This is a genomic window from Pseudomonas sp. NFACC46-3 (assembly GCF_900114515.1).
GTDB lineage: Bacteria > Pseudomonadota > Gammaproteobacteria > Pseudomonadales > Pseudomonadaceae > Aquipseudomonas > Aquipseudomonas fluorescens_Q.
Genome location: NZ_FOTH01000003.1, coordinates 234,775 through 282,191, shown reverse-complemented (window position 1 = coordinate 282,191; position 47,417 = coordinate 234,775). Strand labels below are relative to the sequence as shown.

The 47,417-nt window shown below is 60.7% G+C and carries 45 protein-coding genes and 1 tRNA gene (1 of these 46 running past the window's edge); 27 read left to right on the top strand and 19 right to left on the bottom strand.

The annotated features are described in order from the left end of the window. Positions 1-507: 507 nt before the first annotated feature. A complete protein-coding gene (locus BM300_RS06850; protein ID WP_072349345.1) occupies positions 508-963 on the bottom strand; it encodes a DUF721 domain-containing protein in 456 nt (151 codons plus the stop codon). A gap of 306 nt (positions 964-1,269) precedes the next feature. On the opposite strand from BM300_RS06850, the gene secA reads away from it, so the two are divergent. From secA to BM300_RS06830, 4 genes are all read left to right on the top strand, one after another. Beyond that, positions 1,270-4,005 (top strand): preprotein translocase subunit SecA, encoded by a 2,736-nt coding sequence (gene secA / locus BM300_RS06845; RefSeq protein WP_063324599.1) that lies wholly within the window; start codon positions 1,270-1,272, stop codon positions 4,003-4,005. A 123-nt stretch (positions 4,006-4,128) separates the two neighbouring features. Next, positions 4,129-5,346: a bifunctional glutamate N-acetyltransferase/amino-acid acetyltransferase ArgJ gene (gene argJ, locus BM300_RS06840; protein WP_057452545.1), complete on the top strand. Its 1,218-nt coding sequence runs from the start codon at positions 4,129-4,131 to the stop codon at positions 5,344-5,346. A gap of 89 nt (positions 5,347-5,435) precedes the next feature. Further along, positions 5,436-6,068 (top strand): glutathione S-transferase family protein, encoded by a 633-nt coding sequence (locus BM300_RS06835; RefSeq protein WP_092462388.1) that lies wholly within the window; start codon positions 5,436-5,438, stop codon positions 6,066-6,068. Continuing rightward, a complete protein-coding gene (locus tag BM300_RS06830; RefSeq protein ID WP_092462386.1) occupies positions 6,065-7,009 on the top strand; it encodes a Nudix family hydrolase in 945 nt (314 codons plus the stop codon). The genes BM300_RS06835 and BM300_RS06830 overlap by 4 nt, the downstream gene beginning before the upstream one ends. A gap of 147 nt (positions 7,010-7,156) precedes the next feature. Here the strand turns inward: BM300_RS06830 and BM300_RS06825 are convergent, their stop codons facing one another. From BM300_RS06825 to BM300_RS06815, 3 genes are read right to left on the bottom strand one after another with little or no spacing between them, the layout of a single operon-like run. After that, positions 7,157-7,738 carry a cob(I)yrinic acid a,c-diamide adenosyltransferase gene (locus BM300_RS06825; protein ID WP_063324603.1) on the bottom strand — a complete coding sequence of 194 codons (582 nt, stop codon included), beginning with the start codon at positions 7,736-7,738 and terminating at the stop codon, positions 7,157-7,159. Between the two features lie 2 nt (positions 7,739-7,740). After that, a complete protein-coding gene (locus tag BM300_RS06820; RefSeq protein WP_063324604.1) occupies positions 7,741-9,777 on the bottom strand; it encodes a sensor histidine kinase in 2,037 nt (678 codons plus the stop codon). Between the two features lie 46 nt (positions 9,778-9,823). Continuing rightward, positions 9,824-10,741: a putative 2-dehydropantoate 2-reductase gene (locus BM300_RS06815; RefSeq protein WP_092462384.1), complete on the bottom strand. Its 918-nt coding sequence runs from the start codon at positions 10,739-10,741 to the stop codon at positions 9,824-9,826. A gap of 142 nt (positions 10,742-10,883) precedes the next feature. Between BM300_RS06815 and BM300_RS06810 the strand changes: the two genes are divergently transcribed. After that, a complete protein-coding gene (locus tag BM300_RS06810; RefSeq protein WP_060740892.1) occupies positions 10,884-11,369 on the top strand; it encodes a YajQ family cyclic di-GMP-binding protein in 486 nt (161 codons plus the stop codon). 152 nt (positions 11,370-11,521) lie between these two features. Continuing rightward, positions 11,522-12,364 (top strand): mechanosensitive ion channel family protein, encoded by an 843-nt coding sequence (locus BM300_RS06805; RefSeq protein WP_063324606.1) that lies wholly within the window; start codon positions 11,522-11,524, stop codon positions 12,362-12,364. Positions 12,365-12,526: 162 nt separating this feature from the next. On the opposite strand, the gene BM300_RS06800 is transcribed toward BM300_RS06805, so the two are convergent. Beyond that, the gene (locus tag BM300_RS06800; RefSeq protein WP_092145109.1) at positions 12,527-13,783 is read right to left on the bottom strand and encodes an OprD family porin; all 1,257 of its coding nucleotides are present in this window, start codon (positions 13,781-13,783) and stop codon (positions 12,527-12,529) included. An 887-nt stretch (positions 13,784-14,670) separates the two neighbouring features. Here BM300_RS06800 and BM300_RS06795 point away from each other — a divergent pair. Beyond that, the gene (locus BM300_RS06795) at positions 14,671-15,096 is read left to right on the top strand and encodes an HIT family protein (RefSeq protein WP_092145111.1); all 426 of its coding nucleotides are present in this window, start codon (positions 14,671-14,673) and stop codon (positions 15,094-15,096) included. Positions 15,097-15,099: 3 nt separating this feature from the next. Further along, a complete protein-coding gene (locus BM300_RS06790; RefSeq protein WP_003205050.1) occupies positions 15,100-15,306 on the top strand; it encodes a SlyX family protein in 207 nt (68 codons plus the stop codon). Positions 15,307-15,385: 79 nt separating this feature from the next. On the opposite strand, the gene BM300_RS31525 is transcribed toward BM300_RS06790, so the two are convergent. Next, the gene (locus tag BM300_RS31525) at positions 15,386-15,991 is read right to left on the bottom strand and encodes a cold-shock protein (RefSeq protein WP_003205048.1); all 606 of its coding nucleotides are present in this window, start codon (positions 15,989-15,991) and stop codon (positions 15,386-15,388) included. Positions 15,992-16,385: 394 nt separating this feature from the next. Here BM300_RS31525 and BM300_RS06775 point away from each other — a divergent pair, with 394 nt between their 5' ends. The 18 genes from BM300_RS06775 (at position 16,386) to BM300_RS06690 (ending at position 30,254) form a co-directional block, all read left to right on the top strand. Beyond that, the gene (locus tag BM300_RS06775; RefSeq protein WP_092145112.1) at positions 16,386-16,856 is read left to right on the top strand and encodes a Dps family protein; all 471 of its coding nucleotides are present in this window, start codon (positions 16,386-16,388) and stop codon (positions 16,854-16,856) included. Positions 16,857-17,158: 302 nt separating this feature from the next. Continuing rightward, positions 17,159-17,503, top strand: a complete 345-nt coding sequence (locus BM300_RS06770; protein ID WP_063324611.1) for a ribbon-helix-helix domain-containing protein — start codon at positions 17,159-17,161, stop codon at positions 17,501-17,503. 148 nt (positions 17,504-17,651) lie between these two features. Then, positions 17,652-17,873 (top strand): FmdB family zinc ribbon protein, encoded by a 222-nt coding sequence (locus tag BM300_RS06765; RefSeq protein WP_003178589.1) that lies wholly within the window; start codon positions 17,652-17,654, stop codon positions 17,871-17,873. Between the two features lie 75 nt (positions 17,874-17,948). Then, positions 17,949-19,724: an aspartate--tRNA ligase gene (gene aspS / locus BM300_RS06760; RefSeq protein ID WP_058542615.1), complete on the top strand. Its 1,776-nt coding sequence runs from the start codon at positions 17,949-17,951 to the stop codon at positions 19,722-19,724. Positions 19,725-19,844: 120 nt separating this feature from the next. Then, positions 19,845-20,591, top strand: coding sequence for a YebC/PmpR family DNA-binding transcriptional regulator (locus tag BM300_RS06755; RefSeq protein ID WP_018614256.1), 747 nt, complete (start codon positions 19,845-19,847; stop codon positions 20,589-20,591). Positions 20,592-20,772: 181 nt separating this feature from the next. After that, positions 20,773-21,297, top strand: a complete 525-nt coding sequence (gene ruvC, locus BM300_RS06750; protein WP_092345659.1) for a crossover junction endodeoxyribonuclease RuvC — start codon at positions 20,773-20,775, stop codon at positions 21,295-21,297. Positions 21,298-21,410: 113 nt separating this feature from the next. After that, complete coding sequence (ruvA, locus tag BM300_RS06745; protein ID WP_058542614.1) at positions 21,411-22,019, top strand: Holliday junction branch migration protein RuvA; 609 nt, start codon at positions 21,411-21,413, stop codon at positions 22,017-22,019. Further along, on the top strand, positions 22,020-23,081 hold the full coding sequence (ruvB, locus tag BM300_RS06740) for a Holliday junction branch migration DNA helicase RuvB (protein WP_003178599.1): 1,062 nt from the start codon (positions 22,020-22,022) through the stop codon (positions 23,079-23,081). Between the two features lie 127 nt (positions 23,082-23,208). After that, the gene (gene ybgC, locus BM300_RS06735; protein ID WP_092462382.1) at positions 23,209-23,676 is read left to right on the top strand and encodes a tol-pal system-associated acyl-CoA thioesterase; all 468 of its coding nucleotides are present in this window, start codon (positions 23,209-23,211) and stop codon (positions 23,674-23,676) included. After that, positions 23,666-24,361, top strand: a complete 696-nt coding sequence (gene tolQ, locus BM300_RS06730) for a protein TolQ (RefSeq protein ID WP_014339916.1) — start codon at positions 23,666-23,668, stop codon at positions 24,359-24,361. Before ybgC ends, tolQ begins: the two co-directional genes overlap by 11 nt. A gap of 23 nt (positions 24,362-24,384) precedes the next feature. After that, positions 24,385-24,837: a protein TolR gene (tolR, locus tag BM300_RS06725; protein ID WP_161798348.1), complete on the top strand. Its 453-nt coding sequence runs from the start codon at positions 24,385-24,387 to the stop codon at positions 24,835-24,837. Further along, positions 24,837-25,913 carry a cell envelope integrity protein TolA gene (gene tolA, locus BM300_RS06720; protein ID WP_092145116.1) on the top strand — a complete coding sequence of 359 codons (1,077 nt, stop codon included), beginning with the start codon at positions 24,837-24,839 and terminating at the stop codon, positions 25,911-25,913. Before tolR ends, tolA begins: the two co-directional genes overlap by 1 nt. Further along, a complete protein-coding gene (gene tolB / locus BM300_RS06715; protein WP_063324614.1) occupies positions 25,910-27,211 on the top strand; it encodes a Tol-Pal system beta propeller repeat protein TolB in 1,302 nt (433 codons plus the stop codon). The genes tolA and tolB overlap by 4 nt, the downstream gene beginning before the upstream one ends. Before the next feature lie 52 nt (positions 27,212-27,263). Next, positions 27,264-27,761, top strand: coding sequence for a peptidoglycan-associated lipoprotein Pal (pal, locus tag BM300_RS06710; RefSeq protein ID WP_003178634.1), 498 nt, complete (start codon positions 27,264-27,266; stop codon positions 27,759-27,761). A 6-nt stretch (positions 27,762-27,767) separates the two neighbouring features. After that, positions 27,768-28,607, top strand: a complete 840-nt coding sequence (gene ybgF / locus BM300_RS06705; RefSeq protein ID WP_063324615.1) for a tol-pal system protein YbgF — start codon at positions 27,768-27,770, stop codon at positions 28,605-28,607. A gap of 166 nt (positions 28,608-28,773) precedes the next feature. After that, entirely contained in the window at positions 28,774-29,421 is a 648-nt protein-coding gene (gene queE, locus BM300_RS06700) for a 7-carboxy-7-deazaguanine synthase QueE (protein ID WP_072348921.1), read from the top strand. A gap of 19 nt (positions 29,422-29,440) precedes the next feature. Beyond that, positions 29,441-30,115 carry a 7-cyano-7-deazaguanine synthase QueC gene (queC, locus tag BM300_RS06695; protein ID WP_170862027.1) on the top strand — a complete coding sequence of 225 codons (675 nt, stop codon included), beginning with the start codon at positions 29,441-29,443 and terminating at the stop codon, positions 30,113-30,115. 63 nt (positions 30,116-30,178) lie between these two features. After that, positions 30,179-30,254: transfer RNA gene (locus BM300_RS06690), tRNA-Lys, on the top strand. A gap of 149 nt (positions 30,255-30,403) precedes the next feature. Here BM300_RS06690 and BM300_RS06685 read toward each other — a convergent pair. The 6 genes from BM300_RS06685 to BM300_RS06660 form a co-directional block, all read right to left on the bottom strand. After that, complete coding sequence (locus tag BM300_RS06685) at positions 30,404-31,834, bottom strand: hypothetical protein (protein WP_092145122.1); 1,431 nt, start codon at positions 31,832-31,834, stop codon at positions 30,404-30,406. Positions 31,835-31,931: 97 nt separating this feature from the next. Then, positions 31,932-33,119 carry a cyanate transporter gene (locus BM300_RS06680; protein WP_063324619.1) on the bottom strand — a complete coding sequence of 396 codons (1,188 nt, stop codon included), beginning with the start codon at positions 33,117-33,119 and terminating at the stop codon, positions 31,932-31,934. 256 nt (positions 33,120-33,375) lie between these two features. Beyond that, positions 33,376-34,287 (bottom strand): copper homeostasis membrane protein CopD, encoded by a 912-nt coding sequence (copD, locus tag BM300_RS06675; protein ID WP_092145126.1) that lies wholly within the window; start codon positions 34,285-34,287, stop codon positions 33,376-33,378. A 4-nt stretch (positions 34,288-34,291) separates the two neighbouring features. Then, positions 34,292-34,678 carry a copper homeostasis periplasmic binding protein CopC gene (gene copC / locus BM300_RS06670; RefSeq protein ID WP_092462380.1) on the bottom strand — a complete coding sequence of 129 codons (387 nt, stop codon included), beginning with the start codon at positions 34,676-34,678 and terminating at the stop codon, positions 34,292-34,294. Between the two features lie 53 nt (positions 34,679-34,731). Beyond that, entirely contained in the window at positions 34,732-35,652 is a 921-nt protein-coding gene (locus BM300_RS06665) for a copper resistance protein B (RefSeq protein WP_092462378.1), read from the bottom strand. A 10-nt stretch (positions 35,653-35,662) separates the two neighbouring features. Beyond that, positions 35,663-37,480 carry a copper resistance system multicopper oxidase gene (locus tag BM300_RS06660; RefSeq protein ID WP_092462376.1) on the bottom strand — a complete coding sequence of 606 codons (1,818 nt, stop codon included), beginning with the start codon at positions 37,478-37,480 and terminating at the stop codon, positions 35,663-35,665. A 475-nt stretch (positions 37,481-37,955) separates the two neighbouring features. On the opposite strand from BM300_RS06660, the gene nadA reads away from it, so the two are divergent. Continuing rightward, a complete protein-coding gene (gene nadA, locus BM300_RS06650) occupies positions 37,956-39,014 on the top strand; it encodes a quinolinate synthase NadA (protein ID WP_063324624.1) in 1,059 nt (352 codons plus the stop codon). A gap of 203 nt (positions 39,015-39,217) precedes the next feature. On the opposite strand, the gene BM300_RS06645 is transcribed toward nadA, so the two are convergent. From BM300_RS06645 to BM300_RS06615, 7 genes are all read right to left on the bottom strand, one after another. Then, a complete protein-coding gene (locus tag BM300_RS06645; protein WP_014339905.1) occupies positions 39,218-39,706 on the bottom strand; it encodes an RDD family protein in 489 nt (162 codons plus the stop codon). Between the two features lie 93 nt (positions 39,707-39,799). Further along, a complete protein-coding gene (locus BM300_RS06640) occupies positions 39,800-40,012 on the bottom strand; it encodes a cold-shock protein (RefSeq protein WP_003175786.1) in 213 nt (70 codons plus the stop codon). A 394-nt stretch (positions 40,013-40,406) separates the two neighbouring features. Further along, positions 40,407-41,531, bottom strand: coding sequence for a glycine cleavage system aminomethyltransferase GcvT (gene gcvT / locus BM300_RS06635; protein ID WP_092345651.1), 1,125 nt, complete (start codon positions 41,529-41,531; stop codon positions 40,407-40,409). Between the two features lie 39 nt (positions 41,532-41,570). After that, positions 41,571-42,947 carry an L-serine ammonia-lyase gene (locus BM300_RS06630; RefSeq protein ID WP_063324627.1) on the bottom strand — a complete coding sequence of 459 codons (1,377 nt, stop codon included), beginning with the start codon at positions 42,945-42,947 and terminating at the stop codon, positions 41,571-41,573. 176 nt (positions 42,948-43,123) lie between these two features. Next, entirely contained in the window at positions 43,124-45,985 is a 2,862-nt protein-coding gene (gene gcvP / locus BM300_RS06625; protein WP_092462374.1) for an aminomethyl-transferring glycine dehydrogenase, read from the bottom strand. A 10-nt stretch (positions 45,986-45,995) separates the two neighbouring features. Continuing rightward, positions 45,996-46,379, bottom strand: a complete 384-nt coding sequence (gene gcvH / locus BM300_RS06620; protein WP_003205000.1) for a glycine cleavage system protein GcvH — start codon at positions 46,377-46,379, stop codon at positions 45,996-45,998. Positions 46,380-46,800: 421 nt separating this feature from the next. Further along, positions 46,801-47,417 carry the final stretch of a sigma-54-dependent transcriptional regulator gene (locus tag BM300_RS06615; protein WP_063324630.1) on the bottom strand. Its footprint extends 892 nt past the window's final position, so 617 of the gene's 1,509 nt are visible here — the last part of the coding sequence; the start codon falls outside the window, past its right edge — the gene reads right to left on this strand; its stop codon occupies positions 46,801-46,803.

The window sequence follows — 47,417 nt, the reverse complement described above, 5'->3', positions numbered from 1 at the left end:
GCGGGTGTTCACAGCATCTGCATGCGACACAAAAACCTGTGGGAGCGAGCTTGCTCGCGATGAGGCCAGCCCATTCAACATCTTTCATCGACAGTGACACCGCCTTCGCGAGCAGGCTCGCTCCCACAGGAGGAACGCGTTCACTCCCAACCAGGTCGGCTCTCAGGCCGCCTCGCGGTGGACGTTGATCTCGGCGCCCCATTAACCACGATGGCCGAACGCAGGCATTGTGGAGTGGGCATCCCGGCATGGATGCCGGGATAGCTGCGCTGGGCCATGGATGGCCCTTCGCAGCGGGCCCACGGAGCAATGCCGGAGTGAGGGCACACCGAGCCTAGGCGAGGTGCCAAGTGGTGGGGCAGGAGCGCTTTGGTTACTTTCGCGCTTTTCGAAAGTGACCCGCCGTCAGGGCGGAACCCTAAGCAGCCGTTACCGCAGAAACGGATATACACACAAACTACAACCCCCCCGCCCATAGCGGTCCCACACCCAACCGAGACCGCCAGATCAATCCTTGGGCCGAGCATGCGCCGCCAACCGCTCCAACGCCGCCCGCAGATTGGGATCGCTAATGCCATCCGCCGTAGCCTGGATGGTCGCGGCCGCATCGGTAGACAGGTCCAGAGTGTGCCCCTTGACGCCCACCTGCACCGTAGGCGGCTGCACCTTGAACAAAATCCGCGTCAGACTGGCGAATTCTTCGAACACCTGCAATTGACGCAAAAGACGCTTTTGCTGATAGCGCAAACGCGTGGCCCAGTGGCCGTCGGTGACGATCAGCAGCAAGCTGCCTTCGCGCCAGGACGCCACGTGGCAATGCTCGCGCGCGGCAGGCTGCAACTGGCTGTCGAGCAGGCGCTGCAAGTGGCCCAGGCGTCTGGCGTGGCCGAAGATGGCTTTCAGCGGCTTGGCTTCGCGCAGCAGAACGGCGGGTGCCTTGGCTGGAAGAGGGCGGAAGGCCATGAATGAATACCGCAAGTGACAGAGGCGCCATGGTAGCAGAAAGCGCCGGGCACGCCTCGGCCTGATACCCAGCGGCTTTTACCCGCGCAACCAAAGCGTAACTTCTGCCTTTTGTGGGTTGAAGTTCGCGTAAAAGCCCTTATTTTATGCAGGCCCCGTCACAGCGCTGTGCCAGCATCGTGGAATAACGCCACTTTCCTCTCCATCGTTTCCGGGTAGAATGCTCGTTCGCATGCGGCCATGAGGGCTGCACGGGCGACTCACGGGGCCGCCCTCCATCCCTTTAGTGTGGAAGATCCTGCCGATATGTTTGCGCCTTTGTTAAAGAAACTTTTTGGAAGCAAGAACGAGCGTGAAGTCAAGCGCATGCTCAAGACGGTACAGACTGTCAATGCCTTCGAAGAGCAAATGGTGGCCCTTTCGGACGATCAGTTACGAGCCAAGACTGCCGAATTCAAGGACCGCATCGCCAAGGGGGAAACCCTTGACCAGCTCCTGCCTGAAGCCTTTGCGGTCGCCCGTGAAGCCGGCAAGCGGATCATGGGCATGCGCCACTTCGACGTTCAGTTGATCGGCGGCATGACCTTGCACGAAGGCAAGATCGCCGAAATGCGTACCGGTGAGGGCAAGACCCTCGTGGCGACCTTGGGCGTGTACCTCAACGCACTGTCCGGCAAGGGCGTGCACGTCGTGACGGTCAACGACTACCTGGCCCGCCGCGACGCCAACTGGATGCGCCCGCTCTATGAATTCCTCGGCCTGACTGTCGGTGTCGTCACGCCGTTCCAGCCGCCGGAAGAGAAGCGCGCCGCCTACGCCGCCGACATCACCTACGGCACCAACAACGAATTCGGGTTCGATTACCTGCGCGACAACATGGCGTTCAGCATGGAAGAAAAATTCCAGCGTGAACTCAACTTTGCCGTGATCGACGAAGTGGACTCCATCCTCATCGACGAAGCCCGTACCCCGCTGATCATTTCCGGTCAGGCCGAGGACAGCTCCAAGCTGTACATCGAGATCAACAAGCTGATCCCGCAGCTCAAGTTGCACGTCGAGGAAGTCGAAGGCGAAGTGACCCAACCCGGGCACTACACCGTTGACGAGAAGACCCGTCAGGTCGAGCTCAACGAAGCGGGTCACCAGTTCGTCGAGGAAATGCTCACCCGTATTGGTTTGCTGGCTGAAGGCGAGAGCCTGTACTCGGCCCACAACCTGGGCCTGCTGACCCACGTTTATGCTGGCCTGCGTGCGCACAAGCTGTTCCATCGCAACGTCGAATACATCGTGCAGGACGGCCAGGTCGTACTGGTGGACGAACACACCGGCCGTACCATGCCGGGTCGTCGCCTGTCCGAAGGCCTGCACCAGGCCATCGAAGCGAAGGAAGGCCTGAACATCCAGGCCGAGAGCCAGACCCTGGCCTCGACCACCTTCCAGAACTACTTCCGCCTGTACAACAAGCTGTCCGGCATGACCGGTACGGCCGACACCGAAGCGTTCGAATTCCACCAGATCTACGGCCTGCAAGTGGTGGTGATTCCGCCGAACAAGCCATTGGCCCGTAAAGACTACAACGACCTGGTGTTCCTGACCGCCGAAGAGAAGTACGCGGCGATCATCAACGACATCAAGGAAGGCATGGCCCAGGGCCGTCCGATCCTGGTGGGTACCGCCACCATCGAGACTTCCGAGCACATGTCCGCCCTGCTCAACAAGGAAGGCATCGAGCACAAGGTCCTCAATGCCAAGTTCCACGAGAAGGAAGCCGAGATCATCGCCCAGGCCGGTCGCCCGGGTGCGCTGACCATCGCCACCAACATGGCCGGCCGTGGTACCGACATCCTCTTGGGCGGCAACTGGGAAGTGGAAGTCGCCAGCCTGGAAAACCCGACCCCCGAGCAGATCGCGCAGATCAAGGCCGACTGGCAGAAACGTCACCAACAGGTGCTCGAATCCGGCGGTTTGCAGGTGATCGCTTCCGAGCGTCACGAGTCGCGTCGTATCGACAACCAGCTGCGTGGCCGTGCCGGTCGCCAGGGCGACGCCGGTTCCAGCCGTTTCTACCTGTCCCTGGAAGACAGCCTGATGCGCATCTTCGCCTCTGACCGGGTGAAGAACTTCATGAAGGCCTTGGGCATGCAGCCGGGCGAGGCGATCGAGCACCGCATGGTGACCAACGCCATCGAGAAGGCCCAGCGCAAGGTCGAAGGCCGCAACTTCGATATTCGTAAGCAACTGCTGGAGTTCGACGACGTCAACAACGAACAGCGTAAAGTGATCTATCACATGCGTAACAGTTTGTTGGCCGCCGACAACATTGGCGAAACCATCGCCGATTTCCGCCAGGACGTGCTCAACGCCACCGTCAGTGCCCACATTCCGCCGCAGTCGTTGCCGGAGCAGTGGGACGTCGCTGGCCTGGAAGCCGCCTTGCAGAGCGACTTCGGCGTGGCGTTGCCAATCCAGCAATGGCTCGACGAAGACGATCACCTGTACGAAGAAACCCTGCGCGAGAAGCTGCTGGCCGAACTGATCGCCGCGTACAACGAGAAAGAAGACCAGGCCGGCGCCGAAGCGCTGCGCTCCTTCGAGAAGCAAATCGTGCTGCGGGTGCTGGACGACCTGTGGAAAGACCACCTCTCGACCATGGACCACCTGCGTCACGGGATCCATTTGCGTGGTTACGCCCAGAAGAACCCGAAGCAGGAGTACAAGCGCGAGTCCTACACGCTGTTCTCCGAGTTGCTCGACTCGATCAAGCGCGACTCGATCCGTGTGCTGTCTCACGTTCAGGTTCGCCGCGAAGACCCGGCCGAGGAAGAAGCCCGCCTGCGCCAGGAAGCCGAAGCCCTGGCTGCGCGCATGCAATTCGAACACGCCGAAGCGCCGGGCCTGGAAGTGGTCGCCGAAGAGGGCGTCGATGTGGATGTCGCCTTGGCGACCGCACCGGTGCGCAACGAGCAGAAGCTGGGTCGTAACGAACTGTGCTATTGCGGTTCGGGCAAGAAATACAAGCATTGCCACGGGCAGATCCAATAAACCCGTTCCAACGCTGAACCACCCGCGCCGCGACCGGATTTTATCCGTCGCGGCGTTTTGCCATTTTGATTCGCCGTCCCAATGAGGATGGCATCGATATACATCTAATTTAGGAGCGCATTCATGGCTGTTGGTCTTGGTCCGTTGCCCACGTTGCACCCGGTTGCCGGTTTTGAACTCGGTATCGCTTCGGCGGGCATCAAGCGCCCCGGGCGCAAGGACGTCGTGGTCATGCGTTGCGCCGAAGGTTCGACGGTCGCTGGCGTGTTCACCCTCAACGCCTTTTGTGCCGCGCCGGTCATCCTGGCCAAGCAACGCGTGCAGGGACCGGTGCGTTACTTGCTGACCAACACCGGTAACGCCAACGCCGGTACCGGCGCGCCAGGCCTGGCCGCTGCCGAGCGCACCTGCGCCAAGCTGGCGGAACTGACCGGTGTCGACGCCAGCCAGGTGCTGCCGTATTCCACCGGCGTGATCGGCGAGCCGCTGCCGGTCGAGAAGATCGAAGGTGCGTTGCAAGCCGCTCTCGATGATCTGTCGGAAAACAACTGGGCCGCCGCCGCCACCGGCATCATGACCACCGACACCTTGCCCAAGGGCGCGAGCCGCCAGTTCGAGCACGATGGCGTGACCATCACTGTCACCGGTATCAGCAAAGGCGCAGGCATGATCCGCCCGAACATGGCGACCATGCTTGGCTACATCGCCACCGACGCCAAGGTCTCGCGCCAGGTGCTGCAAGACCTGATGCTTGACGGCGCCAACAAGTCGTTCAACCGCATCACCATCGACGGCGACACCTCCACCAACGACTGTTGCATGCTGATCGCCACCGGCAAGGCCAGCCTGCCGGAAATCACCGAAGCCAGCGGCCCGCTGTTCGCGGCGCTGAAGCAGGCGGTGTTTGAAGTGTGCATGGAAGTGGCCCAGGCCATCGTGCGTGACGGCGAAGGCGCGACCAAGTTCGTGACCGTGCAGGTGAACGGCGGTGGCAATCACCAGGAATGCCTGGATGTCGGCTACACCGTGGCGCACTCGCCGCTGATCAAGACCGCATTGTTCGCCTCCGACCCGAACTGGGGCCGCATTCTCGCCGCCGTTGGCCGGGCCGGCGTGCCTGAGTTGGACGTGAGCAAGATCGATGTGTTCCTCGGCGAAGTCTGCATCGCCAGCCAAGGCGCTCGCGCTGCGACCTACACCGAAGCCCAGGGCGCGGCGGTCATGCAACAGGAAGAAATCACCATCCGTATCGAGCTGGGACGGGGTGATTGCAGCGAAACCATCTGGACCACCGATCTGTCCCACGAGTACGTCAAGATCAACGCTGAGTACCGGACTTAACAGGCTCGGGACCGAGTTGCTGCCATCGCGAGCTTGCTCGCGATGGCGCCAGAACAGACACCCCAGAACCATAAGAAAGGAATCCAGGCATGAGCATGCACCTGATCATTGGCGACCAACGCATTTCTTCCTGGTCCCTGCGCGGCGCGTTGGCCCTGGCGCTGACCGGCGCGAAGTACACCGAAGAGCTGGTCAGGCTCGACCAGCCCGACACCCGCGAGAAGCTGCTCAAGTATTCGGCCACGGCCAAGGTCCCGCTGCTCAAGACCGAGTTCGGCGTGATCGCCGACTCCCTGGCGATTGCCGAATACCTGGCTGAACAGTTTCCCGAGGCCAATCTCTGGCCCAAGGACGTTGCCGCCCGGGCCCAGGCGCGCTCGGCTTGTGCACAAATGCACAGCGGCTTCTTCGCCATTCGCAACCACATGCCCATGGACCTGCTGCACGATGCACCGCTGTCACCCATGCCGGCTGACGTCCAGGTGGAAATCGAGCGGATGCTGGCGCTGTGGGCCGAATGCCGTGCCGCGGCGACCGAAACCGGTCCTTACCTGTTTGGCCGCGTGAGCCTGGTCGATGCGTTTTTTGCCCCTGTTGCCGTGCGCTTGCGCACTTATCAGGTGAAACTGTCGCAGGTCGATGAGGCCTACGTCGAAACCCTTTATCAATGGCCGGCGTTCAAGGCGTGGCAACACGCTGGCCTGGAGGACACTGCGCGGTGAAACGAGTCCATGTGGCGGCGGCGGTCATTCGCGACGCCGCCGGTAAAATCCTGATCGCCCGAAGGGCCGACACCCAGCACCAGGGGGGCCTGTGGGAGTTCCCCGGTGGCAAGGTCGAGGCCGATGAGTCCGTCGAAACCGCCCTGGCCCGTGAACTTCATGAAGAGCTGTGCATTGTCGTCGATGCCGCCCGACCGTTGATCAAGGTGCGCCACGATTACCCGGACAAACAGGTGTTGCTGGATGTCTGGGAAGTCTCGGCGTTCACCGGCCAGCCCCACGGCGCCGAAGGGCAGCCGTTGGCCTGGGTGACGGCCCGAGATCTGACGAACTATGAGTTTCCGGCGGCCAATCAGCCGATTGTCGCGGCGGCCCGTTTGCCGGGTGAATACCTGATCACGCCTGACGGCCTTGAAACACCGGCCTTGCTGCGCGGCATGCAGAAGGCGATTGCCGGTGGGATCAAGTTGGTCCAGCTACGTGCCCCCAACGGTTACGACCCGCAATACCGCGATCTGGCGGTGGACGCGGCGGGGCTGTGTGCCGGCAAGGCCCAGCTGATGCTCAAGGGCCCGTTCGAATGGCTGGGGGATTTTCCTTCCGCTGGCTGGCACATTACCGCCGCGCAACTGCGCAAGCATGCAGCGGCCGGTCGACCGTTTGGCAAGGACCGCTGGCTGGCGGCCTCCTGCCATAACGCCGAGGAACTGTCCCTGGCGCAGCAGATGGACGTGGACTTCGTGACACTCTCGCCGGTGCAACCGACCCAGACCCATCCCGATGCACAGCCGTTGGGGTGGGCAGAGGCGGCGCGGTTGATCGAGGGCTTCAACAGGCCGGTTTATCTGTTGGGCGGGGTCGGGCCTGGCGAGCGGCAAAAAGCCTGGGAGGCCGGGGCGCAGGGTGTGGCGGGGATTCGGGCGTTTTGGCCAGAGGCTTGAAGCTGCAGTGAACTGATTGTTACTGATCGTTCCCACGCTCTGCGTGGGAATGCCTCAACGGACGCTCCGCGTTCGGCTCTGGAGGGGGACGCGGAGCGTCCCGGGCTGCATTCCCACGCAGAGCGTGGGGAACGATCATGCAGGTGATCAGCCCTCAGGCTTGGCCGCCGCTTCCCAAAGCACCTCCGCCACCCCTTGCCGCCGGGCAATGACCCGCGCGGCCACGAACAGCAGATCCGACAACCGATTGATATAGGCCAGCCCCGGCCCGGCCAGCGGCTCCATGGCGTTCAATTGCTGGCAGCGCCGCTCGGCGCTACGGGCCAGGCTGCGGCAGACGTGGGCCTGGGCTACCAACGTCGAGCCTCCTGGCAGGATGAAGTTTTCCAGGGGGCCCAATTCCTCGTTCCACCCATCGATCGCCGCTTCCAGCCGCTCGATTTCCGCGACGTTCAAGGCCTGATAAGCCGGCATCGCCAGTTCCCCGCCGAGGTCGAACAGACGGTGCTGACAAGGGGCGAGCACGTCACTGACCTCCTTCAGCCCCGGATGCCGGGTCGTTTCAGTGGCGAGCCCGGCCAGCAATAAACCCAGCTGGCTATTCAGTGTATCCACTTCGCCGATGGCCTCGACCCGTGGGTGGTCCTTTGCCACGCGGCGACCATCGCCCAACCCGGTTTCACCTGTGTCGCCGGTGCGGGTGTAAATCTTCGACAGGCGAAAACCCATGCTCAGCGCTCCAGTTGTCTGTTTTCCTGCGGCACCATTGAAGTGCCGGCCAGGGGCAGGCGCAAGGTGAAGCAGGTGCCTTGGCCCGGCGCCGACTGCACTTCCATCTGGCCCTTGTGGTTGTTGGTGATGATGAAATACGAGACCGACAGCCCGAGGCCCGTGCCCTGGCCGATCTCCTTGGTGGTGAAGAAAGGTTCGAAGGTACGTTTGCGCACGTTCTCGCTCATGCCGATGCCATTGTCCTCGACCTGGATTTCCGCCCACGGCGGATTCAACCGCGTGCGCAGGATGATACGCCCCGGTTCGCTGTCGTCCTGGCGCTGATGGATCGCCTGGGCGGCGTTTTTCAGCAGGTTGAGCAGCACCTGTTCCAGCTCGTTGGCCGTGCCGGGCACCGGGCCCAGGTTCGGGTCGAACTGACGGGTGATCGCCTGGCCCTTGAAGTCGAAACCGATGGCCAGGTCGAAGTCGTTGCCAGCGATTTCCACTGCCTGGTCGATCAGCGCGGGCAGGTCGCAAGGCGCCATTTGCCGGGTACTGCGACGACTGAAACTGAGCATGTGGGTGACGATTTTTGCTGCCCGGGCGCCGGCTTGCTGGATACCGTCGAGCAACTGCGGGATCTCCCGACCCTGGAGGTAACGATTGACCTCCTCTAACTGGATACCCAGCAGCTCGGCCTGTTCGAGGTTCTTGGGCAGTTCCGGCGACAGGCGACGGCGGATGTTCTGCACGTTGTGCAGGATCGCGCCCAACGGGTTGTTGATTTCATGGGCCATGCCCGCTGCGAGGCCGCCGACCGAGAGCATTTTCTCCGATTGCACCATCATTTCTTCCAGCGACAGGCGCTGGGTGATGTCATCGATCCGGATGACCACGCCACGCCCGGCGCCGCCCATCAGCGGGTAGAAGGTGAGGGCGTAATGCCGGGCTTCGTCGTCCTTGGTCCAAGTGACGCGTTCGATCTTGGCCACCGTGTGCTGCTCGACGGTCTGCTTGAGCTGCGGCAGGTAGGGTTTGAGCGGTTCGAAGGCGAGGAAGATCGGCTGGTTCAGCGCCTCGTCCAGCCGTGTGCCGGAGAGGGCGCTGGCTTCCTGGTTCCATTGGGTGACGTAGAGCTGCTCGTCGAGGGCGATCAGCGCCGACGGCATGGAGTCGATAATGCTGTTGAGGTAATTCTGGAAACCGGTGAGCTTTTTCTCGATCTTGCTGCGCACCTGGACTTCCAGTTCCAGCTTGCGATTGGTGTGGCGGGTTTCTTCCGCCAGGCCCTGGGCCTGGTCGTAGGCGGCCTGGGAGTCGTCCCGCGCGCGCTTGAGTTGCTGCTCCCGGGCTTCGATGCGCGAGAGCATGGTGTTGAACGCCTCGGCCAGGCTGCCGATCTCATCGTGGTTGCCGCGTGCGGCACGCAGGGCATAGTTCTCTTCGCGGGTGACCTGGCGTGACAGTTCTTCGAGTTGATGGATTGGCTGGGTGATCAGGCGCTTGATCTGCTGGGCAATGATCAGCCACAGCAACACGCTGAAAATCAGGATGCCGAGGCTGGCAGTCAGGGTGCCGGTGTAGAACGCGGTCGGCAATTCGCTGCTGGCCACCAGTAACAGATGGCCGGGCACCGTGCCGGGGCGGGGCAGGGTGATGACCTGGTTGCTGCGAAATTCGCCCGCCTGCCAGGCTTGTATGTTGCGGTAATGGTCCGGCAGCTTGAGCTTTTCGCCCTGTTGCAGTTGTGCCAGGCGTTCGCCCTGGCCGTCGTACAGCGCCGCCGCCCGCAGCGGTGCGTAGCTGTTGAGCTCGTCGAGCAAGCGTTGGGCGCTTTGTGGCGATTGCAGGGCGTCGGAGATCAGGCTTGGATTGGCCACCAGCCGGCCAATGGTCTGCAGGGCCTGGGGTGCCATGCTTTCCTGGGAGATGTAGTAGGCGGCGCTGATAAAGGTCAGGTTGGCCACCAGCAGGACAGTGGTCAACAACACCAACAGGGCGGCCAGCAGTTTCTGGCCGACCGGGAGGTTTTCAAGGCGCTGGCGCAATGGCATCAGACTCGTCGCTAAAAAGGAATACGAGGGCCAGCGTAGCCGCTGCTCAGTCGCTGGGCAATCCGAGGTTGTGCAAGTGGACAATCAGTCGCTGTCGCAGTTGTTCCAGGTGCGGCACGCTCAGTTCATGGCGTTGAGCGACCTTGCAGGCATAACCGAGCAAGTAGCTGATTTCGGTGCGGCGCCGATTGGCGACATCCTGGTACATCGAGGAATAATTGGCGGCCGTGGCCTGGATCACCCGTTCGACTTCCGGCTGTAAATCTTCGGCCGCCGCGGGCTGGCCGCAGCGTTCGAGCAGGTCGGTGAGCTCCGCGCACAAGGTCGCCACTTCGCAGCGGTGTTCCTGCAAGCCGCCGTTCTTGCAGTGATGCAGCACGGTCAGCGGGTTGATTGCGCAATTGAGCGCCAGCTTGCGCCAGAGCCGGGTGAGGATGTCGGCGCTCCATTCGTGGGGAATGCCAGCGGCGGCCAGGTCGTCGAGCCAGAACGGCGCCACTGGGTGAGCAGGATCGCCCAGCCAGGTGTAGCCGTGGCCGGCGAATACCACGCGCCAGTCACCGTCGCGGAACGCGCCTTCGGTGCTGGAGGCGCTGATGCAACGGGCTTGGGGCACACGATTGGCCACCGCGTCCTGGCTGCCGAGGCCGTTCTGCAACAGGATAAGTTCCGATTCGGCGTCCAGGCGATGGGCCACCGAGGCCACGGCCGCTTCCGCGTCGTAGGCTTTGCAGGCCAACAGCAGGCGCCTGATCGGTTCTGGGTTGTCCGCCGTTTCGCCAGGTATCGGGTAGCTTTGCGCCTGGCCCTGTTCCTCCAGCGTCAGGCCGCCGGCGCTTCGGTAGGCTTGCAGGCGGGCTTCGTTGCGCAGCACCAGCCGAACCGGCAACCCGGCCCGGGCCAGGCGCGTGGCCCACAACGTGCCGAGACTGCCGGCCCCCAGGACATGCCAGGTGGTCGACATCAGTTTTTTACTCGGATTGGCGCAGGCATCTGAGGGCTCGCAGTGTCGGCAGGAAAAGAGCCGTTATAATGAGCCCGATTTTAACCACAAGCCAAGCGCGCGCCGTTGATACTGGCGCGCCTTTTTATTTGGAGAACACTACATGCCGTCATTCGACGTGGTATCCGAACTGGACAAGCACGAAGTCACCAACGCGGTTGAAAACGCCGTCAAGGAACTCGACCGTCGTTATGACCTCAAGGGCAAGGGCAGTTTCGAGTTCAAGGAAAAAGACCTGACCGTGAACCTGACCGCCGAGGCCGAGTTCCAGCTCGAGGCGATGATCGAGATCCTCAAGCTGGCGCTGGTCAAGCGCAAGATCGACGTGCAGTGCCTTGAGGTCAAGGACGCCTATGCCTCGGGCAAGCTGATGAAGCAGGAAGCCGTGCTCAAGGAAGGCATCGACAAGGAATTGGCAAAGAAGATCGTCGCTCATATCAAGGACGCCAAGCTCAAGGTGCAAGCCGCCATCCAGGGCGAGCAGGTGCGAGTCACCGGCAAAAAGCGTGACGACTTGCAGGAAGCCATTGCGGCACTGCGCGGCAAGGAATTCGGTATGCCACTGCAATTCAATAATTTCCGCGACTGATACTTCAGTGACCCTGTGGCGAGGGAGCTTGCTCCCGCTTGGGTGCGGAGCGCCCACCTATAAGGGGCTGCTACGCAGCCAGCGGGAGCAAGCTCCCTCGCCACAATGTGCTTCTGCAGGTCTTTTAGTGGCAACAGGAATAGGAGAGAGAGATGGACTTGAATGCTGAAGTGGATAACCTGGTCAAGGCTTCCCAGACCTGGATCCCCATGATCATGGAATACGGCAGCCGCGTGCTGCTGGCGGTCATCACCCTGGCCATCGGCTGGTGGTTGATCAACAAAGTCACGCAGAAACTGGGTGCGCTGCTGGCCCTGCGTAACGCTGACCTGGCGCTGCAAGGGTTCATCAGTACCCTGGCCAACATCATTCTGAAGATATTGTTGATCGTCAGCGTCGCTTCGATGATCGGTGTGGAAACCACTTCGTTCGTTGCCGCCATTGGTGCCGCCGGCCTGGCGATTGGCCTGGCCCTGCAAGGCAGCTTGGCGAACTTCGCGGGTGGCGTGCTGATCCTGCTGTTCCGTCCGTTCCGCATCGGTGACTGGATCGAAGCCCAAGGTGTGGCCGGTACGGTCGACAGCATCCAGATCTTCCACACCGTGTTGCGCACCGGTGACAACAAGACTGTCATTGTGCCCAACGGCAATCTCTCGAACGGCATCATTACCAACACCAACCGCCAGCCGACCCGCAAGGTGGTGTTCGATGTCGGCGTGGATTACCAGGCCGACCTGCAAAAAGCCCGGGAAGTGCTGCTGGACCTGGCCAAGGATGAGCGTGTGCTGGCGGATCCGGCGCCTGAAGCGGTGATTTCCACCTTGGGCGACAGTTCCATCACGGTGTCGCTGCGTATCTGGGTGAAGACTGCGGATTATTGGAGTGTGATGTTCATGCTCAATGAACAAGCGCGGGATCGCTTGAAGGACGCGGGTATTGATATTCCGTTTCCACAGCGAGTGATTCGGGTGGTTCAGGAAGGAGCAGCGCAATAATGATTCGCTATAACTTGGCCTGGGGTCAGGTTATGTTTAGTTAGCTTGCTATTTAACAAGCTGTGTTAAAGCTGACATGCGGTGGATATAAAAAAACCGCTCACCTGGATCAGGTGAGCGGTTTTTGTTTGTTGCGGGTGCAGCTATCGAATTAGCACTGAATTACAAGATGCTCAGTGGGTATTCGATGATCAGACGGGTGTCATTGTTGTCAGTGACTTGGCCGGCTTCGTTATAAGCGGTGTTTGCACGGTAGAACGCAGTACGCAGGCGGAAAGACAGGTCTTTGGCTGGACCGCTTTGCAGAACGTACTTGGTTTCGAAGTCCAGTTCGTGCTCTTTACCTTCTTCACCGCCAGTGGAGATGTTGTCACCTTTGACGTAACGAGTCATGAAGCTCAGGCCAGGAACGCCGTAGGTCTTCATGTTCAGGTCGTAGCGAGCCTGCCAGGAGCGCTCGTCCTGACCGTTGAAGTCGGAGTACTGGATGGAGTTGGCGAGGAAAATGGTACCGCCGCCGTCAACGCCATACACATAGCCGCTGTCACCGGAGGAGCGCTGGTGAGCCAGGGTGAACTTGTGGGCACCGATGGCATAGGCTGCTGCGAGGGACCAGATACGGTTGTCAACATCGCCGCTGATTTTCTGGCCCTGATCCTGGCTGTCATAACCGTTGAAGTCGAAGTTCAGGGACTGGTCTTCGTTGATCGGCAGGGTGTAGTTCAGGTTGATGTATTTCTTTTTGTAGTGATCTTCAACGTCGGAAGCCGCTACGCCTGCTACGAAATTGTCGGTGAACTGGTAGGTTGCGCCAACGATGTCAGCAGATTTCAGGCCAAGGCCGTCATCTCCCATGCCAGTTTGCGAGCTGATGGCGTTGAAATGACCTGCGCTCAACTCCAAGCCTTTGATTTCTTTGCTGGTGATCAGCGTACCCGTGGCAACTTCTGGCAGCAGACGGCTGTCGTCAGTCGAGAAAACCGGGCTGGTGGTGAACTGGTTACCGTATTTCAGGACGGTGTCGGACAGACGGAATTTAACCGCGCCGCCCACCTTCGATTGTGTGTCTTCCAGGTTGCCGTCGCTGTCACGAGCGAACAGACCGTTACCGGCACGACCGCTACCGCCATCAATGCGAACGGTGCCAAATGCGAAGCCATCAACGCCTACACCAACGGTACCTTGAGTGAAACCCGACTCGTAAATGGCACGAGCGGCAACACCAGACTCTTCACGATAACTTTGTGAAGTGCTTGGGTTGTTCTTGAAATCACGGTTCATGTACAGCGCACGGGTCAGAACAGTCAAGCTCTGATCTTCAATAAAACCCTTGGATTCTTCCTGGGAAGAGGCCATTGCGAACTGCGAGGTACTGGCCGATACAGCCAGTGCGATCATGCTCCACTTCATCACGCGCATCGTGATTTGCTCCTTTGGTTTTTAGAAGAGTACTGCCGTCCCACCTGTTTTTTTATCTGGGCGGCTCTTTCTTTTTGTGTCGGCGCAAACTTATATCACGTCGACATTCTTTGGCGATACTTGCCCATTCAACCTTTCAGCTTCTTTACGACCATGTCGCCAATGGCTCGATCCATGTCGCATTTCAGCTGGTCCGACGCAACCGTATCCACAACTTAATGTTGTTTTTTCTTTTCCGGCATCGGTGTAAAGAGTCCGTCATTACCGCGCTTGAAGCTCCTATGGGCAGCCTTGCCACTTTAATTTGTATGTCGGCAGGTTCTCGCTTCCGGCGAGGCCTTTGGACAGTGCGGGGATGAATGCAACAAGCATGCTCAAACCCGAATTTCGTTTACATTTTTTTCACATTTCACCGGTTGACGCGGTGAAACCTCATGAAACCGGGCTCCAAAGGCCTTGTTTTAAATAGGGTTGACTCGTGTGCGGCTCTCGTGATTGACGCCGACAAACGCGGCGAGACAATCAAAAACGTTACCGGTTCACCCTACCCAGTGAGTAGATCACGGATGCTTTGTGCACTGAGCGTAGACGCACTGTGCTGTTTTGGTGCAAAAAATTTTCCGGCTGTACGAAAATCTTACAACGCCGAGGCCTTGCGTGGGCCCCTGGCACGGTCCTGTCAGGACTGTGTGGTGCCGCTTGCGCTGTGTTGGTGCGTCAGCTTGCACAGGTTGATGCTGTGTGTTGAAAAAACTTCGCAGGACGAGCATCAGGACGGTACACCGTGATCGATCCGGCGTTCGCGGGTATGCTGCGCATCTGAGTCCGATGCAGGCCCGTAGGCCGCCAAACCGGGCAGAACCGATAACGAGCGAGGAGTACACGCGGTGTTCGCTTTAGATCCACGACTGCAACAAGACACATTGCCAATCGGTGATTTCCCATTGTGCCGACTGCTCTTGTCCAACGATTCGAACTACCCGTGGTTCATCCTCGTACCGCGGCGGGAAGATATCAGCGAATTGTTTCAATTGGATGACGTTGATCAACAACAGCTGTGGAAAGAAACCACGGCGCTGGCCGAAACCCTCAAGGATTCGTTCGATGCCGACAAGATGAACGTTGCAACCTTGGGTAACGTTGTCAGTCAACTGCACATGCACGTCATCGTGCGCAAACGGGATGACGCCGCCTGGCCCGCGCCGGTCTGGGGCAAGCACCCGGCCCAGCCTTATAATGCAGGGCAGGTCGCGGCCATTCGTGAACGGTTGCGAATGGCCTTGACCGATGATTTCAAGTTTCTGGAGGGCTGAACCATGAACCTTGAAGACCGCGTAACCGATCTGGAAAGCCGCCTGGCGTTTCAGGATGACACCATCCAGGCATTGAACGATGTGCTTGTGGAGCAGCAGCGGATCGTCGAGCGTCTGCAACTGCAGATGGCGGCGTTGCTCAAGCGCCAGGAAGAAATGGCCGGGCAGTTCGAGTCGTTCGAAGAAGAGGCGCCGCCTCCTCACTACTGACTGGGCCCGACTCTCGTTTGACGGGCAATAAAAAACCGCGAGCAGCCAGGCTGCATCGCGGTTTTTTTAGGGGCAGGGATCAGCGGCGCGGCAGCGCGGCGATCACATCTTCGGCCTGCAGGCCCTTGTCGCGGTTCATCACGGAGAACTCCACGCGCTGGCCTTCCACCAGGACGCGATGGCCTTCGCCACGAATGGCCCGGAAATGCACGAAAATGTCATCGCCGGAGTCGCGGGAGATGAAACCGAACCCTTTGGACGTATTGAACCACTTCACCGTGCCGGTATCGCGGTTGGACATGTCGTAGTTCTGCGCAGCGGCGGCCGGCGACGACTTCTTGTAGAAGCTGACGGCCAGGTGCAGTGCCACGGCGAGCAGTGCCGCGCCCAGGCTGAACAGAATGGCCGGTTGACCGCCGATTTCCGGCATGGGTGCCAGCAGGGCCAGGGTTTGCAGGGCAACGGCCAGTACCAGCAGGGCGCTGACCAGGTTTTGCAGTTGGTGACGTGGACCTTTGTTCCAGTAAGGGATGACGGGTGCAAGGGTCAGGTTGAGCAGGCCGAAAAAGGCCAGGTACAGTGCATCGGGGTGTTGCAGGTAAGGTGTGGCTTCGGAACCCAGGCTAGGGATGAAGGACAGCAGCAGGGCAGCTGCGCCCATTAGCAAGTGGACGATTTTCAACATTTTGATTGGCTCACGGTTAAGACAGATCACAAGGAAGAGCGGGTCGGGGACGGTTCGCTTCGAAACAATGAGAGGCGTTGGACACGTACCCGAATCAGCCTATGCGCCACACCCGGGAAAATAAGCGTAGCGACACACTGCCTATTTAACAGTAAAGCTCGGGCCTTCTCAAACCCGTTACGGGCGCGCACCGCGCTGTTCGTCGGCCAGAAAAGACTCGCCGATGCTTGAAGGTGCCAGGCAAACGGCGTTGAATTCCTCGAGGTGTCGGAACCGCCCGCTGCCCCGGCTTGTCGGTTCAGGAGGGCTGGCGATCTGTCGCAGGCCATCGGCGGCCAAAACCACTAGAGTTTGGGGCGTTGTCGAATTCATCACCGTCAGGAGATCAACCAGCATGGCAATTGATATCGGTATCAGTGAAGAAGACCGCAAATCCATCGTCGACGGGCTTTCGCGCCTGCTGTCGGACACTTATGTGCTGTATCTCAAGACCCACAATTTCCATTGGAACGTCACGGGGCCGATGTTTCGCACCCTGCACCTGATGTTCGAGGAGCAATACAACGAGCTGGCCCTGGCGGTGGACCTGATTGCCGAGCGCATCCGCGCCCTGGGTTTCCCGGCTCCGGGGGCCTACTCGGTGTACGCGCGCCTGTCTTCTATTAAGGAAGAGGAAGGCGTGCCTGGCGCCGAAGACATGATCCGGCAACTGGTCGAGGGCCAGGAAGCGGTGACGCGTACGGCCCGTGGCATCTTTCCCTTATTGGACAAGGTCAGTGATGAGCCCACCGCCGACCTGCTGACCCAGCGCATGCAAGTTCACGAAAAGACCGCGTGGATGCTGCGGGCGCTGTTGGAAAACTAATAGGGAGCGCGTTGTAATGTCGTGGCGAGGGAGCTTGCTCCCGCTGGGTTGCGCAGCGACCCCCATACCAGACGCTGATTCTTTGGAGGCTGGAAGATTTTGCGCCTGCTGCGCAGCCGAACGGGAGCAAGCTCCCTCGCCACAGGTGTAGGACGACGTAATTCGTCGCCTGCCTGCTGTTGGCTTGTCCTACGCCCATGGTCATAAAGTCGTCTGGAACTGGCGATGCCGTTGAGCTTCCATAGAGCCACAGGTGGATTGTTCCAACTGAGAGGCTCGTATGGCAAAGGAGTGTCAACGGTATGATTCAAGGAAAGGAACCGGAGGAGGGTGTGCGTGGGCGCTTTCAGTCCATCAGCGTCGATCCGTTCGTCAGGGGTTTCGACATGCAACTGGTGCGTCCCCTGGCCCGATCCATTCGTCTGAACGGGTTCGCCACCTGTCTGCGGCTGGAGCAGGTCTATTGGGATATCCTCGGCGACATGGCCCAGCTCAACAGCTGTTCCATCAGTACGTTGCTGTCCCATGTCGACAGAGAGGTGCACCTGCGCCATGGCGGGGTACGCAATTTCAGCGCGCTGGTGCGTGTTGTATGCGTGGTGCACGGTTTGAAGGAGACCGTGTCGCAGGTGGCGGACTGTCATTGACGGGTAGCTGCCCTGTCGATGACTGAGTCGGACTGCAAACGGCCTGTGCGGTCTTACGGCTGCACAGGCCGCATTTAATGGATATAATCCCGCTCTTTGCCGCAAAGCCCAGCCTTTGCGCGAGTAACCTGATCGCCGAGACAACCCCATGCCGATGTACGACTATCAATGTGCTTCCTGTGGTCATCAGATGGAAGCCATTCAAAAGATCAGCGCGGCACCGCTGGTCGACTGCCCTGCCTGCCAGGCGCCAGAACTGAAAAAGATGCTGTCCATGCCTGGTTTCCGCCTCGGCGGCACAGGCTGGTATGAAACCGACTTCAAGACCGGCGCCAAGAAGAATTTGGCCGGTGGCGACAAAGCAGATTGAGTTGAACACGCGCGAGTGCTTGCACGGGCAGGTCCTCCAACCGAATTTCGAATTACGAGAAGTGAAACCACTACCATGATGCGCAGCCATTATTGCGGCCAACTGAACGAAAGCCTGGAAGGTCAGGAAGTTACTCTTTGCGGATGGGTCCATCGTCGCCGTGACCATGGCGGGGTGATTTTCCTCGATATCCGTGATCGTGAAGGCCTGGCCCAGGTGGTGTTCGATCCGGACCGCGCTGACACCTTCGCCACCGCCGACCGCGTGCGCAGCGAATACGTGGTCAAGATCACCGGCAAGGTGCGCCTGCGTCCGGCCGGTGCTGGCAACGCCAACATGGCGTCCGGCATGATCGAAGTGCTGGGTTACGAGCTTGAAGTGCTCAACGAATCGGAAACCCCGCCGTTCCCACTCAACGAATACTCCGACGTGGGCGAAGAAACCCGCCTGCGCTACCGCTTCATCGACCTGCGTCGCCCGGAGATGGCCGAGAAGCTGCGCCTGCGTTCGCGCATGACCACCAGCATCCGTCGTTACCTGGACGAGAACGGCTTCCTCGATGTCGAGACGCCGATCCTGACCCGCGCCACGCCGGAAGGCGCCCGCGACTACCTGGTGCCGAGCCGTACCCACCCCGGCAGCTTCTTCGCCTTGCCGCAATCGCCACAGCTGTTCAAGCAACTGCTGATGGTGGCCGGGTTCGATCGCTACTACCAGATCGCCAAGTGCTTCCGCGACGAAGACCTGCGTGCCGACCGTCAGCCTGAGTTCACTCAGATCGACATCGAGACCAGCTTCCTCGACGAAAAAGACATCATGGGCCTGACCGAAGGCATGATCCGCAACCTGTTCAAGGAAGTGCTGGGCCTGGAATTCGGCGAGTTCCCGCACATGACCTTCGAAGAGGCCATGCGCCGCTACGGTTCCGACAAGCCGGACCTGCGTAACCCGCTGGAGCTGGTGGACGTGGCTGACCAGCTCAAGGACGTCGAGTTCAAGGTGTTCAGCGGCCCGGCCAACGACCCGAAATGCCGTATCGCGGCCCTGCGCGTTCCTGGCGGGGCCAGCATGCCGCGCAAGCAGATCGACGACTACACCAAGTTCGTCGGCATCTACGGTGCCAAGGGCCTGGCCTACATCAAGGTCAACGAGCGCGCCGCGGGTGTTGATGGCCTGCAATCGCCGATCGTGAAAAACATCCCTGAAGCCAACCTCAATGTGATCCTCGATCGCGTGGGCGCGGTTGACGGCGACATCGTGTTCTTCGGCGCCGACAAGGCCAAGATCGTCAGCGAAGCCTTGGGCGCGCTGCGCATCAAGCTGGGTCACGACCTGAAGCTGCTGACTTGCGAGTGGGCGCCAATGTGGGTCGTCGACTTCCCGATGTTCGAAGAAAACGACGACGGCAGCTTCTCGGCGCTGCACCACCCGTTCACCGCGCCGAAGTGCTCGCCGCAAGAGTTGGAGGCCAACCCGGCCACCGCTCTGTCGCGCGCTTACGACATGGTCCTGAACGGCACCGAGCTGGGTGGCGGTTCGATCCGTATCCACCGCAAGGAAATGCAACAGGCAGTGTTCCGCCTGCTGGGCATCGACGAAGCCGAGCAGGAAGAGAAGTTCGGCTTCCTGCTCGACGCCCTGAAGTACGGTGCACCGCCCCACGGTGGCCTGGCCTTCGGCCTGGACCGCCTGGTGATGCTGATGACCGGCGCCCAGTCGATCCGTGAAGTGATCGCGTTCCCGAAAACCCAGAGCGCGGCCGATGTCATGACCCAGGCGCCGGGTGTGGTGGATGCCAAGGCATTGCGCGAGTTGCACATTCGTCTGCGTGAACAGCCAAAAGCTGAGTAAGGCTGGCACCTGAGAGGGCGCATCTTCGGATGCGCCTTTTCATTGGGGTCGATATTTCTGATTGCCGGCCACTGCGTACGCGCAGGGCGGGCAATGTTCCAAAGAGAAACGGAGCGAGTTATGGCAGGTCATTCCAAGTGGGCGAACATCAAGCACCGCAAAGAACGTCAGGATGCCAAGAGAGGCAAGATCTTCACCAAGTGGATCCGTGAACTGACGGTCGCGGCCCGCCAGGGTGGCGGCGACCCCGGTTCCAACCCGCGCTTGCGCCTGGCCCTGGACAAGGCGCTGGGTGCCAACATGAGCCGCGACATCATCGACCGGGCCATCGCCCGTGGCGCGGGTGCGACCGAGGCCGACAACGTTGAAGAGCTGACCTACGAAGGTTATGGCCCGGGCGGCGTGGCGGTGATGGTCGAATGCATGACCGACAACCGCAACCGTACTGCCGCCGCCGTGCGTCACGCGTTCAGCAAATGCGGTGGCAACCTGGGCACCGACGGCTCGGTGGCCTATCTGTTCGAGCGCAAGGGGCAGATCAGCTTCGCGCCGGGCCTCGATGAAGATGCCCTGACGGAAGCGGCCCTGGAGGCCGACGCCGATGACGTGGTCAGTCATGAAGACGGTTCGTTCGACGTGTTCACGTCGTTCGCCAGCTTCTATGCCGTGCGCAACGCCCTGGAGGCGGCCGGCTTCAAGCCCGCCGACGCAGAGATCGTCATGCAGCCGACCACCAGTGCCGAACTGGACCTGGAAGGGGCCGAGAAGGTGCTCAAGCTGATCGACATGCTGGAAGACCTGGATGACGTGCAGAACGTTTATTCCAATGCCGATATTCCGGAGTCGGTGGCTGAACAGCTGGGCTGACGGGCGCTCAAGGCTTGTTTGAAATCATTGTGGCGAGGGAGCTTGCTCCCGCTGGAGTGCGAAGCGCTCCCAAAAAGGTCTGCTGCGCAGCCCAGCGGGAGCAAGCTCCCTCGCCACGGATCCACTGCAAGCCCTTGATGAGCTGTATCCTCTTGTAACCGCATTACCTTTCGCAGGCGCTATGACTTTAATCCTTGGTATCGACCCTGGTTCGCGCATCACCGGCTACGGTGTGGTTCGCGATACCGGGCGCGGCTGCGTGTACGTCGCGTCCGGTTGCATCCGCACCGGGGCGGGTGAACTGCACCAGCGCTTGCAGATCGTTTATCGCGGCGTTCGCGAAGTTATCCAGACCTACGGCCCGGTCACCATGGGCATCGAAAGGGTCTTCATGGCGCGCAACGCCGACTCGGCCTTGAAACTGGGGCAGGCCCGGGGCGCGGCAATCGTTGCTGGCGCCGAGGAAAACCTGGAGATCGCCGAGTACACCGCGACCCAGGTCAAGCAGGCGGTCGTCGGAACCGGGGCGGCGAACAAGGAGCAGGTGCAAATGATGGTGATGCACCTGTTGAAACTGGTCAGCAAGCCGCAGATCGATGCCTCGGACGCCCTGGCCATTGCCATTTGCCATGCCCATACCCGTTCCAGCCTGTTGCCTCACGGCCTGGGAACCGCACGCAGTCGTGGCGGGCGCCTGCGTCTCTGATAGCATCAGCGCAATCTTTCGTGAGCCCGAGCATCTTGCGCCTGTGTCGTCGGCCTTCCTGCCCGGGCTGTTACTCGCCAGCCAAGGCTGGCCAACACCCAAGGATCTGAAACGTGATTGGACGCTTGCGCGGCACCCTGGCTGAAAAACAGCCGCCGCACCTGATTCTGGATGTAAACGGCCTGGGCTATGAGCTGGAAGTGCCCATGACCACGCTGTATCGCTTGCCGTCGGTCGGCGAGCCGCTGACCCTGCACACCCATTTGGTCGTGCGCGAGGATGCGCAGTTACTCTATGGCTTCGTCGGCAAGCGCGAGCGGGATTTCTTCCGCGAACTGATCCGTCTCAATGGCGTCGGCCCGAAACTGGCCCTGGCCTTGATGTCGAGCCTGGAAGTCGATGAATTGGTGCGTTGTGTGCAGTCCCAGGACACTTCGGCCCTGACCAAGGTGCCGGGTGTGGGCAAGAAAACCGCCGAGCGCCTGCTGGTCGAACTCAAGGACCGCTTCAAGGCCTGGGAGGCGGTGCCGGCGATGTTCGCCCTGGTGCCGAACCAGCCGGATGCGCCTGCGCCTGCGGTCAGCGCCGAAAACGATGCAGTCACCGCGTTGATCTCCCTGGGCTACAAGCCGCAGGAAGCCAGCAAGGCGATTTCCGCTATCAAGGAAAAAGGCCTGAGCACTGAAGACATGATTCGTCGTGCCCTGAAGGGAATGATTTAAGTGATTGAAGCTGACCGCCTGATCGCCGCCACGGGCGCGCCCCGTGACCGCGAGGAAATCCAGGACCGCGCGATTCGTCCTGTCAGCCTGGCCGACTACATCGGTCAACCGACCGTGCGCGAGCAGATGGAGTTGTTCATCCAGGCCGCCCGTGGGCGCAGCGAGTCGCTGGACCACACCTTGATCTTCGGCCCGCCGGGCCTGGGCAAGACCACCCTGGCCAACATCATTGCCCAGGAAATGGGCGTCTCGATCAAGAGCACGTCCGGGCCGGTCCTCGAGCGGCCGGGTGACCTGGCGGCGCTGCTGACCAACCTTGAGCCCCATGATGTGCTGTTCATCGACGAAATCCATCGGCTGTCGCCGATCGTCGAGGAAGTGTTGTACCCGGCCATGGAAGATTTCCAGCTCGACATCATGATCGGCGAAGGGCCGGCGGCACGCTCCATCAAGTTGGACCTGCCGCCCTTCACCCTGGTGGGCGCCACCACTCGCGCAGGCATGCTGACCAACCCGTTGCGCGACCGCTTCGGTATCGTCCAGCGCCTGGAGTTCTACAACAACGCCGACCTGGCGACGATTGTCAGCCGCTCGGCGGGCATCCTCGGGTTGCCGCTGGACCCGGACGGTGCGTATGAGATCGCCCGGCGTGCCCGGGGCACGCCGCGGATCGCCAACCGCCTGCTGCGCAGGGTCCGGGATTTTGCCGAAGTCCGGGCCAAGGGCCACATCACCAAGCCGATTGCCGACCTGGCGTTGAACCTGCTGGACATCGACGAGCGTGGTTTCGACCACCAGGACCGGCGCCTGCTGCTGACCATGATCGAGAAGTTCGACGGTGGCCCGGTGGGCGTGGACAGCCTGGCGGCGGCCATCAGCGAAGAGCGCCACACCATTGAAGATGTGCTGGAACCGTACCTGATCCAGCAGGGCTACATCATGCGTACCCCTCGCGGGCGCGTGGTGACCCGTCATGCTTATCTGCATTTTGGTTTAAACATCCCGACACGAATGGGTGAGATGCCGGTGGTAGACGAATTCCTCGATGCCGTGGACGATTGAACGAGCTCTGTACGCCGACTTTTTTCCAGTTCGTGCTGTCCCAGACGACGCCTGGAGCGTCAATGCGTTCGAGAATGAAAAAACAGTTGCCTGGCCGATTGGCAACCTGAGGAGTAAGCACTAGAGTATGCGCGCGCAAAACGGGCTGGAGTCGTTCGCACATCGCTGTCGCGTTTATTACGAGGACACCGATGCTGGCGGCATCGTCTACTACGTCAATTACCTCAAGTTTATGGAACGGGCTCGAACCGAACGGCTGCGGGAACTGGGTTTTGCCCAATCCGCGCTGGCAGGGGAGGACCTGTTATTCGTCGTGCATTCCAGCGAAGCGCGCTACCACGCGCCGGCGCGACTGGACGACGAGTTGCTGGTAAGTGCCGATGTCATCGAATTGAACCGTGTCAGCCTGCGTTTCAAGCAGCAGGTCAGGCGGGCTACGGATAACGTGCTGCTCTGTGACGGGCAGTTTTTGGTGGCCTGTGTGCGCACCCATAGTTTGAAACCCCGGGCCATTCCCGAAGCTCTACGTGCGGCCTTTGCCGGCGTGAGCGGCGCGGGTACACACTCAGAGCAGGAGATAAAGCGTGGAAGCTAACGTCGTCGACCATTCCTCCATGTGGAGCCTGGTCAGCAATGCCAGCGTCGTGGTGCAACTGGTAATGCTGACCCTGGTAGCCGCATCGGTGACCTCATGGATCATGATCTTTCAGCGCAGCAACATGCTGCGCGCCGGTCGTCGTGCCCTGGAGAGCTTCGAGGAGCGTTTCTGGTCCGGCATCGACCTGTCCAAGCTCTATCGCCAGGCCGGTAGCAACCCTGACCCGGACTCGGGCGTCGAGCAGATCTTCCGTGCCGGCTTCAAGGAGTTCTCTCGCCTGCGCCAGCAGCCGGGCGTCGACCCTGAGGCGGTGATGGAAGGTGTGGCCCGTGCCATGCGCGTCGCCATTTCCCGCGAGGAAGAGAAGCTCGAACAGGGCCTGTCGTTCCTGGCCACCGTTGGTTCGGTCAGCCCGTACATCGGTCTGTTCGGTACCGTGTGGGGGATCATGAACTCCTTCCGTGGCCTGGCTTCCGCCCAGCAAGCGACCCTCGCCACCGTGGCCCCGGGTATCGCCGAGGCACTGATCGCCACCGCCATCGGTCTGTTCGCGGCCATCCCGGCCGTTATCGCCTACAACCGCTTCGCTGCCCGCAGCGAAATGCTGACCGGCCGTTACTACACCTTCGCCGATGAATTCCAGGCGATCCTGCACCGTAAAGTGCACACCAGCGAAGAATAAGCAGGTATTTCCCAATGGCTTTAATCGCTCGAGCCCGAAAAAAGCGCAAGCCGGTCGCCGAGATGAACGTGGTGCCCTACATCGACGTGATGTTGGTGCTGCTGGTCATCTTCATGGTGACCGCGCCGATGCTCAATCAGGGCGTGAAGGTCGATCTGCCCAAGGTTTCCAGCGAAGCCTTGCCGCAGGACAACAACACCCAGGTCCTGACCATTTCGATCAAGGCTGACAAGACCTACTACTGGAACCTTGGCAGCGAAGTCGACACCGAGAAGCAGCAGGACCGGGCCATGACGTTGCCGCAGATGACCGATGCGGTGACCAAGATCATTCGTGTCGGCAACGATGCCGGCAAGCGCACGCAAGTCTTCATTCGCGGCGACAAGACCGTCGACTACGGTGCCGTGATGGGGGCCATGGGCGGCCTGCAGAAAGCCGGGGTCGGTAATGTTGGCTTGATCACTGAGGCGCCCTGATGCAGCAACAGCGAGAGCCGTCCGCCTCGGAAAGCTACTTCTGGCCCAGTGTCCTGGCCATCGGCCTGCATGTGCTGGTGTTCGGCATGCTGTTCGTCAGTTTTGCCATGACTCCGGAGTTGCCACCGGCCAAGCCGATCGTGCAGGCGACGTTGTACCAGCTCAAGTCGAAAAGCCAGGCGACGACCCAGACGAACCAGAAGCTTGCCGGTGAGGCGAAGAAGTCTGCCGCGCGCCAGACTGAAGTCGAGCAAATGGAACAGAAGAAGGTCGAGCAGGAAGCGATAAAGGCCGCGGAACAAAAGAAAGAGGAAGCGGCTCAAAAGGCCGAGGAAGCCAAGAAGGCCGATGAGGCGAAAAAAGCGGACGAGGCGAAAAAGGCTGACGAAGCCAAGAAAGCCGACGAAGCGAAGAAAGCCGAGGCCAAAAAGGCAGAAGAGAAACAATTGGCTGATATAGCCAAGAAGAAAGCCGAAGAAGAAGCCAAGAAAGCCGCTGAAGAAGAGGCCAAGAAAGCGGCCGCTGAAGAAGCGAAGAAAAAGATCGTCGAGGACGCGAAGAAAAAAGCCGCCGAAGACGCCAAGAAGAAAGCTGAAGCTGAAGAGGCGAAAAAGAAAGTCGCCGAAGACGCGAAGAAGAAAGCCGCCGCCGACGCCGCCAAGAAAAAGGCCCAGGACGCAGCGCGTAAATCCGCCGAAGACAAAAAGGCCCAGGCCTTGGCAGATTTGCTTTCCGACACGCCGGAGCGCCAGCAGGCATTGGCTGATGAGCAGGGCGATGAAGTCGCCGGCAGCTACGATGACTTGATTCGCGCACGAGCGGCAGAAGGCTGGGCTCGTCCACCTTCGGCGCGCAAAGGCATGACGGTCGTATTGCAAATCGGCATGTTGCCCGACGGTACGGTTACCTCGGTCAGCGTCGCCAAGTCCAGTGGTGACGGTCCGTTCGACGCTTCGGCGGTCGCAGCGGTCAAGAACATTGGGCGATTGACGGAAATGCAAGGAATGAAACCGAGCGACTTTGCTCCCTATCGTTCATTCAAGATGACATTCACACCTGAGGATCTAGCCTTGTGAGAAACCTTCTTCGATCAATGCTGGTCGTTATCTGCTGCCTGGCAGGGATAGCGGTAGCAGAGGAAAAGAACATCCTGGTCACCAGCGGCAGCGACCGGGCGACCCCGATTGCCGTCGTACCGTTCGGCTGGCAGGGCGGTAACGTCCTGCCGGACGACATGGCGGAAATCATCGGCAACGACCTGCGCAACTCGGGTTACTACGCGCCGATTCCGAAGCAGAACATGATCAGCCTGCCAACCCAGGCCAGCGAAGTCATCTACCGTGACTGGAAGGCCCTGGGCGCCCAGTACATCATGGTCGGCAGCATCGTTCCGGCTGGCGGTCGCCTGCAGGTGCAGTACGCCCTGTTCAACGTCGCCACCGAACAGCAAGTGCTGACCGGCAGCGTGTCGGGCAGCGTCGATCAATTGCGTGACATGGCGCACTACATCGCCGACCAGTCGTTCGAGAAACTTACCGGCATCAAGGGCGCGTTCTCCACTCGCATGCTCTACGTGACGGCCGAGCGCTTCTCCGAGAACAACACCCGCTACACCCTGCAGCGCTCCGACTATGACGGCGCCCGTGCGGTGACTCTGCTGCAGTCGCGCGAGCCGATCCTGTCGCCGCGCTTTGCCCCCGATGGCAAGCGCATCGCCTATGTCTCGTTCGAGCAGAAGCGTCCGCGCATTTTCGTGCAGCACATCGACACCGGTCGTCGTGAGCAGATCACCAACTTCGAAGGCCTGAACGGTGCGCCAGCCTGGTCGCCGGACGGCTCGCGGCTGGCGTTCGTACTGTCCAAGGACGGCAACCCGGACATCTACGTGATGAACCTGGCTTCGCGTTCGATTTCCCGTGTCACCAACGGCCCGGGCATCAACACCGAACCGTTCTGGGGCAAGGATGGCTCGACCATCTACTTCACCTCCGACCGTGGCGGCAAGCCACAGATCTACAAGACCAGTGCGGGTGGCGGCGGTGCCGAACGCGTGACGTTCGTCGGTAACTACAACGCCAACCCGAAGCTGTCGGCAGATGAAAAGACCCTGGTGATGATCCATCGCCAGGATGGTTTCACTAATTTCAAGGTGGCGGCCCAGGATTTGCAGCGCGGTAGCGTAAAAATCCTCACTGATAGCACTCTGGACGAGTCACCCACTGTTGCGCCCAACGGCACCATGGTAATCTACGCCACCCGCCAGCAGGGCCGGGGAGTCTTGATGCTCGTGTCCATTAATGGACGCGTGAGGCTCCCGCTTCCTACCGCTCAAGGCGAAGTCAGAGAACCGTCCTGGTCCCCTTACCTGAACTGACGCGGCGCTATACGTTTTACTTAACACACTGGGGTTCATTAGGAGTTTCACGATGGAAATGCTGAAGTTTGGTAAATTTGCTGCGCTGGCTCTGGCCATGGCTGTAGCTGTAGGTTGCTCGTCCAAAGGCGGCGACAATGCCGGTGAAGGCGCTGTTGATCCAAACGCTGGTTACGGCGCTAACACCGGTGCAGTTGACGGCTCCCTGAGCGAAGAAGCTGCTCTGCGCGCAATCACCACCTTCTACTTCGAATACGACAGCTCGGACCTGAAGCCAGAAGCCATGCGCGCTCTGGACGTTCACGCCAAGGACCTGAAAGCAAACGGCGCTCGCGTTGTTCTGGAAGGCAACACCGACGAACGTGGTACTCGTGAGTACAACATGGCACTGGGCGAGCGTCGTGCGAAAGCCGTTCAGCGCTACCTGGTACTGCAAGGTGTTTCCCCAGCTCAGCTGGAACTGGTTTCCTACGGCGAAGAGCGTCCAGTTGCTACCGGCAACGACGAGCAGTCCTGGGCTCAAAACCGTCGCGTCGAACTGCGTAAGTAATTCGTCATGCGAACGTGCCGTCGTGCTGTAACTGTTCTGGCTCTCAGCCTTGCGCCGCTTGCGGCGTGGGCTGCGGTTCCTGTGGTCGATAACGATGCCGGCTATAACAATAGCGGGAGTAGCTATCCGCCTGCGGGTTACGGTACGAACGGCGCCTATGCCGGGGGAGGGGTTTCGGCCCCTGTCTCGGCACAGGGCCAGCTGTTCAACCAACTGCAGCAAATGCAGGATCAGATCTCGCGCCAACAGGGTGTGATCGAAGAACTGCAAAATGATATTTCGCGCATGAAGCAGGAAAACCTGGAGCGATACCAGGATCTTGATCGGCGCATAGGAACCGGCGTTGCACCTGCACCTGCCGCGACTCCTGAGAATTCTCCTGCCGGTGGCGACTTGAACGCCCCCGGCGCAGCCGCAGGCGCGGGGGCAGCCGCTCCCGCAGCACCTGCCGCCGGTGGCGAGCCGGCTGATCCGGCGAAGGAAAAGCTCTATTACGATGCTGCCTTCGACTTGATCAAGGCCAAGGATTTCGACAAGGCCAGCCAGGCTTTTGCCGCTTTCCTGCGCAAATACCCAAACAGCCAGTACGCGGGCAATGCCCAATACTGGTTGGGCGAAGTGAACCTGGCCAAAGGCGACCTGCAAGGTGCCGGCCAGGCATTCGCCAAGGTTTCGCAACTGTATCCCAAGCACGCCAAGGTGCCGGATTCGCTGTACAAGCTGGCTGATGTAGAGCGCCGCCTCGGTCACACCGACAAGGTAAAAGGCATTCTGCAGCAGGTGGTGGCCCAATATCCGGGGACATCCGCCGCCCAGTTGGCCCAGCGCGATCTGCAACGCATGTAAGCTGGCTTGACCTGTTTTGAAGAAACCCGCGCCTGTCGCGGGTTTTTTCGTTAGAATTCACGCCCTTTTTATGAAACACGCTTTTTGGGATCTGCGCGTTGGCGGGGTTCCTTGAAGTGCCTGACGGAGGCGGACAGCCTGTTTAGCTGTTACGCCCGTGGCGACTATGCAAGACACATTGAGAATCACCGAAGTTTTTCACTCTTTGCAGGGTGAAACGCGGACGGCTGGGCTGCCCACAGTATTTGTGCGCCTCACCGGTTGCCCGCTGCGTTGCCAATACTGCGACAGTGCCTACGCGTTCAGCGGCGGCACTGTGCGAACCCTCGACGATATCCTGGAGCAAGTGGCCAGTTATCGTCCGCGTTATGTCTGTGTCACGGGCGGCGAGCCCTTGGCGCAACCCAACGCCATCCCCTTGCTCAAGCAGTTGTGTGATGCCGGTTACGAGGTTTCCCTGGAAACCAGCGGCGCCCTGGATATCTCGGCCGTCGACCCGCGCGTCAGCCGCGTCGTGGACCTGAAGACTCCAGGCTCCAAGGAAGCGCACCGTAACCGTTACGAGAATATCGAGTTGCTGACCCCTAACGATCAGGTCAAATTCGTAATCTGTTCACGGGAAGATTACGACTGGGCCGTGTCCAAGCTGATCCAGTACGGGCTCGACCAACGGGCCGGCGAAGTGTTGTTGTCGCCGAGCCATCACGATTTGAGCGCTCGGGACCTGGCGGACTGGGTGGTGGCGGATAACCTGCCGGTGCGCCTGCAACTGCAGCTGCATAAATATCTTTGGAACGACGAGCCGGGGCGCTGATATGACTGAACATTCGAACATTGCCGAAAAACGTGCGGTCATCCTGTTGTCCGGCGGCCTGGATTCGGCCACCGTCGTGGCCATGGCCCGTGCCGAGGGTTACCGCTGCTACACCATGAGTTTCGATTATGGTCAGCGCCACCGCGCAGAACTGCACGCGGCCGAGCGAGTGGCCCGGGACCTGGGCGTGGTGGAACACAAAGTGATCGGCCTGAACCTCAACGGCATTGGTGGCTCGGCCTTGACCGACAGCTCCATCGACGTGCCGGAGGCGCCTAGCGAAGGCATCCCGGTGACCTATGTGCCGGCGCGTAACACCGTATTCCTGTCCTTGGCATTGGGCTGGGCCGAAGTGCTGGGCGCCCGTGATATTTTCATCGGCGTCAATGCTGTGGATTACTCCGGTTACCCGGATTGCCGCCCGGAGTTCGTCGAAGCCTTCGAGCGCATGGCGAACCTGGCGACCAAGGCCGGCGTAGAAGGGCAGGGTTTCCGCATCCAGGCACCGTTGCAGAATCTCAGCAAGGCCGACATCGTCAAGGCCGGTGTGAAGCTTGGCGTGGACTATGGGCTCACTGTTTCCTGCTATCAGGCCGACGATCAGGGCCGTGCTTGCGGCAAGTGCGACAGCTGCCGCCTGCGCGCAGAAGGCTTTGCCGCGGCGGGTGTGAGCGATCCAACCCGTTATTTTTGATTTATTTCAAATTAGGTGTTGAATAGTCCTTAGAAATCAGTATTATACGCGCCACCACACAGCGGGTCGTTAGCTCAGTTGGTAGAGCAGTTGGCTTTTAACCAATTGGTCGTAGGTTCGAATCCCACACGACCCACCATTTTTTGCAGTTTTAAAAGTCTGGAAGGCCCACGAAAGTGAGGATTTCCGGATTTTTTTTTGCCTGGAATTAAGTGTCCTCCCGCCCAAGGGCAGGGAGTCAGCAGTCCTGTCGTGGAGCCGTCGCCATGCTCACGACTGCCAGGGCCTTCAGCCCTTTTTCTCGCCCGACGCGGAGCGATGAGCGCCAGAAACCAGCGCTTCCCATGCGAGCCAACGTCCTGCCTGGATCTGCCATGAGGGCACCCGGCAAGCCCATTCTTTCTGTGGTTTCCTGGCGAATACCGGTAACCGAGGTTTGCGCACAACCTTGCTATTGAGCGTGCTGACACAGAACTTCGAGTAGTTTTTCAGCTCTTTGAGTTCAAGTGACAGCATGTCTTTTGGGCACAGTAACAGTACGTCCCCAAAGGAATACAACTGGAACGCCTCGACTTCTATTTTTTGCGCAGCAACCTGACGTGTTTTCCACATGGTGGCGCTCAGGTCTTGCAGTTTTATCTCTTCTGGCAAGGCGTATCGCTCCGCCGTTTGTTGGCGAACCGATAAGCCTCCTGCTGCGATGTAGGTGATCTGGCTCAAACTGCCCGGCGAAAGCAATGTGAAGGCGCAGAAGGCCAGGATCATTGCGATCAGGCCATTGAAGGTCCGCCTGTAGATGTCCCCCTTGAAACAATGAAATATGACGACCGGTAGCAGGGTGAAGATGAGTGTCAGCCAGGACAGACCCGCCACGTAGGGGACGGTGTCAGGTGTTTCCCTCTCCATATATGAACGTATCGTCAGCAGGATTGGAAAGGCGGCGAAGAGCACGGTGACGAATATGGAGATCGAGAGCAGGGTGACGAGCCAGAACTCTTTGCGAGCCCGTACCCACGCCTGTAGCCGCTGCCATTTTTCTTTTAGCCAGCGCCACGCTGGCGTCGTCTTGTTTTTGAGTGCCTGCAAACAGGTGAGCCATTTTTGCAGCCAGGCCTTCCGGGGGCGGGCAGGTTTATGTTGCTGCAGCTTTTTCCGCTTTATTTGTTGATGGGCTGCCAGGCGTTTCAAGCGGGCTCGCTCCAGCCTGGCTTGGACAAGTGTGCTTTTCCTGATGACTCTTTTGAACGGCGTGAATGCGTACATGAGAAAGCACGCAACGAAGACGATCAGGAGCAATGCCGCGAATATCGTCCAGGCGTTCAATGTGGACAGGAAAAAGGTGGCCCAGATGAACGCGCTAAATCCCACAACCGTGGGGAACACCAGATAGAAAACAATCTTCGATTGGTTGTCCTTCATGTTTGAAAAAAGCGAAACCGAGCAGCCGAACATCCACGTTGTCGCCCCCAAGATGAACAAATACGACAGCATCAGCAGCAGGACCAGCACGACCCAGACCAACAGTGCAGACTTCACATCGATGGACGGCATGAACAGATCGATTCGTCCAATCGTCCGGGTATAAAGGTACAACGTGACGAACCCAAGCCCTGTCGCGAGCAGGCCTAACGTGACGGTGATCTGGGTCCAATAGGAAAGAATGCGTTTGACGGTGTGCTTGAGCACTTCAGCGAAGGTTCTGTCAGGAATGACGGACAAGGCGTAGCTCCCTTACGAGGTAAAAATCCTGGCAGGTATAGTAACGCCAAGTCGCACCAGCTAAATCTTCAACCTAGCAAGTCCTCCTACTGGAAATTCAGCGGATGTGCTGTCCGTAATGTTTCGGGTCCAGGCGCAATACCATCACCATCATCAACGCCATGACCGCCGTGAGCGACCACCAGGCCCACTCAAAACTCCCCAACTGGTCGCGGATCATCCCGGCAATCAATGGCGAGAGGCCGGCGATGAGATAGCCGACACCCTGCACGAACGCGGTAAGGCCACCGGCCCGGCGTGGGTTGTCCAGGTGGTCGAGGGATACGATCAGGCTCATGGGGAATAGGCCGCCGATACCCAGCCCCAGCAGGCAGGCCCAGAGCAGGCTGAAGCGTTCCGGACTGAGGATCAGGCCGCAGAAGCCGCCGATGATCAGGGCCAGCAGGACGCTCAGGACCAGGCGTTTATCCCGGCTGCGGTTGGCAATAGCCGGAGTGACCAGGCCGGATAACACTTCCATTGCCGTGAGGAACCCCAGCAGCAGGCCAGCGTGCTGTTCGCTCCAGCCCTTTTCCACGTAGTACGGCGCCAGCCAGGCCAGCACGCAGGTGTAGGAAGCAGTGCCCAGGCCAAAGAAAATCGCCAGGAGCCAGGCCCGGGCGTTGCGGGAAAACGCTTCGTGATGCCGGGACGCTGCTTCGGGCAAGGGCGTGATGTTCGAGCGCTGGGCGTACCAGCAGCCCAGGGCGACCAGCGCCAACAATGCCCAGATTGCCAGGCCGACGCGCCAACTGCCGGTCTGCGTCAGGACAAAGGGTGAAAACGATGCGGCAATCGCCGCCCCGCCCATGATGGAGGTGACGTACAAGCCCATGAACAGCGAGACGTTGTCGGCGAAGCGTGACTTGATCAGTGCCGGCATCACAGCCTGGATCAAAGCGATCCCAAGCCCGGCGACGATCGCACTGGCGATCAACCCGGCGGCGCTGTCCAGGTACAAACGCGAGGCCGTGGCGATGCCAATGATCAACAGCGACAGCACGATGGTGCGGTGTTCACCGATGCGCAGGGCGATGCGCATGCCCAGGAACATCGCCAGGCCCATCGCCATGACGGGCAACATGGTCAGCAGCGAGGCGGTACTGAAACTCAAGGGCACCTCGCCGCGAATGGCCGACAACAAGGGCCCGACCGCCGCCATTGAGGGTCGCAGGTTCAGCGCCACCAAGACGATGCTGACCATCAGCCAGATGGCGTGGGTGGTTGAAGTTCGAATGTTTTCCATGGAGCCGCCTTTGCTGGACAAAAGGGCATTTAGGCTGGGGCGGCCTGTCATGGGCAAACTGAAAACTGGCAGGGTGTATCGAAAAATTAAATACGGCACGCAATCAGTGAAGGGATCAGAGTTATTGTGTGGCGAGGGAGCTTGCTCCCGCTGGGGCGCGTAGCGGCCCCTTGCGGTGTGTCAGGCAAACCAGGGGGCTGCTTCGCAACCCAGCGGGAGCAAGCTCCCTCGCCACACAATAGTCGTTCACAACCTCCTATTCCATCGCCGGGCTCAGCGTCCCCAGCCACGCCACCAATCCCAGAATGATCACCGCCACACAGAACTCCAGCACCATGCTGCGCCGCAGGGCATTCACCGCAACGCCGTGCTCGCCGGTCTGTCGGGCCTGTTCCAGCAATGGGCTCAGATGAAAGCGGTTCAGCGCGGCGAACACCAACATGGCCGCGAACAAGATCAGCTTGAGCGCCAGTAACTGACCATAAGTGCTGTCCAGCAGCCCTTCGACATTCGGGCCGACGATAAACAGATAATTCACCACCCCCGTCACGCTGATGACCACCACGATCACCGCCCCGGCGGTTTCAAACCCGGTCAACGTCCGGGCCAGTACCGCCAGCCGAGGTTCGGCCTGGCGCAGCAGCAAGGCAAACGCGGCCAAGGCCCCGACCCAGCCACCCGCCGCCCACAGGTGCAGGAAGTCGGTGATGAAGTGCCAGTTGCGGCGCTCACCTTCGTCCATGGCGCCATGCCCGGCCCAGGCCAGCGTCGCCAACGCGACGGCGCCGCCCAGCATGACCAGCCATAGGCTGAGGGTCGGCCAACGTCCATTGAGCGTCGCGGCGACACCGGCCAACAGCAGCGCCGCTATCCGCAGTGTCCAACTCGAGCCGACGTCGGTCTCCAACACCATCATTTCAATGTGCGGCCACAGTTCGGCCCAGTCTGAAACACCGCTCATGGCCCAGGCCATGCACGCCATGGCGGCGAAGGACAGCAGTCCGCCCAGCACCGCCGTGGTCACTAGCAGCGGTGTGAAAGGCAACTGCGCGCCCGACGCCCGCTCCTGGCCTCGCAGGCTATAGAGCCCGAACGCGGCCAGGCCGAACAACAACATCAGATCCAAATACAGGGCAAACCGCAGGGCGATGTTGATCGAGTCGCTCATCAACTCACTTCACCTTGAACGTGACGTTACCGGTGATCGGGTGAGTGTCGGACGACACCGCGCGCCACTGGACCTGATAGGTGCCGGCGCTGAGGGGACCATTCGGGACAATGACCATGGTTTTCGGGTCATCGCTGCCGGAGACCTTGGCTGGCACGGGCATGGGCGAATGCGCCGCCATGCCGGGCATCTCGGTCATCATCAGCTTGGCACCGGAAAACTTGGTCATCAGGTTTTCGGAAAAGTGCAGCTCGATCTTTGCCGGTGCCGCACCCTCGGCGCCCTCGGCGGGGGTAGAGGACAGCAGCTTCGGATGGGCCTGGGTCAAGCCGCTGATCAACAGGCCAGTGGACAGGGCGACAACAGCAACAGCGTTTTTGAGCAATGACATGCAAGGACTCCTACAACGTGGTTTTTTAATTTTGGGTGAAACAGCTCAGCGGGTCAGAACCACATGCGCAGCCCCAATACCAGGCGGGCTTCGCTGCGATCTTCACCTTCTGCGCGGGCGTAGTCGGCGGTGTTGCCGTAGGTCCGGTTCCAGGTGACGCCAACGTATGGCGCGAATTCGCGGCGTATTTCATAACGTAGCCGTACGCCGAGTTCGGTGTCCGACAGCCCTGAGCCGACACCGCGGGCGGGGTCGTTCTTGCCATAGAAGTTGACCTCGGCGGTGGGCTGCAGGATCAACCGATTCGTCAGCAAGATGTCGTAGTCGCCTTCCAGCCGCGCCGCGCTCTGGCCACCTTCGCCGATGAACGCGGTGGCTTCGGCTTCGAAGTTGTACAGCGCCATGCCTTGCACGCCGAAGGCGGCCCAGGTTTGCGCATCGCCCGGCTTGAAGTCCTGGCGTACGCCGGCCACCACGTCCCACCAAGGACTGATGGCGTGGCCCCACAGGGCCTGAAGTTCCGCCTCTTCGGTCTTGCCGTTGAGGCGTTCACCTTCGGAGCGCAGCCACAAACGGTCGATGTCGCCACCGATCCAGCCGGAGGCATCCCAGCTCAGGGCGCTGCCATCATCGGCGTCTTGCCACTCCAGCTGGTCGATGAGGAAAAACGAATTGATTGCGCTGTCATGCACCGCGTGTCCGCCATGATCCTCGTAGACGGCGGCGCGATCGGCGGCTGTCAGTTCCGGGATCGGCGTGCGGCTGGTGGTCGGCGCTGATTGCATGGGCTCCATGCCCTGCATCGAGTCCATGCCTTGCATTGAATCCATACCTTGCATCTGGCTATGGTCCATCCCGGGCATCTGGCGGTGATCCATGCCTTGCATGTCGTTGCCCGCCGCCCAGGCCGAGGTGGTGGCGCCGAGGGTGAGGCTGGCAATGAGTGCCATGGGGTATTGAAAAAAAGTGGTCATGGTCGGCTCCTCATTCCTGCACCCGAACTTCACGGAACATCCCCATCTCCATGTGAAACAGTAGATGACAGTGGTACGCCCAGCGCCCGAGGGCATCGGCGGTGACGCGGTAGCTACGCTTGGCGCCCGGTGGCACGTCGATGGTGTGCTTGCGCACCATGAACTGGCCGTTCTCGTCCTCCAGATCGCTCCACATGCCGTGCAGGTGGATGGGGTGGGTCATCATGGTGTCGTTGATCAGCACGATGCGCAGTCGCTCGCCGTACTTGAGCAGCAGCGGCGCGGCGTCGGAAAATTTCACGCCGTTGAACGACCAGACGAATTTCTCCATGTGCCCGGTCAGGTGCAGCTCGATCGTACGGCCCGGCTCGCGACCGTCGGGGTCGGGGAAGGTGCTGCGCAGGTCTGAGTAGGTCAGCACTTTGCGGCCGTTGTCGCGCAGCCCCATGCCTGGGTCGTCGAGCTTGGGCTTGACGCTCATGGCCTGCATGTCGACCAGGGGGTTGTCTTTCTCGGTGTCGGGGTGCGACAGCATGCCGTCCATGCCTTGTATGGCACCGTGATCCATACCGGCCATGTCGCCCATCCCCTGCATCTGGCTATGATCCATGCCTTGCATCTGGCTGTCGTCCATCCCGGCCATGCCCTGCATCGAGCCGTGGTCCATGCCGCTCATTTGCCCCATGTCGCCCATGCTGCCGTGGTCCATGCCACCCATGCCCATGTCGTCCATGGTCACCAGTGGCCGCGGGTCCAGGGGCGGCACCGGTGCCGACAACCCGGCCCTGGCCGCGAGAGTGCCGCGGGCATAGCCGGTGCGGTCCATGGACTGGGCGAACAGGGTGTAGGCCTCCTGGGTCGGTTCGACGATGACGTCATAGGTTTCGGCCACGGCGATCCGAAACTCATCGACACTCACCGGTTTGACGTATTGGCCGTCGGACGCCACCACCGTCATCTTCAAGCCGGGAATGCGCACGTCGAAGTAGCTCATGGCCGAGCCGTTGATAAAGCGCAGGCGAAGACGCTCGCCAGGCTTGAACAGGCCGGTCCAGTTCATGTCCGGCGCCTGGCCGTTCATGAGGTAGGTGTAGGTGGCGCCACTGACATCGGCCAGGTCAGTGGGGTTCATCTTCATCTCGGCCCACATCTTGCGATCGGCCACAGTGCTGGCCCAGCCGTTCTTGCCCACATCGTCAATGAAGTCGCCGACGGTGCGTTTGTTGTAGTTGTAGTAGTCCGACTGTTTCTTGAGCTTGCGAAGGATGTTGCCGGGGTCTTCATCGGTCCAGTCGGTGAGCATCACCACATAGTCCCGTTCGTACTGGAAGGGCTCCGGTTCCCTGGCGTCGATCACCAGCGGGCCGTAGACCCCGGATTGTTCCTGGAAGCCAGAATGGCTGTGGTACCAGTAGGTGCCGTTTTGCCGGACCTTGAACTGATACACGTACATGCCGTCGGGTTCGATGCCCTTGAAACTCAACCCCGGAACACCGTCCATGTTGGCTGGCAGCAGGATGCCGTGCCAGTGGATGGAGGTTGTCTCCTTCAAGCGATTGCGCACCCGCAGGGTGACGGTGTCGCCTTCACGCCAGCGCAGCAGCGGGCCGGGAATGCCGCCGTTGATGGTCTGGGCGGTACGTGGGTTGCCGGTGAAGTTGATCGGGCTTTCGCCGATGAACAGATCGAACTCGGTGCCGCTCAGAACGTTGGGTTGGCCAGGGCTGGTGACCGCCCAGACAGGCGCGCGCCACAAGCCCAGGCCACCGAGGATGCCGCCGGCAGTCAGGCCCTTTACGAAGGTTCGCCGGGAAGTTTTTGTTTGCATGCGATGGAAGTCCGTCAGTCGATTCGCAGCGAGCACTGGGGCATTGCCCAGTGCCGGTGTGAACAGAAGATGACATAAGCCGGCTGGGCAGGTGATTACATTTCAGTCAGCTTGAGGGAGGCGCTTATCCACTGGCATGAACGGACTTTTGTGGCGAGGGAGCTTGCTCCCGCTGGGTTGCGAAGCAGCCCCAAAAAGGCTGGGTACAACGCACCTTGCGCGTCAAATGATGGATTTTGGGGCCGCTGCGCGCCCCAGCGGGAGCAAGCTCCCTCGCCACGGAGGGCCGCGTCCGGCCCCGGGACCTGGGCACAGGTCAGAATGATCTTTTGCATCGGTGGGATATTCTGTAGCCTTGCCGGCTTCATGCAGTCCCGTGCCTGATTGATACCCACTTTCCCGGCGGTACCCGAGTGGTCCGGAGCCGGGTGTATACTCGACTTTCGCGCTAAACGCGCTTGCAGGTCTTGCGAACATGACGCAAATTTCCGAACGCCTTCTGGTCCAGGCCCACCTCGACGCCAAGCAGCCCAAGCCGCTGAGCGCCGAGCAAGAGGCCTGGTACCGCGCCGCCATCGCCGCCGAGCTCAAGGCTCAGGACGCGGTGCTGGTCGCGCACTTCTACTGCGACCCGATCATCCAGGCCCTGGCCGAAGAGACCGGTGGTTGCGTGTCCGACTCCCTGGAAATGGCCCGCTTCGGCAATGCCCACCCGGCCAAGACCGTGGTGGTGGCGGGAGTCAAGTTCATGGGCGAGACCGCCAAGATTCTCAACCCCGAGAAACGTGTGCTGATGCCCACCCTGGAGGCCACCTGCTCCCTGGACCTGGGCTGCCCGGTGGACGAGTTCTCGGCGTTCTGCGACCAGCATCCGGAGCGCACCGTGGTGGTGTATGCCAACACCTCGGCGGCAGTGAAGGCCCGGGCCGACTGGGTGGTAACGTCCAGTTGTGCGCTGGAGATCGTCGAGAGCCTGATGGACAACGGCGAGACCATCATCTGGGGCCCGGACAAACACCTGGGGACCTATATCCAGCGCAAGACCGGCGCCGACATGCTGCTCTGGGACGGTGCCTGTATCGTCCACGAAGAGTTCAAGTCCAAGCAGTTGGAGGACATGAAGGCGCTGTACCCGGACGCTGCGATCCTGGTGCACCCGGAGTCGCCGACGTCGGTGATCGAACTGGCGGATGCCGTGGGCTCCACCAGCCAATTGATCGCTGCGGCCCAGACCCTGCCGAACAAGACGCTGATCGTCGCCACCGACCGGGGTATTTTCTACAAAATGCAGCAGCTGTGCCCGGACAAGGTCTTCATCGAAGCCCCGACCGCCGGCAACGGCGCGGCGTGCCGCAGTTGCGCGCACTGCCCGTGGATGGCGATGAACACCCTGGAACGCACGCTCAAGAGCTTGCAGGAGGGCGCCAACGAGATCTTCGTCGACCCGGCGCTGATCCCCCAGGCGATTCGTCCGCTCAAGCGCATGCTGGACTTCACCCAGGCGGCGCGAATGAAGCTGGCGGGGAATGCCTGAAGCTGAAGAAGATTTCGAGGCTAGCGAGGTTTTGTGGTGAAGGGATTTATCTGTGGTGAGGGGATTTATCCCCGTTGGGCTGCGAAGCAGCCCCCTCTATTTTCCTGACATTGCACGGTGTCAGGTTTTAGGGCCGCTTCGCGACCCAGCGGGGATAAATCCCCTCGCCACAAATGTATTTCAACTTTTCTGATTAGGTGGCTTTACTTGGTCTTCTTGGGAATCCGCACCAGCTGCGTATCCGAGTAGATGTCATGCCAACTGCGCTTGCGCTTGTCGAACAGCGCCCAGATAAAGCCCAGCCCCACCAGCAGCAATGACGCAATCGATACCACGAACCGCAACAGCGCCTGCCACAGGCTGATGGCCGTGCCATCGGCGTTCTGTACGCGGATGCACCACACCTGCATGCCCAGGGTCTGGCCATTGTGGGTCCAGAATTTGGCGAAGAAGCCGAACAGCACGAACAGCAGCACGGTGGACAGCAACGGGTCGCCGTCCAGGGCACCGGCCTCGGTGAGGGCGCGCATTTTTTCTTCACCGATGATCGCCATCTGGATCATCTTGTAGGCGCCGCTGGTTACGATCAGCAGCGCCGTGCACAGCAAAAAGTCATAGAACATTGCCGCCAGGCGACGGCCCAGGCCGGCGGGGGGGAAGTCGCCCTGGGGCGTGAGCAGGTGTTTGGGCATGACGGTCTCGGACGAAAAAGAAGCCATTTTACGGATTTACGCCCATAAAAAAGCCCCTGATATCAATCAGGGGCTTTTTAGTTCGCGAAAGCCTTAGGCTTCGGCTTGAACCTCGTCAGCCTGCATGCCTTTCTGGCCTTGCACAGCAACGAAAGTGACTTTCTGGCCTTCTTTCAGGCTCTTGAAGCCGTTGCCCTGGATGGCGCGGAAATGCACGAACAGGTCCGGACCGCTTTCAGGCGTGATAAAACCAAAACCCTTCTCGTCGTTGAACCACTTGACGGTACCGCTCTGACGTTGAGACATTTTCTTATTTCCTTTGACGCTAAAATTGATGACAGCCTCTTTCGCATGAAAGAGTACTGGGCTGGGTTGCAGGAAAGTAAGAGACGTCGAACGGGATGTAGCAAACTTCATAAGCTACTGCCCAGGTCACGATTCCAAGCGACCCATGCAAACACAGTGACCAAACTCTACGCCAACTACGAATGAAAAAACAACCCCCCGGGGAAGCCCGTATTTGCTCAGCTTGCAGGCATTTACATACATCGCCGGGCGGGGCTTATTCGATAGGCTAGTTCAATTGTTAACGACTGTTATAAGCGCCATTGAATGTCTAAGGATATGCACCTTTTTATGGCGGTTGCGTTACACATTAGTGCACGTATAACGCAATCGCGTTACTTATAGAAACAGTCAATCAACCGCGGTAGTAGCGCTGTGGGACGAATGGCATTTTGCTTACAAGTAAAGGCACCTTTTTCCCACGCACGATGGCCCAAACTGGCGTATCCAGGGCGACATAGGCGCTGTCCAGGTAACCCATCGCCAACGGACCGCCCAGGGTCGGGCCGAAACCGCCGCTGCACACCGTGCCGATAATCTCGCCCGCTTCGTTGACGATCTCTGCGCCTTCGCGCACCGGTGTACGTTCCTGGGGCAGCAGGCCGACGCGTTTGCGCTTCACGCCGCCCTGTTGTTGGGCGTACACGGTTTCAGCGCCGGGGAAACCGCCAGCGCGGGCGCCGTCGGCGCGACGTACTTTGGAAATCGCCCACAACAGGCTGGCTTCGATCGGCGTGGTCTCGGTGTTCATGTCGTGGCCGTAGAGGCACAGGCCGGCTTCCAGGCGCAGCGAGTCACGAGCGCCGAGGCCGATGGCCGCGACTTCCGGCTCGGCCAGCAGGGCGCGGGCCAGTTTTTCCGCCTCAGCGGCAGGTACCGAGATTTCGAAACCGTCTTCACCGGTGTAGCCCGAACGGCTGACAAAGCAGTCCATGCCCAACAGCGTGACTCGCTGGAACTGCATGAAGGTCATCTTCGCCACGTCCGGCGCCAGGCGTGCGAGCACGGTGACGGCGGCCGGGCCTTGCAGGGCGAGCAGGGCGCGGGCTTCGAACAGTGGCTCGATGCTGCACTGATCACCAATGTGCGTGCGCAGGTGGGCCAGGTCCTGGTCCTTGCAGGCCGCGTTGACCACCAGGAACAGTTCGTCGTTGCCCAGGTTGGCGACCATCAGGTCGTCGAGGATGCCGCCGTTGTCGTTGGTGAACATGGCGTAGCGCTGCATGCCCACCGGCAGGTCGATGATGTCCACCGGCACCAGGGTTTCCAGGGCCTTGGCGGCGCCTGCGCCGGTCAGGCGGATCTGGCCCATGTGGGACACATCGAACAGCCCGGCCTGGTCGCGGGTGTGCTGGTGTTCCTTCATCACCCCCAGAGGGTACTGCACCGGCATGTCGTAGCCGGCGAACGGCACCATGCGGGCGCCGAGTTCGAGGTGCAGCGCGTGCAGCGGGGTCTTCAGCAGTTGTTCGGTGGACATATCAGCTCCTGGAAAAAATGTGGAAGTGAGGCAAGCGCATCAGCATTCGATGATGTTGACCGCCAGACCGCCGCGGGCGGTCTCCTTGTATTTGCTTTTCATGTCGGCGCCGGTCTGGCGCATGGTGCGGATGACTTTGTCGAGGGAGACGAAGTGATGCCCGTCGCCGCGCATGGCCATGCGCACCGCGTTGATGGCCTTCACCGAGCCCATGGCGTTGCGTTCGATGCACGGTACCTGCACCAGGCCGCCGATCGGGTCGCAGGTCAGGCCAAGGTTGTGTTCCATGCCAATCTCGGCGGCGTTTTCCACTTGCTGCACGCTGCCGCCGAGCACTTCGCACAGGGCGCCGGCGGCCATGGAGCAGGCCACGCCGACTTCACCCTGGCAGCCGACCTCGGCGCCGGAGATGGAGGCGTTTTCCTTGTACAGGATGCCGATGGCGGCGGCGGTCAGCAGGAACCGCACCACGCCATCTTCGCTGGCGCCGGGGATAAAGCGCATGTAGTAATGCAGCACCGCCGGAATGATCCCCGCCGCCCCGTTGGTAGGCGCGGTGACGACGCGCCCGCCATAGGCGTTTTCTTCGTTGACCGCCAAGGCGTACAGGTTGACCCAGTCGAGCACCGACAGCGGGTCGCGCAGTGCGGCCTCCGGGTTCTTGCACAGCTGGCGGTGCAACGCCGCGGCCCGGCGCTTGACCTTCAGCCCGCCCGGCAGAATCCCTTCGTTGCGACAGCCCGCCGCCACGCAATCCTGCATCACCTGCCAGATTTTCAGCAGGCCGGCACGGGTCTCGGCTTCGGGGCGCCAGGCGCTTTCGTTGGTCAGCATCACCTGGCTGATGGACAGGCCATAGGTGCTGCAATGGCCCAGCAGGTCCTTGGCGCTCTTGAAGGGGAAGGTCAGGGGCGTGGCATCTTCGACGATGCGGTCGGCGCCGGCCGCGCCTTCGTCGACGACAAAACCGCCACCCACCGAGTAGTACTCGCGGCTGCGCACTTGCAGCCCTGCGGCATCGAAGGCGCGGAAGATCATGCCGTTGGGGTGAAAGGCCAACGGCTTGCGGATCATCGCCAAGTGCAGCTTTTCATTGAATTCGATGGAGTGTTCGCCGAGCAGGTTCAGGCGACCGCTGCTGCGGATCGCTTGCAGGCGGGCGTCGACGGTTTCGGTGTCCACGGTGTCGGGATGTTCGCCTTCCAGGCCCAGCAGCACGGCCTTGTCGCTGCCGTGGCCCTTGCCGGTGGCGCCGAGCGAGCCGTAGAGCTCGACCTTGACGCTGGTGGTGCAATTGAGCAAGTCATCGCGACGCAGCCCCTCGGCGAAACGGGCAGCGGCACGCATCGGGCCGACGGTATGGGAGCTGGAAGGGCCGATACCGATCTTGAACAGGTCGAACACGCTTAACGACATGGTGTTTCTCCGGTTTCTTTTTATGAGGATCGACGGTTATGAAATGAGGCACAGGCTCCTTTGTGGGAGCGAGCTTGCTCACTCCCACAAAGGAGATGTGGTTTCCTTGAGAAGGTGACCTTCCACAAGGTTCGCGGTGTTGTTGAGAGGGGCGAGCAAACCCGCCCCCCTACAGGTCAAGCGTAGCTTTCGATCGACGGGCAGGCGCAGACCAGGTTGCGATCGCCGAACACGTTGTCGACCCGGCCCACCGGCGGCCAGTACTTGCCTTCGATCAACGACGCCACCGGGTACACCGCCTGTTCGCGGCTGTAGGGGTGGGTCCACTCACCGACGATTTCCGCGGCGGTGTGCGGGGCGTTCTTCAGTGGGTTGTCGTCTTTGTCCAGGCTGCCGTTTTCCACCGCGCGAATTTCTTCGCGGATGCAGATCATGGCGTCGCAGAAGCGGTCCAGCTCTTCCTTGGATTCGCTTTCGGTCGGCTCGATCATCAACGTGCCGGCCACCGGGAACGACATGGTCGGCGCATGGAAACCGAAATCGATCAGGCGCTTGGCCACGTCATCGACGCTGATGCCGCTGCTGTCCTTGAGCGGGCGCAGGTCGAGGATGCATTCGTGGGCCACCAGGCCGTTGCTGCCGGAGTAGAGCACCGGGTAATGCTCTTCCAGGCGACGGGCGATGTAGTTGGCGTTGAGGATCGCCAGTTGCGAGGCGCGCTTGAGGCCGGCGCCGCCCATCATGCGGATGTACATCCAGGTGATCGGCAGGATGCTCGCGCTACCGAACGGCGCTGCGCAGACCGCGCCTTCCTTGCGCGCCATGTTGGCGTGGCCCGGCAGGAACGGCGCCAGGTGCGACTTGACGCCAATCGGGCCGACGCCCGGGCCGCCACCACCGTGGGGGATGCAGAAGGTCTTGTGCAGGTTCAGGTGCGAGACGTCGCCACCGAACTTGCCTGGGGCGCAGAGGCCGACCATGGCGTTCATGTTGGCGCCGTCGATGTACACCTGGCCGCCGTTGTCATGAATGATGCCGCAGATTTCGCGGATGCCTTCTTCGAACACGCCGTGGGTGGACGGGTAGGTGATCATCAGCGCCGCGAGGTGTTCGCGGTGCTCGATGGCCTTGGCCCGCAGGTCCTCGATGTCGACGTTGCCGCGGGCATCGCAGGCGGTCACGACCACGCGCATACCGGCCATGTGGGCGGTGGCCGGGTTGGTGCCGTGGGCCGAGGACGGGATCAGGCAGATGTCGCGACGGTCTTCGCCACGGCTCTGGTGATAGGCACGGATCGCCAGCAAGCCGGCGTATTCGCCCTGGGAACCGGCGTTGGGTTGCAGCGACACCGCGTCATAGCCGGTGGCGGCGCAGAGCATGGCCTCCAGCTCGTCGGTCAGTTGCTGGTAGCCAGCGCTCTGCTCGGCCGGGGCGAACGGGTGCAGGGCGCCGAACTCGGCCCAGGTCACCGGGATCATTTCGCTGGCGGCGTTGAGTTTCATGGTGCAGGAACCCAGCGGGATCATGGTGCGATCCAGGGCCAGGTCCTTGTCGGCGAGCTTGCGCAGGTAGCGCATCAGCTCGGTTTCGGAGTGGTAGCGGTTGAACACTGGGTGGCTGAGGATCGCCGATTGGCGCACCAGCTCGGCCGGGATATGGCTTTGCACGCTGGCGGCCAGTGCCGCGAAGTCCGGCACGGCCTTGCCGTCGGCCATCAGGTTACCTATCAAACGGAGCAGTGCTTCGACGTCAGCCTGGCTGGTGGTCTCGTCCAGGGACAGGCCCAGGCGTTCAGCGTCCACCACACGCAGGTTGATGCGCTGCGCGCGGGCCTTGTCGTGCAGGGCAGCGGTTTGCGCGCCGGTGCGCAAGGTCAGGGTGTCGAAGAAGCTCTCTTGCTCGACGCTCAGCCCTAGCGCGCCCAGGCCCTTGGCGAGGATCGCGGTCAGGTGATGGATGCGATTGGCAATTTGCACCAGGCCCTTGGGACCGTGGTACACGGCGTACATGCTGGCGATGTTGGCCAGCAGCACCTGGGCGGTGCAGATGTTGCTCGTGGCTTTCTCGCGGCGGATGTGTTGCTCGCGGGTCTGCATCGCCAGGCGCAGGGCCGGTTTGCCGAAACGGTCCACGGAAACGCCGACCAGGCGGCCCGGCATGTCGCGCTTGAACGCGTCCTTGGTGGAGAAATACGCCGCGTGCGGGCCACCGAAGCCCAGCGGCACACCGAAGCGCTGGGCGCTGCCGATGGCCACGTCGGCGCCGAACTCACCGGGTGGGGTCAACAGGGTCAGGGCCAGCAGATCCGCGGCCACCGCTACCAGGGCGTTGGCCGTGTGGAAGCGTTCGGTCAGTTCGCGGTAGTCGAACAGGTCACCGTTGCTGGCCGGGTATTGCAGCAGCGCGCCGAAGAAGCCGCTGACGTCGCTCAGTTCGCGCTCATCGCCGACCACCACGTCGATGCCCAGGGGCTCGGCACGGGTGCGCAGCACGTCGAGGGTTTGCGGGTGGCTGTGCACGGAGGCGAAGAACGCGTTGCTGCCCTTGTTCTTGCTCAGGCGCTTGCAGAAGGTCATGGCTTCGGCGGCGGCGGTGGCTTCGTCGAGCAAGGACGCGTTGGCGATCGGCAGGCCGGTAAGGTCGCTGATCAGGGTCTGGAAGTTCAGTAGCGCTTCGAGACGGCCCTGGGAAATCTCTGGCTGGTACGGGGTGTAGGCGGTGTACCAGGCCGGGTTTTCCAGCAGGTTGCGCAGGATCGGTGCCGGCGTATGGCAGTTGTAGTAGCCCTGGCCGATGTAGGTCTTGAACAGTTGGTTCTTGGCGGCGATGGCCTTGATCGAGGCCAGTGCATCGGCTTCGCTCTGGCCGTCGCCCATGTCCAGCACGCTGGTGCCCTTGATGCTTTCCGGGATGACGCTGGCGCTCAGGGCTTCCAGGGAGTCGTAGCCCAGGCGCTCGAGCATGGCTTGCTCGTCGCTGGCACGCGGGCCGATGTGGCGGGCAATGAATTCGTTGGCAGTGCCGAGATTAACAGTCATGTGGCGCTCCTCAGGCTTCGGCGTTGGCTTTGATCAGGCGGTCGTAGGCATCCTGATCCAGCAGTTGGCCAACGGCAGCGGCGTTGACTGGCTTGAAACGGAAAAACCAGCCATCGCCCAGGGGATCTTCGTTGACCAATTCCGGATTGCTTTCCAGGGCCGGGTTCACCTCGAGCACTTCACCGTCCAGTGGCATGTAGACACCGCTGGCTGCTTTCACCGATTCCACGGTGGAGGCTTCGGCACCCTTGTCGTAGCTTTGCAGTTCCGGTAACTGAACATAGACCACATCGCCCAAGGCGTTCTGGGCAAACGCAGTAATACCGACAGTAACGCTGCCGTCGGCTTCGGTGCGCAGCCATTCGTGATCTTCAGTGAAACGCAACTCGCTCATGGAAACTCCTGGGGCCAGATTCGTCTGGTGGACGCGAAGAAAGGCGCGGGGCTTGGCCCGGCCGAATGCTAATACCCATAGCAAGAATGCGGCCAATGTGAATAAGTGCTTATATATCAATGACTTGATTGGTTTTGTCGAAACTTGGATCGACTTCGCTGTAGCGAAATCGCTACAGCTGGGAGGCCGGATAAAATCGTTGTGGGATCAAAGCCTTGCGCAGCGCTGCTTGGCGATGAGTGTAGCGATATCGTTCCACTGTAGCGCTTTCAGTACAGGTGGAGGTCGTTTTTGACATGATTTCGACCGCAACTCAGAACCCTGTGGGCGCTTGCTCGCGATAGCGGTGTGTCAGTCAACCTATGGCTGGCTGGGCGACCGTCATCGCGAGCAAGCTCCCACAAGGGGGACTGCGGCGGGTTTATGGCTTCCCGGAAATCCCGTACTTGCGCAACCGATGGGCAATCGCGGTGTGGGAAGTTTGCAGGCGGCTGGCGAGCTGGCGGGTGGAGGGGTAGTTGACGTAGAGGCTTTCGAGCAGGTGCTTCTCGAAGTTTTCCACGGCCTGTTCCAGGCTTTCGACTTCCACATCGCCCTGGCGCGCGACGGAGGTGCCGGCGATGTCCAGGTCGCCGATGTCCACCAGGCTGCTTTCGCAAATGGCGGCGGCGCGGAAGATCACGTTCTGCAATTGCCGCACGTTGCCCGGCCAGCGGTTGCCCAGCAGGGCCGGGTACGTGCCGGGGGCCAGGCGGCAGACCGGGCGCTGGATCTGCGCGCAGGCCTGCTGCATGAAATAACGCGCCAGCAGCAGGATGTCCTGGCCGCGTTCACGCAGCGGCGGGACTTCGACATTGAGCACGTTCAGGCGATAGAACAGGTCTTCGCGGAACGAGCCCTCGCTGACCATTTTCTCCAGGTTGCGGTGGGTGGCGCTGAGGATCCGCACGTTGACCTTGATTTCCCGGTCGCCGCCCACCCGGCGGAAGCTGCCATCGTTCAAGAAGCGCAGCAGCTTGGCTTGCAGGTACGGCGACA

Bases quoted from the DNA above. Each gene is read 5' to 3' on its own strand.
- BM300_RS06850 (WP_072349345.1), bottom strand. From the start codon at position 963: ATGGCCTTCCGCCCTCTTCCAGCCAAGGCACCCGCCGTTCTGCTGCGC.
- secA (WP_063324599.1), top strand. From the start codon at position 1,270: ATGTTTGCGCCTTTGTTAAAGAAACTTTTTGGAAGCAAGAACGAGCGT.
- argJ (WP_057452545.1), top strand. From the start codon at position 4,129: ATGGCTGTTGGTCTTGGTCCGTTGCCCACGTTGCACCCGGTTGCCGGT.
- BM300_RS06835 (WP_092462388.1), top strand. From the start codon at position 5,436: ATGAGCATGCACCTGATCATTGGCGACCAACGCATTTCTTCCTGGTCC.
- BM300_RS06825 (WP_063324603.1), bottom strand. From the start codon at position 7,738: ATGGGTTTTCGCCTGTCGAAGATTTACACCCGCACCGGCGACACAGGT.
- BM300_RS06820 (WP_063324604.1), bottom strand. From the start codon at position 9,777: ATGCCATTGCGCCAGCGCCTTGAAAACCTCCCGGTCGGCCAGAAACTG.
- BM300_RS06815 (WP_092462384.1), bottom strand. From the start codon at position 10,741: ATGTCGACCACCTGGCATGTCCTGGGGGCCGGCAGTCTCGGCACGTTG.
- BM300_RS06810 (WP_060740892.1), top strand. From the start codon at position 10,884: ATGCCGTCATTCGACGTGGTATCCGAACTGGACAAGCACGAAGTCACC.
- BM300_RS06805 (WP_063324606.1), top strand. From the start codon at position 11,522: ATGGACTTGAATGCTGAAGTGGATAACCTGGTCAAGGCTTCCCAGACC.
- BM300_RS06800 (WP_092145109.1), bottom strand. From the start codon at position 13,783: ATGCGCGTGATGAAGTGGAGCATGATCGCACTGGCTGTATCGGCCAGT.
- BM300_RS06790 (WP_003205050.1), top strand. From the start codon at position 15,100: ATGAACCTTGAAGACCGCGTAACCGATCTGGAAAGCCGCCTGGCGTTT.
- BM300_RS31525 (WP_003205048.1), bottom strand. From the start codon at position 15,991: ATGTTGAAAATCGTCCACTTGCTAATGGGCGCAGCTGCCCTGCTGCTG.
- BM300_RS06775 (WP_092145112.1), top strand. From the start codon at position 16,386: ATGGCAATTGATATCGGTATCAGTGAAGAAGACCGCAAATCCATCGTC.
- BM300_RS06770 (WP_063324611.1), top strand. From the start codon at position 17,159: ATGATTCAAGGAAAGGAACCGGAGGAGGGTGTGCGTGGGCGCTTTCAG.
- BM300_RS06765 (WP_003178589.1), top strand. From the start codon at position 17,652: ATGCCGATGTACGACTATCAATGTGCTTCCTGTGGTCATCAGATGGAA.
- aspS (WP_058542615.1), top strand. From the start codon at position 17,949: ATGATGCGCAGCCATTATTGCGGCCAACTGAACGAAAGCCTGGAAGGT.
- BM300_RS06755 (WP_018614256.1), top strand. From the start codon at position 19,845: ATGGCAGGTCATTCCAAGTGGGCGAACATCAAGCACCGCAAAGAACGT.
- ruvC (WP_092345659.1), top strand. From the start codon at position 20,773: ATGACTTTAATCCTTGGTATCGACCCTGGTTCGCGCATCACCGGCTAC.
- ybgC (WP_092462382.1), top strand. From the start codon at position 23,209: ATGCGCGCGCAAAACGGGCTGGAGTCGTTCGCACATCGCTGTCGCGTT.
- tolA (WP_092145116.1), top strand. From the start codon at position 24,837: ATGCAGCAACAGCGAGAGCCGTCCGCCTCGGAAAGCTACTTCTGGCCC.
- pal (WP_003178634.1), top strand. From the start codon at position 27,264: ATGGAAATGCTGAAGTTTGGTAAATTTGCTGCGCTGGCTCTGGCCATG.
- ybgF (WP_063324615.1), top strand. From the start codon at position 27,768: ATGCGAACGTGCCGTCGTGCTGTAACTGTTCTGGCTCTCAGCCTTGCG.
- queE (WP_072348921.1), top strand. From the start codon at position 28,774: ATGCAAGACACATTGAGAATCACCGAAGTTTTTCACTCTTTGCAGGGT.
- BM300_RS06680 (WP_063324619.1), bottom strand. From the start codon at position 33,119: ATGGAAAACATTCGAACTTCAACCACCCACGCCATCTGGCTGATGGTC.
- copD (WP_092145126.1), bottom strand. From the start codon at position 34,287: ATGAGCGACTCGATCAACATCGCCCTGCGGTTTGCCCTGTATTTGGAT.
- copC (WP_092462380.1), bottom strand. From the start codon at position 34,678: ATGTCATTGCTCAAAAACGCTGTTGCTGTTGTCGCCCTGTCCACTGGC.
- BM300_RS06665 (WP_092462378.1), bottom strand. From the start codon at position 35,652: ATGACCACTTTTTTTCAATACCCCATGGCACTCATTGCCAGCCTCACC.
- BM300_RS06660 (WP_092462376.1), bottom strand. From the start codon at position 37,480: ATGCAAACAAAAACTTCCCGGCGAACCTTCGTAAAGGGCCTGACTGCC.
- nadA (WP_063324624.1), top strand. From the start codon at position 37,956: ATGACGCAAATTTCCGAACGCCTTCTGGTCCAGGCCCACCTCGACGCC.
- BM300_RS06645 (WP_014339905.1), bottom strand. From the start codon at position 39,706: ATGCCCAAACACCTGCTCACGCCCCAGGGCGACTTCCCCCCCGCCGGC.
- BM300_RS06640 (WP_003175786.1), bottom strand. From the start codon at position 40,012: ATGTCTCAACGTCAGAGCGGTACCGTCAAGTGGTTCAACGACGAGAAG.
- gcvT (WP_092345651.1), bottom strand. From the start codon at position 41,531: ATGTCCACCGAACAACTGCTGAAGACCCCGCTGCACGCGCTGCACCTC.
- BM300_RS06630 (WP_063324627.1), bottom strand. From the start codon at position 42,947: ATGTCGTTAAGCGTGTTCGACCTGTTCAAGATCGGTATCGGCCCTTCC.
- gcvP (WP_092462374.1), bottom strand. From the start codon at position 45,985: ATGACTGTTAATCTCGGCACTGCCAACGAATTCATTGCCCGCCACATC.
- gcvH (WP_003205000.1), bottom strand. From the start codon at position 46,379: ATGAGCGAGTTGCGTTTCACTGAAGATCACGAATGGCTGCGCACCGAA.